We start from the raw sequence: 56,409 nt of genomic DNA on the forward strand, positions 1-56,409 counted from the left end.
GGCGAACGGGTCCGTGGAGGTGGCCACCGCCACCCGCAGCCGGGCCAGCTCAGGCTGCCGCTGGTACGCCCGCATCCCCCGCCGCACGAACCGCACCGCCCGCTCGGTCGGCGAGGCGCTGCGCCCCGCCCCCACCTCGCCGACCAGGTCGGCGAGCAGCAGCCGGTGCCAGTCCGCTATCGCGGCGGCGAGCAGGTGGTCCTTCGACGAGAAGTACCGGTAGGCGGTCCCGAGGGCCACGCCGGAGCGCTCCGACACCTGTTTCATCTGGAGGCGTTCCACGCCGATCTCGGTCACCAGGCCCAGGGCGGCGGACAGGAGGGATCCGCGGCGTTCCAGCTGACGGGGGGACATCGCCTCCACCGGACGAGGTGACAGGTCAACCTTGGTCACCCGAACCATGATACGGGGCGGCCCCGCACCGCGGTATGACGCGACGGGTCACCGGTGGGTGACGGGGGACGCGCGGCCGCTCGGGACGGAGGTCCGGCGGCAGGTCAGGGGGTGGGCGGGGCCTGCCGCGCCTGCTTCGGCCGTAGCTCGCGCAGCAGGGTCTCCTGGACGGCGGAGGCCACCAGCACCCCGTCCCGGTCGTAGAACTCGCCCATCGCCAGGCCCCGGCCGTCCGACGCGGACGGGCTGCGCTGCGCGAACAGCAGCCACTCGTCGGCGCGGAACGGGCGGTGGAACCACATCGCGTGGTCCAGCGAGGCCAGCGCGACCCGGGGTTCGGCGACCCGGTGCACCCGGTGCGGCTGGAGGTGCAGCGCCGTGGTCGAGGCCAGCGTCAGGTCGGACAGGTACGTCAACGCGCAGACCTGGAGCAGCGGGTCGTCCCCCGGCAGCGCACTGCCCGTCCGCAGCCAGACGAACTGCTGCGGGACGCCCGGCAGTTCCGGCGGCATGCCGGGCGCACCGGCCGGGACGAAACGCATCTCCAGGGCCCGGAAGACCGTCGCGCCCGCGAACTCCTCCGGCGCGTCCCGCTGCCAGGCCAGGTACGGGTCCGGCAGTTCCTCCGGGCCCGGTACCGGCGGCATGGTGCGCTGCCGGTCGCCGGACGCCTCCGGGCGCTTGAACGACGCCGACATGGTGAAGATCACCTCGCCGCGTTGGACCGCCGTCACCCGCCGGGTCGCGTACGAGCCGCCGTCCCGGGCCCGGTCCACCTGGTAGACGATCGGGCGGCGCGGATCGCCCGGACGCAGGAAGTACCCGTGCAGGCTGTGCACCCGGCGGGCCGGCTCCACCGTGCGCCCGGCCGAGGTCAGCGCCTGCGCCGCGACCTGCCCGCCGAACGCGCGCAGCGGCGCGCCCGCGTGGCAGTGGCCCCGGAACAGGTTCTCCTCCAGCTCCTCGATGCCGAGCAGCTCCGCGAAGGAGCGCAGTCCAGAGGCGGAGGCGGGCGTCGGGGCGGCGGGGGCGGTCACCCGGTCCATGCTAGAACACGTTGCAGTCGGCGGGAGCTGTGGTGCCCGTCACGTGCGCGGGGCGGGGGAGGGGTGAGCGGGGGCGGGTGGGGCGGGCGGGTCGGCGGGAGGGCGGCCGGGGTCGTGTCGGGAGGTCGTAGCGGGAAGTCGTGTCGGGAGGTCGTGTCGGGAGGTCGTGTCGGGGGCGGAGGTTAGCGTTCCGCCCATGACCACGGCCGTTCACGCCCTGCGCTACCTGCACCCCTCCGCGCTCCGCCCCCGGCGGCTGGCCCTCGCCACCAGCGGCGGCGCCACCCCGGACGGCGAGGCCGCGCACCCCCGGTTCTTCGACGGCCTGCTGCGCCACCCCGACGCCGCGGCCGCCGCCCTGCTCGCCGTCGCCGACGTGGCCGCCGCCCGCTACCACCGGCCCGTGGGCGCCGACTCGCTCGACCCCGTGGTCACCGCCGACGGCGACCGGCTGCGCTTCGAGTCCTTCTCCGGCTGCGGCGGCGTGCACGCCCGGCTCGACGTCCTGCCCGAAGGGCTCGACGGCGCCGCCACCGGCCACGGCACCACCAACGTCGACGTCAACGCCCCGCTGCGCGAGGCCCTGCGGCTGCGCACCCCCGGCCAGCGGCTGGAACTCGCCGTCGGCGCCGGGGAACTGGCCGTCGGCGTCGGCACCGACACCCTGGTCGAACGCAAGGTCCCGCTGCCGGACCGCTGGCTCAAGGGCTTCGCCGAGACCCAGGTGATCACCGCCCGCTTCGACCTGCGCGCCCAGCTCCCCGCCGCCGAGGCCGTCCGCTTCCTGCGCACCCTCCCGACGGTCGGCCGCGGCGCCGTCCGCTGGGTCGTCCCGGCCGGCCCCGGCCTGCGCCCCGCCTCCCGTCCCGGCCCCGGCGCGATCTGCCTGCCCGGCCCCGAACGCCTGACCGCCCTGCGCCCGCTGCTGCGCCACGCCACCTCCCTGCGCGTCTACGCCCCGCCCGGCACCCCCGCCGGACCCACCGCCTCCGCCTGGGAACTCGCCCTCCCCGGCGGCCGGTTGACGCTCACCCTGTCGCCCGACAGCTCCCGCGGCTTCTCCGGTGAGGGCGGCCTGCTCGACCTGCTGGCCCGGCACACCCCCACCGAGGACGTCGACGCGCTGGCCGCCCTGCTCGCCTGGGAGCCCCGGCTCGACCCGGCCGACCTCGCCGAGGACTCCGGCCTGTCCCCCGACCGGGTCCGCGCCGCCCTCGCCCACCTCGCCACGGCCGGCCAACTCGGCTACGACCTCGCCGACGCCGCCCACTTCCACCGCCGACTGCCCTACCGGGACGGCCGGGCGGAGGACCGCAACCCCCGGCTCCGCTCCGCCCGCGCCCTGCTCGCCGCCGAAGCCGTCGGCCCGGTCTCCGGGGACATCCGGGTGGTCACCGTCGGCGACCACGTCCACCACGTCCGGGTCGGCGCCGACGGCACCGCCCTCGGCTGCACCTGCCGCTGGTGGGCCCGCCACCGGGGCGGGCGCGGGCCGTGCAGCCACGTGCTCGCGGTGCGGATGAGCGCGGGGGAGGAGCGGCGGTGAGCGACGGGACCGGTGGCGGCGACGGGGCCGGGGAGCCGGTGGTGGGGGAGACGGTGGGGACCGATAGGGCCGGGGAGCCGGTGGGGGTGGAGGCGGTCGGGACGGGTGGGGCCGGGGAGTTGGCGGCGGCCGTCCGGGCGGCGGACTTCGCCCTGGTCGCCCGGCTGGTCGAGGCGATGACGGAGGTCCGGCGCCGGGCCGAACTGCCCCGGCTCCGGAAGCTGCGCCGCGAACTGCGCGACGGCGAGCACGCCCGGGGCGGCGCCGTGACCGCGCTGCTGATCGCCGGAGCGGTCTGCCACAGCGCCCCCTCCGGCGCCGCCGACTGGATCGGCGGCCGCGACTTCGACGTCCGGTCCTGGGCACAGCCCCCGCTGCTCGCCCTACTGGACGCCCGGCCCGTCCACTGGCAGCGCGAGGTGGCGCTCCGGCTGGCCCGCCGCCCCGCCGACCGCACCGGCTGGGGCGACCCCACCCCCTACGAGATCGCCGAACACCTGCTGCGCCGCAGCGGCACCCCGCCGCCCGCCGAACCCGGCTTCGTCACCGAGTGGATGCGCGACCGCGGCGACCCGGCCCCCCGCCCCTGGCTGCGCGCGCTCCCGCCCGGCCCCGACCTGTACGCCCGGCTCGGCGCGGACGGCTTCGCCCCCGTCCTCGCCCCGCTGGTCTTCGACGCCGACACCGCCCAGCACCTGTCCGGCCCCTGGGCCGCCAAGGACCCGGCGCAGCGCTGGCCCGCCGTGCTGGCCCGGCTCGCCGCCGACGGCACCGTCGACCGTCCCGCACTGATCGGCCGGGGCTTCGCCCGGCTGGTGCGCGGCGGCGGGACGGGCGAACTGCGCACCTACCTGGAGGCACTGCGGGCCCTGGAGCCCGACCCGGACGAACTGGCCGACAACCGGCGGGCGTTGCTGGCACTGCTGGACGGCCCCTCGACGGTGGCCGGGTACGCGCAGGAGTCGCTGATCGCGCTGGACGACGCGGACCGGCTGGTCGAGGAGGAGATCGCGGAGGCGTCCGAGGTGGTGCTGGCCCGGCCGGAGAAAAAGCTGGTCCGGGCCCAGTTGGGCTGGCTGGACCGGGTGGCGGCGCGCGGCCGGGCGGGACTCGCGCTGCGGGCGGTGGCCGACTGCTTCGGGCATCCGGACCGCCGGCTCCAGGCGCAGGCGCTGAGAGTGACCGGACGCCATGTCGCCCGTGCCGGAGGAGAGTTGATGGCCGAACTGCGGGCCGCGGCGCTGCTGCTCGACCCGTCGAACGCCGGAGTCGCCGCCGAACTGCTGGGAACGCAGGCGCAGTCGGCGCTGGGGACGGCTGCGGAGGTGGAACCGGAGCCGGACCGGCTGCCGCAGCCGCCCCGCCGGATCGCGATGCCCGAGCCGCTCGGTACGGCCGCGCAGGTCGCCGAGGAACTGGCCGCCGCCCTGGCCGCCGGTTCGGCCGTCTCGGCCACCTCGGCCACCTCCGAGGAGAGCGTGTCCTTCGAGCGCGTCCTCGACGGCCTGGCCCGCCAGGTCTGGGCCGACCGGGACGCGCTCACCGCCGCCCTCGCCCCCGTCCTGCCGGACGGCGAATGGCGGGTGCTCGGCCGACTGGCCGCGACCGCCACCGGCGCCATCCCCAAGCAGCGGGTCTGGCGCGCCCTGCGCTCCCGGCCGGCCCACCTGTTCGGCCACGCCGAATTCCGCGGCCCCATCGGCGAGTTCCTCGCCGCCCGGCTGCACGAGACCGCCTGGCGGCTCGCCGCCGACCCCGTCCCGTTCCTGCTCGCCACCCCCAGCTGGCGCAACGGCGCCCTGGAGGCCGGGGAGTTGGCGGCGCGGCTGGCCCGCTACGAGGAACTGGGCGTGCGGCCCGGGCCGGTGGACTTCGCCCAGTCCCTGCTGCGGACGGCGGGCGACGACGACCCGGCCACCCTGGCCGCCGCGGACCGGCTGACCTCACCCGCCGGTCGGCGGCTGGCGGCCTGGCTGCGCGCGGGCGGCCTGCCCCGGCGGACCTCCGCCCCGGTGCCGCCCGGCACCTGGACGTCCGGCGTCCGGTGCTCCGAGCACCGCCGCTACGCGTGCCAACCCGAGCTGACGGAAGCCGAGTCGGACCGCCTGGCGATACCCGCCCTGGACGTCCCCGGCGGCGGACCGGCGGACGCATCGGTGGGCGGGGGGCCGGTGTGCGGGCTGCCCCGCGAGGTGCGGGCCCTGCTCGGGCCGTCCGCGCCGTTCTTCCTCCGCTCCGCCGTGGAGAACAGCGCGCCCGGCGCCCGCTGGACCGCGCTGCTGCCGCACCACCGCGAGGAGTCGGCGCTCCGCATCACCGGCCTGCTCGCCGACTCCGCCCAGGACACCCCCGTCCGCGGCCACCCCCACCTGCTGCCCCTGCTGGCCGAGAACGGGGGCCCCTGCGGGTTCGCCGTCCACCAGGCGCTCGCCTACGGCCTCGGCGCGGGCCACGCGGAGGACCGCTCCGCGACCGTCGACGCGCTGCTCTCGCTGGCTGCCCAACAGCAGCTCGACCCGGCCGCGTTGGCCCGCGAGACGTCCGCGCTCCTGGCCCTCGGCGCGGTCAAGCCCAACCGCCTCGCCGCCGCCCTCGCCGAACTCGCCGACCCCGCCCCGCGACTGACCTGGAGCATCCTCGCCGCCCTGCTCCCCGACCTGCTCGACGGCGCGCCCCCGCGCGGAGCCGCCGACCTGGTCGCGGTCGCCGTCGACTGCGCCCGCCGCAGCGCCGCCCGCGGACCGATCGACGCGGTCACCCGCACCGCCGCCCGCCGGGGCGGCACCAAACTGCTCGCGGAGGCCCGGAACCTGGCGGCGCTGCTCGGCCGGGGCCGGTCCGGCGCGCTCGGGCGGACCTAGGTTCTGTCCGGTGGAGCGGGTGATCGCCTCGCACGGACCACTGTGTTGCTCGTGGAGCCGGGTGATCTCACGAACGACGAGTGGCTGCAACTGGCACCGTTTCTGCCGAAGGCCGGGTGCCGCGGCGGACGTCGGGCCGATCACCGGAGAGGGCCTCGGGCGTGTGCCAGCGGGGTCGCTCTCGCGTCCCGGCCATGGTCCGGCCTGTCGCGAACGCTTGCTGACGGGTCGGCTGGTGTTCCTGGGCCCTCTCCCCAAGCGCCTGCGCCTGCGGGTGATGGCCGGTGCTGACGAGGAACTCGAGCAGATCCTGCGCGAACCCCCATCCGGTGAGAAGAAGAGGACCAGGAGCTGTCCGTGCGAGCTGCTCAGGATCGGCGGTACCGGCGAACCACGGGAGCGCGGTGTCACGAAGGCGAGCTGCGAACTGCTCCAGTTCCGTCGGGCGCTCCTCGGCCGGGCCGGGCAGGGGCCGCGAGTTGCCGCCGGCCGGGAGGGAGGGAGGGAGGGAGGGAGTCGGCCCTGCTGTGCGATGCCCTCGGCCCCGACCTCTTCGAAACCGCCCTTGCCGTCCGCCGCGCAGGAGCGGAACTCTTCGCGATGGTCACCGACGCGGACGTGGTGGAGGCGGTCCGTCGGCGGTACCGACCCGTCCGGCCGGGCGGGTCAGTGGATCGTGCCCGTGGCCTGCTGAGCGGCGACGTACGTGCTGAGGTAGGGCGCGCAGTTCGACCTCGGGTAGGCCGACGGGATGGCGGCGGCGATGCCGCTCAGCACGGTCAGGTGGGTCTGGGTCTTGCTGCCCAAGGCCTTCAGCTGGGCCACGGTGGATTGGACCTCGGCCCCGAGTGCCCGGGGTTGTTCCACGCAACGGGCTGCCAACGCGGCGAAGGCCTGGTCGTACGCATCGGCGGTCTCGGTGGTGGCGCCCGCCGCCTGGTCCAGGGCGCGCAGCTCCTGGGCTGCGGCGGACAGGTCGGTTGCAGCGGGGGTCGGCAAGGGCTTGACGGTGACGGTGGTGCCGCTGCTGCAGGCGGCCAGCAGGAGAGTGGCGGTCGCGGCCAACACAATGCGCTGAGCGTTCATCATGTCACTTGACACTAGCCCGAGTTGGGGGATAGGGCGACTGATGCAGACGACATGGGCAGCTGGACCGCTCCGGCCACCGGGTGGAGTGCCGGGCGTGATCGGCGACTGGCGAGAGGACAGGATCGCTACGGCGCCGGCGGGGAACCCCACGGTGCTGCGGCGGTTGGATGCCGGGTTCGCGGTGACCGGGAACCTGCGGTTCCTGCCGGGATGCTCGGTGCTGCTGGTCGACGCGCCCGGGGTGCAGCGCCTGTCGGAGCTGCCGCGCGACAGGCGGACGGCCTTCACCCGAAGCACCGGATCAGTGGAGTCCACGCTCGCCATGCTCCAGTCGATGCGCCCCGGGGGGTCGGCCTCGGCCCGGACGGCCCGGAGGATCCTCACCCGCCGTTCGTGGGACCGCCCCGCCCCACGACCAGCAGAATGGTCCACGCGAGACGATCACATGATGCGCCGGACAGGACCTAGGTGTACTGACCACGGAGATTGGTGACGTGGTTCACGGAGTGGTGATCTTGAAATGAGTGAGGGCCTTCTGGCCAGGTGTGGATTGCGACATCTGCACCGGCGACCAGAAAGGCCCTCATGCCACACCGTAACGCACCGCTGACCGAGACCGGGCGGCTGCGGCTGGCCCGCTGCGTGGTGGAGGACGGCTGGCCGCTGCGGCGGGCCGCCGAGCGCTTCCAGGTCTCGCCGACCACGGCCAAGCGCTGGGCCGACCGCTACCGGGCCCTCGGCGAGGCTGGCATGAGCGACCTCTCCAGCCGGCCCCACCACAGCCCACGCAGGCTGCCCGCCCGCACCGAGCGGCGGATCGTCAAGGTCCGCGTCCTGCGACGGTGGGGCCCGGCCCGCATCGCCTACCTGCTGCGACTCAACCCGGCCACGGTCCACCGGGTCCTGGTCCGCTACCGACTCGCCCGACTCGCGCACCTCGACCGCGCCACGGGACACCCGGTGCGGCGCTACGAACGCGCCGCACCGGGCGAGCTGGTCCACGTCGACGTCAAGAAGCTCGGCAACATCCCCGACGGCGGCGGCCACCACGCCATCGGCCGCGAAGCGGGCCGCAAGAACCGGTCCGGCCCAGGCTACAGCTACCTGCACAACGCCGTCGACGACCACTCCCGCCTGGCCTACAGCGAGATCCTCGCGGACGAGCGCAAGGAGACCGCCGCCGCGTTCTGGACCCGGGCGAACGCCTTCTTCGCCCGGGCCGGGATCACCGTCCAACGCGTGCTGACCGACAACGGTGCCTGCTACCGCTCCCACCCATGGCGTGATGCCCTCGCAGCCGAAGGCATCACGCACAAGCGCACCCGCCCCTACCGGCCCCAGACCAACGGCAAGGTCGAACGCTTCAACCGCACCCTGCTCGACGAGTGGGCCTACGCCAAGCCCTACCGCACCGACCAGGAACGCCGCGACGCCTACCCCGCCTGGCTCCACACCTACAATCACCATCGCGGACACACCGCACTCGCAGGCCAACCACCCGCCAGCCGCGTCCCCAACCTCACAGGTCAGAACACCTAGGCCGGGCCGCCGGTCCGTTCGGCGGAGGGGGCGTCCGGGCGGGTGAGGGTGGCGGGGGTGTCGGGGACGGGGGAGAGGCCGTCGGGGAGCAGGAGGTCCACGCCGGAGGGGGGTGCGGCGACGGCGCGCCACCAGTGGGTGGCGGCGGGCGGGTCGGCGGGCTCGAAGGGGCGGCCGGGGCGGGGCATCGCCAGGGTGACGCCGGCGTCCTGGGCGGCGGCGAGGGTGCGCTCGGCGGGCTCCTCCCAGGGGTGCGGGGCGAGGTCGAAGGTGCCCCAGTGCACCGGGAGCAGCACGTCGCCGCCCAGGTCCCGGTGGGCCTGCACCGCCTCCTCGGGCGTCAGGTGCACCTCCGGCCAGTGCTCGGAGTACGCGCCGACCTGCATCATCGTCGCGTCGAACGGCCCGAAGCGGCGCCCGATCTCGGCGAACCCGGGGAAGTAGCCGCTGTCGCCGCTGTGGAAGATCCGGTGCCGCTTCCCCTCCACCACCCAGGACGACCAGAGGAACCTGCCGCTCGGCCGGGGCCCGCGCGAGCAGTAGTGGCGGGCCGGGGTGGCGGTCAGCCGCAGGCCGTCCAGTTCGGTGGACTCCCACCAGTCGAGGTCGACGATCCGGCGCGGCGACACCCCCCAGTGCTCCAGGTGCGCGCCGATGCCCAGCGGCACCGCGAACACCGCGTCGCCGGCCGCCAGCGCCCGGACGGTCGGCATGTCCAAGTGGTCGTAGTGGTCGTGCGAGATCACCACCACGTCCACCGGGCCGAGTTCGCTCAGCGGCAGCGGCACCGGGTGCAGGCGCTTGGGGCCGATCCAGTCGAACGGGGAGCAGCGCTCGCTCCACACCGGGTCGAACAGCACCCGGACCCCGTCCAGCTCGGCCAGCACGGTGGCGTGGCCCAGCCAGGTCAGCCGCAGGCCGGAGGCGGGCGGGGTGGCCAGCTCCACCGGGAGCAGGCGGTGCACCGGGACGGCCGCCGCCGGGGCGCGGCGGTTCGGGTCGACCGCGAGCTTGGTGCGCATCAGGGCCAGCGGGGTGTACGCGTACGCGAGGCGGCGGGTGGCCACCGGGTTGCGGAACGAGCCGTCCACGAAGTGCGGCGAGTTGCGGACCCGGTGCAGGCGCCAGCCGGCCGGGTCGGCGCCGAACGCGTCGGTGCGCATCCGCTGCCAGGTCTCCCGGGGCAGCGTCCGGTACGAGCGTTTCGCGTCGCGCAGCGCGAGTCCGGCCTCGGCGGCCAGTTCACCGGCGCGGAACAGCCAGGAGACGGGGCGGGACACGGTACCTCCACGGTCGGACACCCGAACGGCGGCGCACCGGGACGGCGGGACGCGGGGCGCCCCGCGGCATCGACGGCAGGCCGGAGGGCGACACCCGGGCAGCCGGAAGCCCCGGCGGCAGGCAGCGCATCTCGGACCTGGACATTACCGTCCAAAACCCCGCACAGCAGGCATTTGGTCGGCGGCGCGCCGGGGGGGCGCGACCGGTGCGGGCCCGTCCGGTGCAACGAGAACGGACCGCCCCGGGGTGCGGGACGGTCCGTGAAGACGCCGTGGAGGCGGAGGGCGGTGGGGGGCGGGGCCCGGTTCAGGCGGCCGGGTAGAAGCGGGTGATGGTCTCCGCGACGCAGTGCGGCTTGGCGCTCGCCTCGCTGGCGATGGTGAACCGGACCACGGCCTGCACGCCGCCCGGCACCTCGTCCGCCGAGACCAGGACCGCCGTCGCCCGGACCGCCGTGCCCACCGGCAGCGGGGCCGGGAAGCGGACCTTGTCCGAGCCGTAGTTGAGGGCCATCGCGATGCCGCCCACGTCGTAGCACTCCTTGGCGAGCACCGGGAGCAGCGAGAGCGTCAGGTACCCGTGCACGATCGTCCCGCCGAACGGCGTCTCCTTGGCGCGCTCCGGGTCGACGTGGATCCACTGGTGGTCACCGGTCGCCTCGGCGAACAGGTTCACCCGGTCCTGGTCGACGGTGTGCCACTCGCTGGTGCCGAGTTCGGCACCGACCGCGGCGGTCAGGTCGGCGAGCGAGGCGAAGGTCGTCACGGTGCGCTCCACAGGTGCGTCGGGGCAGGGACGGCCCGGGCAGGGGCCGCCCCGCAGAGTATGCCTACTCGCCGGTCACATGTCAGTGGGGTGCCGTCCGGGCGGCCCGGACGTTCCGGGCGGGTCAGGCGGGGTGGTGCTCCGGGCGGGCTCCGGGGAGGGCGGCGGCGGCGAGGTCGTCGAAGTCGTCGAGGTCGTCGAGGCGGTTGCGGTCCGCGTCCCGGTCCGGGAGGACGCGGCGGCCGGAGACCAGCTCGGGGCTGATCGCCACGTACTCCGGGCCCGGGTCCGGGATCCACGGGCGCAGGCCGCCGGAGCGCAGGGCGGCGCGCTCGCCCGAGTCCCGCACCACCTCGGCGCGGCCGTGCACCAGCACGCTCCAGCCGCAGCGCCCGGCCCGGTCGAAGTCGTCCACCTGGAAGGCGGCCACCGTGCCGTCCAGTGCCCGGGCCACCTGGGTGCCGGCGCGCAGGGCCAGGATCAGCCGCCCGTCCGCCGCCACCCGGAAGGCCACCGGGAGCACCGCGGGAAGCGCGTGCTCGGTGTACACCACCCGCCCCAGCGGCACGGTGCCGAGCAGCCGCAGGCACTCGGCCTCGCTGAGGTTCTCCACCCGGTCGTCACGGTCCATACCCACGATGGTGCCCCCGCCGGTCCGGCCCCGAACAGGGCCCATGGTCCCTGAGCTGGGGCTCATCGGACCGATTCCGCCCCGCACCGACACCCCTCGGCGATACCTTGGCCTCCGGCGGCGCCCCGGCGCGGCGTCCAGGTGTCCCGGCACCCCGAAGGCGGGGCGGCGGGACGGGCGCGGCGGGCCAGGGGCGGTACGGCAGGAAGGGGCGGTACGGGTGAGCGGTGGCATCGAACTGGTGGTGATCGGCGCGGACGGCGGCCCCGAACGCGGCCACGGCGGCTCGGCCCGCGCCGCCGACGGCGCCCGCGTCCTCGCCGACGCCCTCCCCGGCCGCACCTTCGACGCCGGCACCCGCGGCAGCACCGTCACCGGCCCCCCGGCCGACGCCGACGCCAACACCCTGCTCACCGCGCTCCGGCAGGCCGCCCAGCGCCCCGCCCGCTGGCTGGTGGTCTGCCTGGTCGGCCAGCTCGTCGCCGACCCGCGCGGCCGCCGGGTCGCCCTGGTCACCGCCGGCTCCACCCCCGACAACGCCTACCGGCGCGGCCTCGCCTGGGACTGGATCACCAGCGCCATGGTGCACGGCGAGCAGGAGGAGACCCTGCTGATCGCCGACGTCGTCGCCGACCGCGACACCTGGGCCGCCCTCCAGCGCGAGGACGGCGCGGGCGAGCTGCTCGCCCACTCGCGCGTCCCGCTGTGGGGCCGGATCGGCCGCTGGAGCGCGGGCCGGCGCGGCCGGGACGGCGTCCTGCCCGGCGCGGAGGGCTCGTTCAGCTGGGCGCTCGGCCGGGTCCTCGAACACGGCGTGCCCGGCGCACCCGCCGCCGTCGGACCGCTCGACCTCCAGCCCGCCGTGGAGGGGCAGTTGGGATGGGGGGACCCGGCCAATGCCGGGGAGGCCAGACTCCTGGTCCCGCGTGACGGGGGGAGACTCCTGATGCGCAATCGCGCCGCCGTGAGAGGAGCACTCGCCGGATTGCCGTTTTCCGATGAACTTTTGGCGGTTCTGTGGCGAGAAAGTGCCCCAACCGATCCGCCTTCCGCGTAAGGTCAGGACGCCCCGGGTGTTGCCGTGCCGGGGCGGGGTGGCGAAGAATCGACCTCCGAGCGACCTCAGAACGACACCGGGGACGGCAGACGACATCCGCGGTCCGGACCCACCACAGGTCCGGCCGCAACAAGGTGGGGCTATGCGGCAGCGCTCAATTCTGGTGCGCCCTGGGGCGATTGGGATCAGCGGGTGGCTTCTGCCATTCCTGCTGACGGCCTGTTCGGCCGGCGGTGCCGGGTCTGCGGACCGGCTCGGAACACCCTCCGCCAATCTCCCCCGGGCCACCTCCGACGCCACCACCGCCGACGCCGGCACCGGCAGCCCCGTCCCCCGGGAAGGCGCCCAGGCGCTGGACGGGAACGGCGCGGTGACGGCCTATCAGGGCTGGTGGGACGTCCAGGTCAAGGTGCTCGGGCGATCGGATTCGGACGGAACGCCGCTCCGGCAGTACGCCACCGGGGCCGCCTTCACCGACACCGTGATCTCGCTCACCCAACTGCACGACAACGGACTCGTCATGGTCGGGCAGCCGCGCACCTCACCCGTCCTCAAAAGCCTCGACCTGCAGGCGAATCCGCCCACCGCGACGATCGGGGACTGCCTCGACGTGTCCGGCTGGCACCAGGCGGACGCCACCAGCAAGGAGATCAAGGATCCGCAACAGCGGCTGTCGCGTTATCCGGCGACCGCCGTGATGAAGAAATACGGAAACCGCTGGCTGATCGCCGACTTCACCCGTGAGGTGGACAAGACATGCTGAACTCCGTCTGGCGAACCGCTATTTGTACACTGATCGGAACCGGATTGGCGGCCACGGCCGTTCCGGCGGCGCGCGCCGACGACGGCGTGCCCGCCCCCTGCGCCGACCGCGTCATCTGCACCGGCACCCACCAGCCGGGCAGCACCCCGACCGGCGGCGGTGGGACGTCCGGCGGGGGCGGGGGCGGCGAGGCCCTCTGCACCTGGAAGGGCAAGCAGGTGAAGTGCTGGCGCGACGACCTGGGATGGTTCTCGGAGGGCTGCTACTACTCGGAGGTCACCCCGCAGCCCGTGCCCGGGGAAGCCGTCTGGGACGGGCACACCAGCAAGGACGGCGCGATCTACCAGAAGGCCTGCGACCTCACCGGCGACCTGGTCAACTTCCAGGCCGCCGGCCAGGTGTTCCTCGCCCAGCCCCCCGGCGCCACGCCGCCCAAGACGCCCGCCCAGGTCGCCTACGACGCCCTGGTGTCGATCGAGGTCGCCGAGCCCGTCCTGCACGCCGCGCCCGCGGGGGACGCGGTGGTCGGCTCGCCGGTGTGGCTGTGGATCGACCCGGACCCGAAGGTGGTGGGGCCGCTGAGCAGCAAGCTGCCCGGGCAGGGGTTCGAGGTGACCACCACGATCACCCTCGCGGAGGTGGTCTGGCACGTGGACGACGGGCCGGGCGGGGTCCGGGAGTTCACCTGCAAGGACGCCGGGAACCCGTTCAGCCGGAGCGGGACGCCGACCTGCAGCCACGTCTTCACCGAGAGCTCGGCGCGGATGAAGGACAAGGCGTACAGCCTCAGCGTGACGCTGAAGTGGCACGTGACCGCGCGCAGCAGCGACCGCACCGCCATCGACATGGCCGACTACGACTGGTGGCCGACCTACACCGAGGCGGTGCTGAACGTGCCGGTCAACGAGGTCCAGGTGGTGAACTGACCCGGTCGGCGGCCGCGACGAGGACGACGCGACCGCCGACCGGGCCGGAGTCGACGTTCCATCACGAGTGAGAGGCCGCAGAGCGGTGGAGAACCGAAGCATGCCGACCCCGCCGCGCCGACTCGGCGCACGACGGCGGCGACCCGCCGTGCTGGCGATGGCGGCGGCGCTGATCGCGGCCGGCGGCCTGGGCGGGGCGGTGCTGTACAACAGCAGCGGGCAGCGGATCGCCGTGCTGGCGCTGGCCCGGGACGTGCCGATGGGGCAGGTGCTCGGCTCCGACGACCTGGTGGTCGCGCACATCGCGGGCGACCCCGCGCTGCACCCGCTGGACGCCCAGGACCTGCCGCGCACCGTCGGCCTGCGGGCCACCACCGACCTCAAGCGCGGGGCGCTGCTGGTCAAGTCCGACCTGACCAGCGACCCGGCGACCCAGCCCGGGCAACAGATCGTCGGCGTCTCCGCGAAGCGCTCCCAGCTGCCCGCCACCAGGCTCCAGCCCGGCCTGCAGATCCTGATCGTCAACGCGCCCGGCGGCAGCGGCGACGCCGCCACCACCCGCACCCCAGAGACGATGACCGCGGTGGTCGCCGCAGTGGGCAAGCCCGACACCGACGGCAGCACCGTGATAGACGTCGCCGTCGGCCCCGCCGACGGGCCCCGGCTGGCGCTCTGGGTGGCGGGCGGCAAGTTCCAGGTCATCCTGGCGCCCCGAACCGCCGGGGGCTCCTGATGACGGTGGTGGCCGTGCTCGGCGGGCCGGGCGCGCCGGGGGCCACCAGCAGCGCGCTCGCGCTGCTGCTGTCCTGGCCGCTGCGGCCGGGCCGCCGGGTGCTGCTGGTCGAGTGCGACCCGGACGGCGGCGCGGTGCTGGCCGGCGCGCTGGAGGGCCGGGTGGAGGCCGTGTACGGGCTGCGCAACCTGGCCGTCGCCGACCGGCGCGGGCTGCTCGCCGAGACGCTCTGGGAACAGCTGCTCGACGTCTCCCCGCAGGGCACCGGCGAACGCCTGCTGCTGCCCGGCCTCACCGACCCCGCCCAGGCCCCCGGCCTGGCCTACACCTGGGAACCCCTGGTCGAGGCCCTGCACGCGCTCGAACCGCAGGGCTACGACGTGCTGCTCGACCTCGGGCGCTCCGGCGCGAACGGGGCGATGGCGGTGCTGCCCCGGCGCGCCGACGTGGTGGCCGCCACCGTCCGCACCACGCTGCGCGGCCTCTCCGCCGCCCGGCCCCGGATCGCCGCGCTGCGCGAGGACCTCGACACCCACGGCACCGGCGCGGACGGCCTCGGCCTGCTGCTGGTCACCGAGGGCCCCTACCCCGAGCACGAGGTCGCCCGGCAGTTCCAGCTGCCCGTCCTCGGGGCGCTCGCCCACGCGCCGCGCACCGCCCGGGTGCTCTCCGACGGCGGCGACACCACCGACCGGCGCTTCATCCGCTCCGAGCTGATGCGCACCGCGCGCACCGCCGCCGACCGCATTCAGGACCTCGCCACCACCCGCCGCCGACGCCTCGGCGGCCCGCAGCCCGCCGTCCAGCACGCGCTGCCCCCGCAGCAGCCCGGCCAGCCGCAACCGCCGTTCGTCCAGCCGCAGCCTGTCCAGCCGCAGCCCGTGCAGCCGCAGCAGGCGGCGTCCCCGCAGGTGCCGCCTGTGCAGGTCCAGGTTCCGCAGCCGGTACCGCCGTTCGTGGCGGGTCCGGTGGCCGGGACGCCGTACCAGCAGCCGCAGCAACCACAGCAGCCTTACCAGCAACAGCAGCCGTACCCGCAGCAACAGCCTTACCCGACACAGCAGTTCCAGCAACATGGGCCGCAAGCCCCCTTCACGGGAGGCCAGTTCACGGGGGAGTGGCCGGTCCGGGTGGAGGCGCCGCAGATCTCGTACGCCGCGCCGCACATAGCGCCGCCCGCGGTGCCGCAGCCGCCCGCGCCCGCGCCGTTCCCGGGGCAGGCCGGGCAGGGCGGGCAGCCGGGGCAGGCGGAACAGGACGGCGAGGAGGTGTGGCGTGCGCGCTAGCCCGTACCAGGGGCCGCTGCCCCCGCAGCAGTCGGTGAACGGACAGGTGGTGCAAGGGGGTTCGGCCGACGCGGCGGGGCTGCCGTGGGCGAAGCCGCCGACGGCGGGGCCGGCCGGGCCGGTGGGGGCGGCGGGGGTGCCCGCGCTCTCGCCGGTCGGGGCGTCTCCGGCCGTGGACCCGCAGGTGGCGAGGGAGTTGAAGCGGCAGGTCGCGGCGGAGCTGCACCAGCAGCTGTCGCGGCTGTCCGAGGCGTCCGGGAGCGAGGCGGACCGGGCGACCCGGCGGCAGCGCGGCCGGGCGCTGATCGAGGAGGCGGTGGCCCGCTGGTCGGACGCGTACGCGCAGACCCACGGCATCCCGCCGACCCGGGAGCAGGACCGGGTGCTCGCCGAGGCGGTGTACGACCTGCTGTTCCGGGCCGGGCGGCTCCAGCCGTACCTGGACGACCCGGAGATCGAGAACATCCTGATCAACGGGTGCGACGACGTCTGGGTCTCGCGGGTGCACCAGCCGCTGCGGCAGGTCCCGCCGGTGGCCGACACCGACGAGGAGCTGATCGAGCTGCTCCAGGACCTGGCGCGCCAGCACGGCGGCGGCGAGCGCAGCCTGTCCACCGCCAGCCCGATGCTGGCGCTGCGCCTGGAGGGCGGGATGCGGCTGCAGGCGATGACCGAGGTCACGCCCCGCCCGTACGTGGCGATCCGCCGGCACCGGGTGGCCAGCGCGACACTCGCCGACCTGGTCCAACTCGGCACCGTGGACACCACCTTGGCGGCGTTCCTGGCGGCCGCGATCCGGGCCCGGAAGAACGTGATGATCACCGGCACCCAGGGCGTCGGCAAGACCAGCCTGCTGCGCGCGATGGCCGCCGAGATCCCGCCGGACGAGCGGGTCGGCACCCTGGAGTCGGAGTTCGAGCTGTGGCTGCACACCCTGGGCCACCTGCGGCAGGTCGTCCCGATGGAGGCCCGCGAGGGCAACGGCGAACGCGTGGACGGCCGCCTGGCGGGCGAGTTGACGATCGGCGAGCTGATCCCGGCGGCGCTGCGGATGACGCTGTCGCGGATCATCGTCGGCGAGGTCCGCTCCGCCGAGGTGGTGCCGATGCTGCGGGTGATGACCAACGGCGAGGGCGGCTCGATGTGCACCCTGCACGCCCGCGGTCCGCACATGGTGGTCGACCGGATCGCCGAACTCTGCCTGGAGTACGGCGCGCACATGACCGACACCCTCGCCTACCGGCTCACCGCCAACGCGGTCGACTTCATCGTGCACGTCGCGATGGTCGACGAGACCGCGGTCGGCGGGCGCCGGCACCGCTTCGTCTCGCACGTGCTGGAGGTGGCCGGCCTCGGCGAGTCCGGCCGCCCCGCGCTGAACACCGTCTTCGGGCCGCGCCCGGAGATCGGCGAGGTGCGGGCCGTCCCCGCCACCCCGCCGCACTGCCTGGACGACCTGCGCCGGGCCGGATTCGACGCGGGCCTGCTCGGCTCCCCGTACGGGGCCTGGAGCGCGCCGCTGTCGCTGCGGATCGGGGGGATGCGCTGATGCTGCTGTACGTGCTGTGCGGACTGCTGCTGGCCGCCGGGCTGGTGGCGCTGGCCGTCGGCCTGACCGGGCGGGCCGACGACGGGCCGGAGCGGGACAACCCGCTGGAGGGGCGGCTGCACACCCTCTGGTACGGGGCGCCCGGCACCGCCTCGCCCGGCATCGCCCGGCTGCGCCGGATCCAGCTGGCGCTGGCCCTGCTCGGCGCGCCGGGCGGCTGGCTGTTCACCGGCATCCCGCTGGTCGCGCTGCTCGTCCCGGCCGCCGTGTTCGGCCTGCCCTGGCTGTTCGACGCGACCCGCTCCGACACCCGGCGGATCGAACGGCTGGAGGCGCTCGCCGAGTGGACCCAGCGCCTGGCCGACGTGCTGCTGCTCGGCGTCGGCCTGAACCAGGCGATCGTGACCAGCCGGCGCACCGCGCCGGCCGCGCTGGAGACCGAGATCGCCGACCTGGCGGCCCGGCTGCAGTCCCGCTGGCGGCCCGAGGACGCGCTGCGCGCCTTCGGCGACCAGGTCGCCGACTCGACGGCCGACAAGGTGCTGGCCGCCCTGGTGCTGCGGGCCGGCGACAGCGGGCCCGGCCTGGCCCGGGCGCTGGCCGACATGGCGGACTCGGTGCGCGAGGAGGTCCGGCAGCGGCGCGCCATCGAGGCGGACCGCTCCAAGCACCGCACCACGATCCGCTGGATGGTCGGCATCATCCTGCTGGTCATCGTGATCGGCGCGTTCAACTCCCGCTACACCGCGCCCTATTCGACGGTGCTGGGCCAACTGGTGCTGGCCGTCGTGGCGGTGGCGTTCGTGGCGGTGATCGCCTGGATGCGCTCGCTGGCCCGGCACACCCCGCTGCCCCGGCTGCTGGAACCCGATCGCCGCTCCAAGACCGGCCGGCTGCCCGGCCACCGGGCCGCCGACGAGAGCGCCGCGGCCGAGGACGAAGCACTGCTGAAGGAGGCCCGGTGATCTCCCCCTGGGCGGTCGTCGCCGGCGGCGCCGCGGCCGGCGGCGTGGCCCTGCTGCTGGCCGAACTCCGGCCCGCCCCACCGGACCTGGGCCAGGCCCTGGACCGGCTGCACCGCGTCCCCGAGCCGCGCCGGGCCGAGGACGCCGACGTCGCGCTGCCCTGGTACGACCGGGTCGGCGAACGCTCCGGGCGGCTGCCCGGGGTGCGCGTCCCGCACCAGGAACTCGCCCTGATCGGCCGCAGCCCGGCCCGGTTCATGGCCCACAAGCTGCTGTTCGCCGCCCTCGGCCTCGCCCTGCCCGGCTACCTGTCGGTGATGGCCGCCGTGGTCGGCGACGGCCTTCCGCTCGCCGTCCCGCTGCTGGTCGGGCCGCTGCTGGCCGGACTGCTCTGGTTCGTCCCCGACGGCATCGTCTCCGGCGAGGCCAAGGAGGCCCGCACCGAGTACCTGCACGGCATCGCCGCCTACCTGGAACTCGTCGCGCTGGAACGGGCCGCCGACTGCGGGCCCGCCGAGGCGCTGCGCCGGGCCGCCTCGGTCGGGCGCGGCACGGTGTTCCGGCGGATCCGCGACGCCCTGGAGCGGGCCGCCACCGACCGGCTCCCGCCCTGGGACGGACTCGACGCGCTGGCCCGGGAGTTGGGCCTCACCCCGCTCCAGGACGTGGCCGACATCATGCGGATCTCCGGCGTCGACGGCGCCGCCGTCTACGACACCCTGCGGGCCCGCGCCAAGAGCCTGCGCGGCGAACTGCTCTCCGAGGAGCTCGCCAAGGCCAACGCCGACAGCGAACGGATGGTGGCCCCCGGCTCCGCCCTGACCCTGCTGATGACCGTCCTGATCGCCTTCCCGGCGGTCTACCAGATGCTCAACAGCGGCTGACCGCACCGCACCGCACCACTCCGTCCACCGATCCCCGACCCCAGACCCCGACCCCAGACCGAGCAGCGAACGAACAGCGCCACCCGTACCGAAGTCCCTTCCCGCGAAGTCCTGGAGACCACACCATGGCCCGAATCCGCACCGTGGCGACCGCCCTGCGGCCGCTGCTCCCGCTCCATCTCGTCCGACCCGTCGTCGAGTACCGCCTCGTCAAGCTACGCGCCGCCCGCGAGTCCGGCGACCGGGGCGCGATCAGCATCGAACTCGCCCTGGCGGTGATCGTGCTGGTCGCCATCGCCGGGACGGTCGTCTACGCGATCACCCAGCTCGGCCAGAAGGTCCAGGGCAACATCCAGAAGGACGTCCCCGCCGGCGGCACCGCGCCGTGATCCGCCGCCCGCACCGGCCCGCCACCCGGCCCGCACCGGCCGGGTGGCTCGCGCGTGCCCGCAGGTCCGACCGGGGCGCGATGGCGATCAGCCTCGCCATCGTGTTCCCGGCCGTGCTGTTCGTGATCCTCCTGGTGGTGCAGGCCGGCCTGTGGTGGTACGCCGAACAGGCCGCGCTGGCCGCCGCCCGGGAGGGCGTGGAGGCCGGACGGATCAACGGCGCGCCGGCCGGTGCGGGCGAGCAGCGGGCGAGCGAGTTCGTCGGGCGGCTCGGCGACGTGGTCGAGCTGGCGCAGCCGCCCCGGCAGACCGGCGGCGACCCGGACCTGTACCAGCTGTCCGTCACCGTGGAACCGCTCACCCTGTTCCCGTTCGCCGACCTGGCGATCACCAAGACGGCCGCCGCGCCCCGGGAGAAGTTCGTCGCACCGGGGCAGCCGTGAGCGCCCGGGGGAGGACCAGTGACCGGGGCGACCGCCCGGCCGGGGACCGGGGTTCGTTCGCGATCGAGGCGGCGGTCCTGGTGCCGGTGATCCTGAGCTTCGCGCTGATGGCGGTGGCCGCCGGACGGCTGCAGACCACCGGTTCGGTGGTCGACGCCGCGGCCCGCGCCGGGGCCCGGGCCGCCTCGCTGGCCCGTACCCCCGAGGGGGCCCGGCAGGCCGCCGCGGACGCCGTCGGGGCCTCGCTGGCCTCCCGGGCGGTGCGGTGCGAGGCCGAGCCGACCGGGGACCCGCAGTACGGCACGCTGGACACCGCCGGCGGCCAACTGGCCACCGTCACCGTCCGGGTGTCCTGCACGGTGCCGCTGTCCGACCTGATCGGGCTGGACGGCGTCCCCGGCCACAAGACCGTCACCGGCACGTTCACCTCCGTGCTGGACCGTTATCGGGGAAACTGAGGGGACGTCAACAGACCGTGGGGGGAGGGAACGTGGCCGAACGAGGCGTGAACGCCCGGGACCGGGGCAGCATTTCGGTCATGGTTGCCATCACCGCCGTCAGCCTGGTGGCCGTGGTCGGCCTGGTGCTCGACTTCGGCGGCCAACTGCGCGCCGTGGAACGGGCCGACGCGCTCGCCCAGGAGGCCGCCCGGGTGGCCGGTCAGCAACTCGACATCGCCCGGCTGCGCGCCGACGGCGGCTACCAGGTGGACGCGGCACAGGCCGAGTCCGCCGCCCGGGCCTACCTCGACGGCCAGGGCGTCTCGGGACGCGTCGACTTCCCCCGGTACCCCGACCTGAGCGAGATCAGCGTCACCGTCACCAGCACCTACCCGACCGCGCTGCTCGGCGTGATCGGCATCACCACACTCTCCGTGCAGGGGCACGGCAAGGCCACCCTGCTGCACGGCATCACGGAAGGGACGACCGGCTGATGGCCGCGCGCGGAGCCGACGACCAGCACCGCAAGGGCCGCCGCACCAGGCGGCCGGACCGCCCCGCCCCCGCCGCCCGCGGCGGACGGCACCCCGCCCCGACCCCCGTCGGGCGGGGCGGGCGGCGGGGGCGGGGCGGCTCGGCGCTGGCCGCGCTCGGCGCGCTGCTGGCACTCGTCCTGCTGCTGGTCGGGGTGCCCGCCCTGCTCGGCTACGGCACGCTCGCCGTCGCCGCGGCCGGCGACCCGGTCCACGGCGACCTGCTGACCGCGCTCACCAGCCCCGACGACGGCAGCCTGTTCCTGTGGCTGCTGGTGGGCGTCGGCTGGATCGGCTGGCTGTGCTTCCTGGTCTCCGTCCTGGTCGAGATCCCCGCCCAGCTGCGCGGCCGGGTCGCCCGCCGGATCCCCGCGTTCGGCTGGAGCCAGCGGATCGCGGCCGGTCTGGTCGGCTCCGTCCTGGCCCTGCTCCCGGTCGCCGGATCGGCCTTCGCCGCCACCCCCGAACTCACCCAACGCCCGGCCGCCGTCGCCCAGTTGAACGCCGCTCCGGCGTACGCCGCACTGCCCGCCGGAGCGCCCGCGGCCGCGCCCGCCGCCGACCCGCAGCAGCCGGTCTACACCGTCCGCGACGCCCGCCCCGCCGACAGCCTCTGGTCGATCGCCGAGCGCCAACTCGGCTCCGGCGAACGGTGGACCGAGATCGCCAAGCTCAACGCGGGCCGCCCGATGGACGGTTCGGGCACCCGCTTCGACGCCGACCGGCCGATCCAGCCCGGCTGGCAGCTGCTGATGCCCGCCGACGCCGCGCCCGACACCGGCCCGGCCGCCACCGCCCGCAGCACCACCGGCACCCCGCCCGCGCTCCCCGCCGCACCCGCCGCGCCCGCGCACGGCAGCGTCACCGTGCACTCCGGCGACTCGCTCTCCGCGATCGCGCAGCGGGAGCTGGGCGACGGCGACCGCTGGCCCGAGCTGTTCGAGGCCAACAAGGGCGTCGCCGCCCCCGACGGCGAGAAGCTCACCGACCCGGACGTGCTCGCCCCCGGCATGGTGCTCACCGTGCCCGGCGCGGCCCAGGCCCCGGAGAGCCCGGCACCGAGTGTGCCGAGCACGCCGACCGCGCCGAGCACGCCCGAGACCCCGGCGCCGGGCGCGCCGACCCCGCCCGGGTCGGAGGCCACCCCCGCGCCCGCGCAGTCGCCGCAGACGTCGCAGTCGCCGCAGGCCCAGCCCTCCGCCGCCCAGTCGCCCGCGCCGCAGGACTCCGCGTCCGCCACGAACCTGCCCGCCGTCCGCGAGCAGCACACCGCCGCCACCGGTGGCGACGACTACACCGTGGCGCTGGCGGCGTCCGGCCTCGGCGTGCTGATGGCCGCCGCGCTGATCACCCTGGTCGCCCGCCGCCGCACCGACCAGCAGCGGGCCCGCCGCCCCCGGCACCGGATCGCGCTGCCCTCGGCCGCCGCCGGCCGCTTCGAGGCGGAGCTGAAGGCCCGCCAGGACGAGCACGGCCTGGAACTGCTCAACCGCGCCCTGCGCACCCTGGGCCGCAACGCCGTCCGCGGCGAGAAGCGGCTGCCCGCCCTGGTCGCCGCCCGGGTCACCACCGTGGGCACCGTCGAACTGCACCTGGCCGCCCCGGCCGTGCCGATCGCCCCGTTCCGGGCCGCGCACGCCCCGAACGTGTGGTGGTGCCCGACCGACTCCACCGAGCTGCTGTCCGCCGGACAGGCCGCCAAGCACGCCGCCCCCTACCCGGCGCTGGTCACCCTCGGCGCCACCCCGGACGGCTCGACCGTCCTGGCCGACCTGGAGACCGTCCGGCTGGTCCACCTCTCCGGACACCCCGAGGACGCCGAGGACGTACTGCGCAGCCTGGCCGTCGAACTCGCCCACAGCCCGCTCGCCGACCGCCTGCACCTGCACCTGGTCGGCATCGCCCCCGACCTGCCCACCGCCGGCCCCGCCGCCGACCGGGTGCACCACCACCCCACCCTGGAGGCCGCGCTCGCCGCCCTCGGCCCGCGCACCGCCAAGGCCCGCGCCACCCTGATCGGCGCGAACGTCGGCAGCCCCCGCGAGGCCCGCAGCCGGGGCAGCGCGGACGAGGCGTGGCTGCCCGAGATCGTGCTGTCCGCGCAGCCGCCCACCGGCGGCGTGCCCGCCGAACTCGGCCGCCTGCTCGACGGCCGCCCCCGCACCTGCCTGGCCGTCCTCACCCGCGCCCCCGAGCGCGGCGCCGGCCCGGTCGCCCGCTGGACGCTCCCCGCCACCGGCCACGCCCCGCTGCCCGGCCTGCACCTCAGCGTCGAACTCCAGCGACTGAGCCGCGAACAGTACGCCCAGCTCGGCGAACTCGTCCGCGCCTCCGGCGACTTCACCCAGCACCCGGCCCCCGAATGGACCCTCGACGGCCCGCACAACGGCCCCGAGGACGAGCAGGAACTCCCGCTGCCCGTCCTCGCGCTGGCCACCGTCGGCACCGCGATCGGCGCCGTCCCCGGCCCGCTCGGCAACGGCTCGGGCGACGGCTTCGGCGGCGACTTGGGTAACGGCTTCGGCGGCGACCTGCTGGGCGTCGGCCCCGGTCCGGCGGACCCGGACACCGACGCGGGCGCGGGCACGGACACCGGCGGACGGGCCGATGGCACCCTCGACGCCCGCCTGATCGCCCTGCTCGGCGGCCCGACCGGCCCGGAGGCGAGCGCCGCGAGCGCTCCGCCGAAGCCCAGTCTGACCAAGCCGGCCGGTGGCGGTGGCGCGGGCGAGCGGCCGGACGGCGGCGAAGCGGCCGGGCCCCGGCTGCTGGCCCGGGTGGTGCCCACCGGCAGCAGCCCGTTCGCCGGGCTGGTCCCGACCGCCCCCACCAACCCGTACGCGGTCGTCCCGGTGACGCCCGTCCAGCCCGCCGCGCTGCCGCCCGCCGCCGCTGAGCCCGCCGTGCCCGCCGCGCCCGTCGAGCCGCGGCACGCCGCCAACGGCCAGGCCCGCAAGGCCACCACCCCGCCGCACGGCACGCCCGTCGACCCCCGGGTCGCCGCCGCCCTGCCGCAGGACGAACTCCCGCCCACGGCACCGCCGTTCACCGCGCCCGTACCTGCTCTCGAGTCCGCTCCCGAGTCCGAGGCCGAAAGCACCGCCGAACTCGACCCCGTGTCCGATTCGGTGCCCGCGCCCGCGCCCGCGCCCGCGCCCGCGCCCGCGTCCGACTCCGTCCCGGACGGCGGCACCCGTTCCTTCGAACTCGCCGCCCCCGTCGCCGTCCCGGTGCCTCCCGCCCCGGTGGACGCGCCGCCGGTGGTGCCCGAGCCGCTGCCCACCCACGACCAGGCGGCGGCGCCCGACCCGCGTTCCCCGGCCCGGCCGTCCGCCCGGCCCGGGAGCGGTCCGGCCCGCACCGACAGCGACGACCTGCTGGCGATCCTGCGCTCCCCGGAGGCCCACCACCTGCGCTCCGCGCCGCGCATCCGGGTGCTCGGGCCGGTGGACGTGCTCGGCGCGGCGGGCAGCGCCGACCCGGCGGGCCGCCCCCGGCTGACCGAGCTCGCCGCGTACCTGGCGCTGCGTCCGGGCAGCGAGCACACCACCGTCGACCGCGACATCCACCCGGGTGCCGCGCACCTCGACCCGCGGGCCACCGCCGAGCGGCTGGCCGAACCGCTGCCGGTCAAGATCGCCGCGCTGGCGGGCTGGCTGGGCACCTCCCCGGAGGGCCGCGACTACCTGGGCGGGCAGCCCGCCGACACGTACAGCCTGGCCCCGACCGTCACCTGCGACTGGGACGAGTTCCGCAGCCTGTACCGGCGCGGCATGCGCTCCACCTCCGCCACCGCCGACGCCGCCCTCGCGCACGCGCTGGCCCTGGTCCGGGGCGCCCCGTTCGCCGAGGCCCCGGCCGGGACGTACGCCTGGGCGGAGGCCGAACGCCAGGACATGCTGGCCGCGATCGTCGACACCGCGCACGAACTCGCCGCCCGCCGCCTCCAGTACGGCGACCACCGCACCGCCGAGGCCGCGATCTTCCGCGCCCTCGCCGTCGCCCCGGAGGTCGAACTCCTGCACCGCGACCTCTTCTACGCCTACGCCTCGGCCGGCGCCCGCGACCAGCTCGTCCGCTCCGTCAACCGCCTCGACGCCCTCAGCCGCCGCACCGGCCGCGACCTCGACCCGGACACCGTGGCCCTGCTCCGCGACCTCCTCACCGGCAGCTGACCGTCCCCGTCCCCCCGCCCGGGGGACGGGGACGGGGGACGGCTACCCGGCGGGCACCCGGGTGCCCGCCGTACCGGCGGCGGCGGAGGAGTGGCGTCGCGGGGCGTCAGGTGCCGTCCGCGGCGGCTTCCAGGGCGGCGATGTCCAGTTTTCCCATGGTCAGCATCGCGGCGGTGGCCCGGCGGACGCGTTCCGGGTCGGGGTCGGTGAGCAGCTCGGTCATCCGGCGCGGCACGATCTGCCAGGACAGGCCGTAGCGGTCCTTCAGCCAGCCGCACGGGCCCGGTGCGCCGCCGTCGGCGGTCAGCAGCTCCCAGTAGCGGTCCACCTCGGCCTGGTCGGCGCAGTCGACCTGGAGCGAGACCGCCTCGTTGAAGCGGAACACCGGGCCGCCGTTCAGGGCCAGGAACTCCTGCCCGAACAGTTCGAAGGACACCAGCATCACGCTCCCGGCCTCGCCCGGCCCGGCGTCCGAGTAGCGCTGCACCTCGGTGATCCGGCCGTGCTCGAACACCGTGGCGTAGAACTCGGCGGCCTGCTCGGCCTGGTCGTCGAACCACAGGAAAGTGGTGATCTTCTGTGCCATCGGAAGGGTCCTCCGTTCCCGGACGGTCGCCCGGCCGTACGGCCGGGTCCTTTCGACGGTAGGGCGTGCCCGGCGCTTCCCGGCGGAGCCGCGCCCGGCCGTCCGGGGCGCGTCCGGGCGTGTTCAGGTGGGCCCGGACGCGCCCGGGCGTACCCGGGGTGCCAGCATGGGGGGCATGACCTTCCCGGAGCCGCCGTTCCTGCCCGCGGATCACGACGATGAGCAGCAACGGGCCCTCGCCGCACCGCTGTTGGCGCGGTTCGCGGCCCGGCTGGCGGACGCCGTGCCGGTGGACGCGCTGTGGGTGCACGGTTCGCTGGCGTGCGGCGACTACCGGCACGGCCGCAGCGACCTCGACCTGGTCGCCGTGCTGCCCGCCGCGCCCGGCGGGCCGGTGCGGGAGCGACTGGCCGCGCTGCACCGGGAGTTGGACGCGCGGGAGCCCGGCGCGGCGAAGCTGCACTGCTCGTACCTGCCGCGCCAGGAGCTCGGCGACCCGGCCGCCGCGCACTTCACCTTCGCCCAGGGCGAGCCGATGGAGCGTCCGGTCACGGTCATCGCCCGCCGCGAACTGCTGGACGCCGGAACGGTGTTGGCAGGCGAGCGGCCCGACGCGCTGCTGCCGCCGGTCTCCGACGCCGCGCTGCACGCGCACCTCCGGGCCGACCTGCGCGACTACTGGTACCCGGTCACCGCCCGCCCCGAGCCGTGGCGGCGCGACATCTGGGTGGACTTCGGCCCGGTCACCGCCGTCCGCGCCACCGTCGCGCTGCGCGAGGGCCGGCTGATCACCAAACGCGAGGCGATCGCCCGCCTGCCCGCCCTGGACGCCCCGCCCGGCCTGGCCGAGGACATCGCCGCCCGCCGCTACGGCGTCCCGCCGGTCCTCACCCCGGAGGAGCGCGCCCAACGCGCCGAGCAGGCCCGGCTGTTCACCCGGCTGCTGATCGAACGGGCGCTGGGCTGACGGGTGTCGGGCGCCTCGGCGCTATGCCTCGTCCGGGCCGTTCCGGGCCGTTCCGGACAGTTCCGGGCCGTTCGGTTCCGCCGGGCCGTCGTCGGCGCCCGGTTCGGCGCGGCGGGTCAGGTGGCGTCGGCGAACAGTGCGGTGAGGCGGGGCAGGCGGGCGGCGGTCTGTTCGGACGTCCAGGTCGGTTCGGTGAACTCGGCGTTGCAGGGGCTGTCGTGGCCGACCGCCTCCAGCGCCTCCTCCAGGCCGTCCTCCTCGCCGGTGAGCTGCTCGTACGCCTCCTGGGCGCAGTAGTCGAGCAGTTCCCAGTCCGGGAAGTCGTCGTCGTCCCACCGCTCGTAGGGGAGGGCGGCCAGGCGCCGGAGGACGGGGTGGTCGGCGAGGGCGTCCGGATCGTGGACGGCCAGGCGGTGGGCGTCGCGGCCGAGGCCGATCAACCAGGCGTGGAAGTACCAGAGGCCGTCGTCACTGACCCAGCCGCGCAGCACCAGCCGGGCCAGCGCCAGCGTGCCCGCGGTGTCCAGCGGGGCGCGGGCCTCGTCCAGGCGGAGCTGGAACTCCAGCACCTCGGACAGCGGCAGCCCGGCGAGGTGCGTGGTCAGCCGGTCGGCGCGCTCGCAGCCGGGGCCGCCCGTCGCGCTCGACTCCACCAGGTCCCAGAATCCGTCCGTGTCCATGACGGGCATCCTGGCACCCGCCGGTGACAGGGTGCCCGCCGCGCCGGAAAGCGCCCGCCCCGGGGGGAAGCGGCCGGGCCGCCGGTCGGCTTGACCTCAAGCGGGCTTGACGTCACAGGATGGGCGGCGGGCCGGAACGACCGGCCCGGGAACGGGCGGAGGCGTGATGCGTGCGGTGTGGCTGCGGGAGTTCGGCGGACCCGAGGTGCTGGTGGCGGGGACCGCGCCCGATCCGGTGCCGGGGGAGGGGCAGGTGCTGATCGCGGTCGCGCACGCCAACCTGACCTTCGTCGAGACCCAGTTCCGCGCCACCGGCCTCGGGCCGTTCACCGGCGCGCTCCCGATGGTCCCGGGCAACGGCGTCGGCGGCACCGTCACCGCCCTCGGGCCCGGCGCCGACCCGGCCTGGCTGGGACGGCGGGTGGTCTCCTCCACCGGGGGCAGCGGCGGGTACGCCGAACTCGCCGCCGTCCCCGCCGACGGACTGCACGCCGTCCCCGACGGCCTCGCCCTGGACGCCGCCACCGCGCTGCTCGCCGACGGCCGCACCGCCCGCCTGCTGCTGGAGACCGCCGCACCCGCACCCGGCAGCCGGGTCCTGGTGACGGCCGCCGCCGGGGGCGTCGGCACCCTGCTGGTCCAACTCGCCACCGCCGCGGGCGCGCACGTCGTCGCCGCGGCCGGCGGACCCCGCAAACTCGCCCTCGCCGCCGAACTCGGCGCCGCCGAGACCGTCGACTACCTGCGGCCCGACTGGACGGCCGCCACCGCCCCCGTCGACCTCGTCCTCGACGGCGTCGGCGGCACCCTCGGCCGGGCCGCCGCCGACCTGCTCCGCGACGGCGGGAAGCTGCTCAGCTACGGCCTGGCCGGCGGCAGTTGGACCGTGCTCCCGGACGCGGAGGTCACCGCCCGCGCCCTCACCGTGCTCACCCTGCGGCCCACCCCCGCGGGCATCCGCGCCGCCACCGCCCACGTCCTCGCCGAAGCCGCCGCGCACCGGCTGCGCCCCGTCATCGGCCGCCGCTTCCCGCTGGAGCGCGCCGCCGACGCGCACCGCGCCATCGAGTCCCGCGACACCCTCGGCAAGACCCTGCTGGACGTCGCCCCTTGAAGCCCTCAAGCCCCCGGAGCCCCGAAACCGGGTCGTGCCCGACGCGTCCGCGCCGCTAGCATCCCGGCATGTCAGACCAGCCGACGTACCCTCCCCGGCCCCGGCCCGGCGACCGGATCGCGATCGTCTCCCCCGGCTTCGCCGGTCCGGGCGCCTTCCCGCTGCCGCACGAACTCGGACTGCGCCGCCTGCGCGAGGAGTTCGGGCTGGAACCGGTCGAGTACCCCACCACCCGCAGGCTCGGCGCCACCCCCGCCGAGCGCGCCGCCGACCTGCACGCCGCGTTCGCCGACCCGACGATCGCGGCCGTGATGGCCACCCTCGGCGGCGACGACCAGATCACCCTGGTCCCGCACCTCGACGCCGCGCTCCTGCGCGCCCACCCCAAGCCCTTCTTCGGCTACAGCGACAACACCAACCTGCTCGACTTCCTCCACCGCCAGGGCATCGTCGCCTACCACGGCGCCTCCGTCATGACCCAGCTCGGCCGCCCGCACGCCGTCCACCCGCTCACCGCGGCCTCGCTGCGCGCCGCCCTGTTCGAGGGCGGCGCGTACGAACTCACCGCCGCCACCGACACCAGCACCGTGCAGGGCCGCTGGGAGGACCCGGCCACCTTCGACCGCGTCCCCGCCGACGAACCCGCCACCGGCTGGCGCTGGCACCGCCCCGACCGGGTCGTCGAGGGCACCGGCTGGGGCGGCAACCTGGAGATCCTGCACTGGATGGCCGCCGCGGACCGGCTGCGCCCCGCCGCCGAGTACGCCGGCCGCGTGCTCTTCCTGGAGACCTCCGAGGAACTGCCCGGCGCCACCGAGGTGTTCCGGATGCTGCGCAACCTCGGCGAACGCGGCCTGCTGCGCCAGTTCCCCGCCCTGCTGGTCGGCCGCGCCATGGCCTGGAGCTTCGACCACCCGCACGACGCCGAGGCCCGCGCCCGCTACCGCGCCGACCAGCACGCCGCCGTCCTGCGCGCCCTGGACGCCTACGCCCCCGGGACGATGGCCGTCCTCGACGTCGACCTCGGCCACACCGAACCGCAGCTCGTCATCCCCTACGGCGGCCTGATCCGGGTCGACGGCCCGGCCCGCAGGATCACCGTCACCTACTGACGGTCACCCGCCGCCGCCCAGCCCAACGCCGTTGTGCGGGAAGGGAGTCGAGCGTCAGCGGGTGCCGCCGAAGTGCCAGCCGTCGGCCGGCTCCGGGTCGGGTGCCAGGCCCAGGTGCAGGGTGACGGCGGCGGTCGTGAGCAGCGCCAGCGTCAGCACCACGATGGCGACCAGCAGGGCCGCCGTCCCGTCGGACCGGTTCGCGTGCAGCGCCCGGGAGGGCCTCCGGGGCCGGTAGCGGACCGTCAGGACGTCGCCCGCGACCAGGTCGCGGGCCTGTAGGTGGGCGCGGTGCGCGGTGCCGTCGGGCGTGCGGAACTCGACGATCGCCCGGCGCACGGACGGCCGGTCGTTACGGCGTTCCTGCACGTACGTCTCCAGGCAGCGGGCCTCGGCGGTCGTCCCCTCGGCGGCCCACCGCCGCCGCAGCAGCAGCGCGCCGGGCAGTCCGGCCCCCAGCAGGGCGAGCCCGCCCGCGCCCGTGACCAGTCCCGCCACCAGCATCGCCCGGTACGCCATGGTGTTCCGTCCTCCTGCTTCCGCTTCCGCTGCCGTTCCCGATCCGGCTCCGGGCGCGCGGACCGGCACCGGAGTCGCCCCAGTGTCCAGCCGGTGATCGTCCGCGCCAAGGGGCGCCCGGCGGTCGGGACGATCCCGTGACGAGGCGGCGACCCGGTCGGGACGGACCGGAGCCGCCGTCAACCCTCCCGGGGCCCGGCCTGGCCCGGCCGCCCGCGGACCACGTATCGTGGCCGGGATCGAAGCGTGGTGCGGGACACCACGGCGTACAGGCACGACGTCGCACGGGCGACGGACGGGGGCGGTGACCGAACGGTGGCTGACGTGGCATCGACGACCGGGAACGGCCCCGCGGCCGATCCGGAGGGGACGCTCGAACTCCCCCCGAACGCGCCCGCCCCCGACCGGACGCCGGAGCACCCGCCCGCCGCGGACCCGTTCGCCACCTCGATCAACCCGGTGGTCCCCGACGCCGCCCTCAGCTCCACCCGCACCATCCCGCTGCCCACCCCCACCCCCGCGGGCGGCACCCCCCTCCCGCCGCCGCCCGCGGCCCCGCCCGCCGCCACCGGCTGGACCGGCACCTTCCCGGTCGTCACCCTCCCGCCCCCCGCCGCCGACCCCCCGCCGCCCGCCACCGCGCCGACACCGGCGTCCGCGCCCGCCGCCCACGGCATCGGCGGCGGCCTGCGCGGCCGCATCCTGGTCGTCGAGGGCGGCTACGGCGGCGGTCGCCGCTGGGGGCGCGGCGGCACCGCGAACGCCTCCGTGCTCTCCGCCGCGCTGGCCGGCGTCGCCCCGCAGGTCCTGCTCTCCGCCGGGCAGGTCGACGCCGTCCACCTGCCCGGTGCCAGCGACCCGCAGACCGTCCTCGCCCACCTGCGCGCCGCCGCCCGCCACCCCGGACCGCTGCTCATCCACCTCGGCGGCCACCTGATCACCGACCGGCGCGGCGAACAGCTCTACCTCTCGCTGCGCGAGAGCAAGACCTCCGAGAGCCTGCCCTGGTCCGCGATCGCCACCGAACTGCGGCACCGCGGAACCGAGTTGGACACCCTGGTGATCGGCGACCTGAGCGCCGACCAGGTGGTCTGGCCCGGCCTCGCCGCCACCGCCGGACAGCAGCTCTCCGACGGCGTCCCGCTCTGGGCCGTCGTCAACCACGACCCCGACCAGCTCGGCACCTTCACCCGGGCCCTGATCGAGACGCTGCACCGCGGCCGCCCCGGCGCCGACCGGTTCCTCACCCCCGAACTCGTCCGCCAGCAGGTCCACTCGGTGCTGCGCCCCGACACCGTGGTGATCGCCTCCCACCCCGTCGACCGTCCCTACTTCCGCAACACCGCCCGGAAGATCGGCCCCGGCGACCCCGCGACCACCGCCCCGCCCGCCACCGCCGCCCGCCCCGGGAAGACCGCCGCCCCCGCCACCGCCGCGCCCGAACCCACCCGCCCCCGGCTCGCCCCCGGGTGGACGCCGCGCGGCCTGGTCTCGCTGCGCAAGCCCGGCGTCCCGGCGACCCCGCCGCGCCGCACGATGATCGTCTCGCTGGTCAAGGGCGAAGCGATGGTCCCGGCGGAGCCGCTCACCGCGACCGTCCCGCTCGGCAAGCCCGAACGCGTCGAACGCGTCGAACGCGTCGAACTCGGCAAGGGCGCGCCCGTTCCCGGGTCCGTCGGTGCCCCGCCGGTGGCGCTCGCGAAGACGCTCGAACTCCCGGACCAGGCCGACCCGTTGGCCGCGACCCTCCCGCTGCCGGGCCCCGACCCGCTCGCCGCGACCGTCCCGCTCGGCAAACCGGCCCCGGCCCCGGCCCCGTTCGTCGAACGCGCCCCCGAGCCGGACGCCCCGCCCCGGCACGACCCGCTCGCCGTCACCACCCCGCTGCCCGGGCCGGGCGCCCCCGCCGTGACCGCAGCCGAAGCCGCGAGCTCGACCGCGACCGTGACCGTCCGGCTCGGCAAGGGGACCGAGGCCCCGGCGGCCGATCCCGGGCAGGTGCCGCCCGGCGACTACCTGGAGACGATCGGCCACATCGTGCGCAACGCCGAGGCCGGCGACCACGACACCGCCGCCGCGCTCGCCCTCGCGCTGGAGGAGAAGGCCGTCGGCGCGTACGGCGCCCGCGCCCCCGTCGTGCTCCAGGTCCGCCAGGTCCGCGCCCACGTCTGCCGGGTCGGCGGACTCCCCTCGGTCGCCGCCGAGCTCTACCGCCAGGTCGCCGCGGCCCTCCTCCAGACCGACGGCCCCGACCACCCCGAGACCCAGCGCGCCGTCACCAACGCCGAAGCCTGCTGGCGCGCCGTCAAGGACCCCACCGAGGCCATCCGGATCGCCCCCGACATCATCGAGCTCCGCGCCCACCTCCCCGGCCCCGAGAACCGCAAACTCCGCGCCGCGGAACGCTACTTGCGGCAGCTCGCCGCAGCCAAGGCCGGCGGCTAGCCGCCGGCCGGGAGGCGGACGGTACGCACGGCGGACCGGGCCGCCGTCGCGGGCTGCCTCAGCGGGCGCCGCCGTTGACGTACAGGGTCTGGCCGCTGACGTAGGAGGCGTCCTCGCTGGCGAGGAAGGCGACCACGGCGGCGACCTCCTCGGGCCGGCCGACCCGGCGCAGCGGGGTGCGGCCGGCGACCTCGGCCTGGTGCTCCTCGGGGGTTGCGCCGACCCGCTCGGCGGTCGCGGCGGTCATCGAGGTGGCGATGTAGCCGGGAGCGACGGCGTTCACGTTGACGTTGTAGGGGCCGAGTTCGATGGCCAGGGTGGCGGTGAGGCCCTGGATGCCGGCCTTCGCCGCCGCGTAGTTGGCCTGGCCGCGGTTGCCGAGCGCGGAGCGCGAGCTCAGCGACACGATCTTGCCGTACTTCTGCGCCACGAAGTACCGCTGCGCGACGTGCGCGCAGTTGTAGGCGCTGGTCAGGTTGACCGCGAGCACGGTGTCCCAGTCCTGCTTGGGCATCTTGAAGAACAGGTTGTCGCGGGTGATCCCGGCGTTGTTGACCAGGATGTGCACCCCGCCCAACTCCTCGACCACGGCGGCGAACACGGCCGCCACCGCGTCGTAGTCGGCGACGTCGCACCCGTACGCCCGCGCGCTGCCGCCCGCCGCGGCGATCTCCTCCACGGTGCCCTTCGCGCGCTCCGCCGTGAGGTCGACCACGGCCACCGTCGCGCCCTCCTCGGCCAGCCGCCGCGCGGTGGCCGCCCCGATGCCCTGCGCGGCCCCGGTCACCACCGCGATCCTGCCGTCGAACCTGCCCATCGCCGCACTCCGTTCCTGAGGTTCCGTCATATCCGTTGAGAGGGAAGCTGGTTCAGTCGCGCTCGACCAGGACGGCGGAGCCCTGGCCGACGCCGACGCACATGGTGGCCAGGCCGCGCCGGTCGCCGGTGCGGCGCATCCGGTGCAGCAGGGTGGTGAGGATGCGGGCGCCGGAGCAGCCCAGCGGGTGGCCCAGGGCGATCGCCCCGCCGGAGGGGTTGACCAGGTCCGGGTCGATGCCCAACTCGCGCACCGAGGCCAGTGCCTGGGCCGCGAACGCCTCGTTGAACTCGGCGGTGTGCACGTCGGCGAGCTTCCAGCCGGTGCGCTCCAGCACCCGCCGGGTGGCCGGCACCGGGCCGATGCCCATCACGTCGGGGTGCACGCCCGCCGAGGCGCCCGCCACGTACCGGCCCAGCGGCTCCAACTCCAGTTCGCGCAGGGCCTGTTCGCTGACCAGCAGCAGCGCCGCCGCGCCGTCGTTCATCGGCGAGGCGTTGCCCGCGGTGACCGTCCCGCCGGGGCGGAACACCGGCTTGAGGGCGGCCAGCTTCTCGGCGGTGGTGTCCGGCCGGATCGACTCGTCGCGGTCGACCGCCGTCCCGTCCGGGCGGGCCACGGGCAGCAGTTCGGCGTCGAAGTGCCCCGACTCCCGGGCGGCGGCGGCCAGTCGGTGGCTGCGCAGCGCGAACGCGTCCTGCTCCTCGCGTCCGATCCGGTGGCGGGCGGCGACCTCCTCGGCGGTCTCGCCCATCGACAGCACGCCGTGCAGCTCGCGCATCCGCGGGTTGGTCAGCCGCCAGCCGAGCCGGGTGTCGAAGGTCTCCATCCGGTGCGGCAGCGCCTCGTCCGGGCGGGGCAGCACGAACGGGGCGCGGCTCATCGACTCGCAGCCGCCCGCGACGACGACGTCCGCCTCGCCGGAGCCGATCGCCCGGGCCGCGGTGGTGACGGCCTCCATCCCGGAGGCGCACAGCCGGTTGACGGTCGCGCCGGGGACGGTCTCGGGCAGCCCGGCCAGCAGGACGGCCATCCGGGCCAGGTTGCGGTTGTCCTCGCCGGCCTGGTTGGCGGCGCCCCAGTACACGTCGTCGATCCGCGCCGGGTCCAGCGCGGGCACGTCGGAGAGCAGCCCGCGCAGCACGGCCGCCGACAGGTCGTCGGGCCGGACGGCGGACAGCGCGCCGCGCAGCCGCCCGATCGGGGTGCGGCGGGCGGCGGCGATGAAGACCGGAAGCACTTCGTCGGGCTCCTTGTCGGTGGGGGAGGGGGTCAGAACGCGTTGACGCCGGTCAGGGAGCGCCCGATGAGCAGCTTGTGGATCTGGCTGGTGCCCTCGTACAGGGTCATCACCCGGGCGTCGCGCAGGTACTTGCCGACCGGGTACTCGTCGATGAAGCCGTACCCGCCGAACACCTGGAGCGCGTTGTTCGCGCAGCGCACCGCCGCCTCGGAGGCGTACAGCTTCGCCACCGAGGACTCGGTGGCGAACGGCAGGCCGCGGTCGATCAGGTCGGCGACCCGCCAGGTCAGCAGCCGGGCCGCGTCCACGTCGACGGCGATGTCGGCCAGCAGCTCCTGCACCAGCTGGTGGTGGGCGATGGGCTTGCCGAACTGCTCGCGCTCCCCGGCGTAGCGCACCGCCGCCTCCAGAGCGGCCCGGGCGATGCCGACGCAGCCCGCCGCGACCGACATCCGGCCCTTGGCCAGGGCCGCCATCGCCACCGTGAAGCCCTTGCCGGGCTCGCCCAGACGGGCGCTGTCCGGCACCCGGACCCGGTCGAGCGCCAGCTCGGCGGTGGCCTGCCCGCGCAGGCCCAGCTTGCCGTGCACCAGGGTGCGGGTGAGGCCGGGCGTGTCGGTGGGCACCAGGAAGGCGCTGACGCCGCGGTGTCCGGGCTCGCCGGTGCGGGCGAAGACCAGGGCGACGTCCGCCCACGTCCCGTTGGTGATGAACATCTTGGCGCCGGAGATCAGCCAGTGGTCGCCGTCGCGCTCGGCCCGGGTGGTCAGGTTCGCCGCGTCCGAGCCGGTGCCGGGCTCGGTCAGCGCGAAGCAGCCCAGCGCCTCGCCCGAGCACAGCCGGGGCAGCCAGTGCCGCTTCTGCTCCTCGGTGCCGAAGGCGTTGACCGACTTGGCGACCAGCCCCAGCGTCACCGACACCACGCCGCGCACCGAGGAGTCGCCGCGGCCCAGCTCCTCCAGCACCAGGCAGTACGCCAGGTGGTCGCCGCCGCTGCCGCCGTACTCCTCCGGCAGGGTCAGCCCCAGGAAGCCCAGGTCGCCGAGCTTCTTGACGACGCCCAGGTCGATGGACTCCGCCCGGTCCCACCCGGCGGCGAACGGCACGATCTCCCGATCGGTGAACTCGGCCGCCAACTGCCGTACGGCGGCCTGCTCCTCGGTCAGTTCCAGGTCCACGCGGCGACACCCCGAACAAGTCGACGATCCTGACGTTCCTGCGGTGCCCGTAAACTAGCACTGCAAGTTTTACGGTGACTGTAGCCCGCCCCGCCCGGAACCGGAAGAGCACCCGGCGGCCCCCCGCAGCCGCCCGCGGGCACCTGCGAGAATGACCAGGACCCCGCAGGCCCGCGCCCCCAGGAGGCGGAGATCGCCCGACCCCGCACCCCCCTGCTCAGCCGGGAACGCATCATCGCCGCCGCCCTCGCCCTGGTCGACGCCGAGGGCCTGGCCGCGCTCTCCACCCGCCGCCTGGCCGCCGAACTCTCGGTCAGCGGCCCCTCGCTCTACAACCACTTCGCCACCAAGGACGACCTGCTCGACGCCGTCGTCGACAGTGTGATGGGCGAGGTCGACCTCACCATGTTCGACGCGCCGGACGACTGGCGCACCGCCCTGCACGCCTGGGCCCGCTCCTACCGCGCCGCCCTCACCGCCCACCCCCACCTCGTCCCGGTCCTCGCCCAGGGCCCCGGCCGCCGCCCGCACGCCCTGCGACTGGCCGACGCCGTCTTCGGCTGCCTGGTCGACGCCGGCTGGCCCCGCGGCCAGGCCACCCGGATCGGCGCCCTGATGCGCTACTTCGTCACCGGCTCCGCCCTCGCCTCCTTCGCGGCCGGCTTCCCCGACGACGCCAGCCTCTACGACGCCGCCGACTACCCCCACCTCGGCGACGCCCACCGCCTCGCCGAACACCGCCGCAGCATCGACGAGGGCGCCTTCGCCACCGGCCTCGACGCCCTCCTCGACGGCCTCGACCTGCGCTACCGCCGCCTGCCCTGAGCCCCCGGCCGCCCCGGACCGTCCCGGACCGGCCCTTCGCCGTACGACGGTTGGCGGTCCAGGACCGGCGCGTTCGCGACCCGGTTCGGCGCGTACAGCTCCTCCTCCGGCAGTTCCCGGTCGTCCTTCGGCAGCGTCGTGGACGTGCCGGACGCGGAGGCCGGAGCCGGCAGTCCCGCGTACCCGGGCAGCGTCTGCGTTGCCCGGGCGTCCGGCGGCGACGGCGTCACGCCCGCGCCACCCGGCCGCATCAGCGTCCGGTACGGCTCTCGCCCCGCGGCTCCGACCCGCTCGTCGGGAACAGCGCCGGTCCCAGGGACTCCAGCGCCCGCCGCACCTCGTCGGCCGGGTCGCCCGCGTGGTACGGGTGTTCGCTCGGCTCGATGCCGTCCAGGAACTCCTGGTAGCGCAGCGCGGAGTGCACGTGCGCCAGCGGCGCCGCCAGCTCCAGGGCCCGCTCGGGGTTGCTGCGCGGCGCCAGCGCCCGCCAGGCCGCGACCCAGCGCGCGCGGACGTCCGACCAGCGCTCCGGGGACAGGAACGCGGCGGGCCGCAGCCCGTCCAGCGCCGGGTGGCCCCAGACCGCGTCGGAGAAGTCCAGGACGGTGACCCGCTCGCCGTCGAAGCGCCAGTTGCCCGGGTGGAAGTCGCCGTGCACCAGTGTCGACGGCAGCCCGCAGTGGGCGAGTACGGCCGTGATGCCGGGCAGCAGCCCGGCCAGTTCCAGCGCCTTCGCGTACTCCGCGTCCGTCAGCTCCGGCCGCAGCCGCTCCAGCAGCGCCGGGAAGCGGGCCGCCAGCGCGGCCGGGGAGCAGTCCGGCAGCTCGCCCGGGCCGTCCGCGGCGACCGCCGCCTGCACCGCCGTCCACCGGTCGAGCACGTCCAGCATGCCGTCGGCCGGCACGCCCCAGCAGTCCACCCCGGGCACGTCCGCGAGCAGCACCCGCTGGCCGTCCGCCGCGAGCACCCGCGGCACCAGCTCCGGGTCGGCCCTCCCGGCCCGGGCGATCACCGCCGCCTCCGGCACCGCGAACGCCGGGGTGCTCTTCAGCCACACCGGGCCGTCCCCGGTCGGGAACCGCGAGAGCGCCGACAGGTTCCAGCTCCGCACCTGCTCCACCGGCCCCAGCCTGGGCCGCCCCAGCGCCGCCAACTCGCCGTCGGCCCAGGCCCATTCCCCGTCCAGCCCGTCGGCCGACGCCCACCGCGGGCGCAGCGGGTGCCCCGCGTCCGGCGCCGTCCCGGCCGCGGTCAGGGCCCCCGTCGGGCGCCGCGCCGCCACCGCCAGGTACACCGTCCCGCCGCCCCGGCCGCCCGCGCCGCCCGTCACCGAGAGCAGCCGCAGCACCGCCAGCGGCACCCCCGCCGCCTCCGAGGCCCGCGCCGCGACCTCCCCGACCTGCGCCCAGAACGGCGATTCCGTGGTGAACGGCCCCACCGCCCCGACGAGTTCGCCCTGCCACTCGACCACGACGGTCGCCGTCCGCTGCTCAGTCATCTGCACCCGGGCATTCTCCGGACGGCACCGGGCCCGCGCCAGCGAATAAGGCGGACAAACCGCAGGCAGCGGGCCCGGGCCCCCGGCGGACCGGTCAGTCCGAGCTGTCCTCGAAGGGGCGGGAGAGCGAGAGCCCGAAGCGGCCCTCGTCGTCGGTCCACCAGTCGGTCAGGCGCAGGCCGGAGGCGAAGAGTTCGCGTTCGACGCGCTCGCGGCGGAACTTCGCGGATACCTCGGTGTGCAGTTCCTCGCCGGCCTCGAAGTGCACGGGCAGGCCGAGGTCGGCGACCTTGACGGTCTGGTCGCGCAGGGAGCGCAGCCGCATCTCGATCCACTCGTGCTCGGCGTCCCAGAGCGCCACGTGCTCGAACTGCCCGGGGTCGAAGTCGGCGTCCAGCTCGCGGTTGAGCACCGACAGCAGGTTGCGGTTGAACGCGGCGGTGACCCCGGCGGCGTCGTCGTAGGCGGCGACCAGGACGGCGGGGTCCTTGACCAGGTCGGTGCCGAGCAGCAGCCAGTCGCCGGGCATGAGTTGGGCCCGCAGGCCGGTCAGGAAGCCGTGCCGTTCGGCGGGCAGCAGGTTGCCGAGGGTGCCGCCGAGGAAGACCACCAGCCGGGGGCCGCCGCCGTCGGGCAGGCCCAGGCTCTGGGTGAAGTCGGACAGCACGGCGGAGACGTCCAGCCCCGGGTACTCGGCGATCAGCGCCTTCGCGGCGGACTCGAGGGCGCTCTCGCTGACGTCGACCGGGACGTAGCGCTCCAGGGTGCCCGCGGTGCGCAGCGCGTCGAGCAGCAGGCGGGTCTTCTCGGAGGAGCCGGAGCCGAGTTCGACCAGGGTGCGGGCCCTGGTGGTGGCGGCGATCGTGTCGGCGCGGGCGGCGAGGATCTCGCGTTCGGCCCGGGTGGGGTAGTACTCGGGCAGCCGGGTGATCTCCTCGAACAGCTCGGAGCCGCGGGCGTCGTAGAACCACTTCGGGGGCAGCCGTTTGGGTCGGCCGCCCAGGCCCTCGCGGACGTCCGCGCGCAGCGCGTGGTGCAGGTGGTCGGGGGGTAGCAGGCGGGTGAGCCGGTATCCGGTCATCGCGGGGCGTCCTCTCGAATGCGCGGGCCGACGGCGGCCAGCGGGGTCAGCGAGCTGCCGGCCGCGTCGGCCACCAGCAGGGTGCGGTCGGGGACTTCGGACCAGCCGGGCCCGTCGTCGAAGGGTTCGGAGGCGAGCAGCACCGAGCCGTCCGGGTCGCGGCGCTGGAACAGGGTGTCGCCCCATGCCGTGGCGGCGAGCGAACGGCCGTCGGTGGCCAGCAGGTTGATCCGGGACTCGGTCGACTCCGAGGCGAGCAGGCAGACTTCGGCCAGCGACTCGCCGAGTTCCCCGCCCGCGCGCAGCCGGTTGAGCACCAGGGCCCACAGCAGCGCCGAGTCGGTGCGCGCCTCCAGCTCCAGCAGCTCGGCGGCGGGCAGCAGCGCGGCCAGCGGGGCGAAGGCGCCCGGCCAGCCGGGCAGGGCGCCGTTGTGGCTGAACAGCCAGCGCCCGGCGGCGAACGGGGCGGCGGCCTGCGCCCCGGCGGCGCAGCCGGGGGTGGCGGAGCGGACGGCGCCGAGCACGGCGTGCGAGCTGACCACCCGGGCCAGGTCGGCGAGGTCGCCGTCGGCCCAGATCGGGCCCTCCCGCCGGTAGCGGGCCGGGCGTTCGTCGCCGGGCGCGTACCAGCCGACGCCGTAGCCGTCGGCGTTGACGGTGCCGTGGCGCTGGAGCCGGGGCGCCCAGGACTGGCGCAGCAGCCCGTACGGCGGGTCGAGCAGGACCGAGCGGATCGGGACCGGGCGCCCCAGGTAGGCGAAGTGGCGGCACATCAGGCGCGCGCCCCCGAGCCGTCGCGGCCCGAGCCGTCGCGGCCGGAGCCGGCCCCGCCGCGGGGCCCGCCGGAGCCCGGTCCGGCGCCGTTCCCGGTGCGGGGCTCGGCGTCGCGGGCGGTGCGGAAGCCGGCGAAGATCTGCCGCCGCACGGGGTAGTCCCAGTTGCGGAAGGTGCCCCGGCAGGCGACCGGCGCGACCGCGAACGAGCCGCCGCGCAGCACCTTGTACTCGGGGCCGAAGAACACCTCCGAGTACTCCTGGTACGGCCAGGCCGCGAACCCCGGGTAGCCGGTGAAGTCGCTGGCCGTCCACTCCCACACGTCGCCGATCAACTGCCGGGCGCCGTACGGCGACTCGCCCTCGGGGTAGGCGCCGACCGGGGCCGGGCGCAGGTGCCGCTGGCCGAGGTTGGCGTGCTCGGGGCCGGGCGCGGCGTCGCCCCACGGGAAGCGCCGGGAGCGGCCGGTGGCGGGGTCGTGCCGGGCGGCCTTCTCCCACTCCGCCTCGGTCGGCAGCCGCCGCCCCGCCCACCGGGCGTACGCGTCGGCCTCGTACCAGCTCACGTGCAGCACCGGCTCGTCCTCCGGCACCGGTTCGAGGTGGCCGAAGCGGCGGCGCAGCCACTGCCCGCCCTCCTGCCGCCAGAACAGCGGCGCCTCCAGGCCGGCCGACATCCGGTGCGCCCAGCCCTCGGGCGTCCACCAGCGCGGGTCCCGGTAGCCGCCGTCGGCGATGAAGCGCTGGTAGGCGCCGTTGGAGACCGGCGTGGTGTCGAGCCAGAACGCGGGCAGCTCGACCGGGTGGGCCGGGCGCTCGTTGTCCAGCGCCCACGGCTCGGTGTCGGTGCCCATGGTGAACGGCCCGGCGGGGACCAGGACCTCGCCGGGCAGCGGGCCGGCGGCGGCGGGCGGCGGCGGGGCGTCCAGCACGGCCGGGCCGGTGCGCAGCTGGTGGGTGATCAGCATGGTCTCGTCGTGCTGCTGCTCGTGCTGGACGATCATCCCGAACGCGAACCCGGCGTCCAGCAGCGGCGCGCCCTCCAGCGGGGAGGCGGCCAGCAGGTCCAGCACCCGGCCGCGCACCTCGTGCGCGTAGGCGCGGGCCTCGGCGGGCGGCAGCAGCGGCAGCCGGGGGCGTTCGGCGCGCGGGTGCTCGAACGCGTCGTACAGCGGGTCGATCTCCGGGTGCAGCGGGTCGCGGCCGCCGACGTTGCGCAGCAGCCACAGCTCCTCCTGGTTGCCGATGTGCGCCAGGTCCCACACCAGCGGCGACATCAACGGCGAGTGCTGGGCGACGAGTTCGGCGTCGTCGACGGCCTCGGTGAGCTGGGCGGTGCGCTCCCGCGCGGCGAGCAGCTCGACGGCGATCAGGTCGCGCAGCAGCGCGGGGTCGGTCCGGTCGGCGTTCAGCACGGGGCGTCCTCCTGCCGTACGAAAGGGGTGGCGGTCAGCACGGGGCGTCCTCCTGGAGGACGGCGGCTCCGGTGCGCAGGGCGGTCAGCTGGTCGTCGGCCGGGCAGCGGCCGCGGGCCGGGTAGCGCTCGGCGAACTCGACCAGGGGGGTGCGCAGTTCGCTGCCCCGGCGGGCCAGCGAGCGTTCGGCGGCGGCGAAGCACAGCAGGGCGGCGCGGCGCAGGTCCGGGTCGGCCATGCCGAGCGCGGCGGCGCGCCGCCACAGGCCCGAGCGCGGGGCGCGGCTGCCCGCGTGGCCGAGCCGCTCCAGCGCGGCGCGGGCCTCGTCGGCCGCCACCGGGTCGTCCAGCAGCGCGCTGACCAGGGCCAGCGGCACCCGCCAGCCCTCGGCGGGCTGGGCGTCCATCATCCGCAGCTCCAGGTACCCGTGCGGGCGCACCGGCGGGAACAGCGTGGTGCGGTGGTAGTCCAGGTCGGCCAGGGTGGCGGGCCGCTCGCCCGCGCCGCGCAGCCAGCCGCGGAAGGTCAGCCCGGCCGGCGCGTCCCACGGCAGCCCGTCGGAGCGGCGCACGCACAGCAGCGCGGCGTCCAGCACGTACCGGGCCCAGGCGTCGCGCGGGTCGGCGGACGGCGGCGGGGCCAGCGTCCGGGAGGGGTCCATCCGGGACCAGACCAGCTGCCGGGTCGACTTCCAGCCGGTCGGACGGCCCTCCAGCAGCGGCGAGTTGGCGAACGCGGCGACCAGCACCGGCCCCAACTCGTGCGTCAGCCGCCAGCGTTCGACGCAGTCGGCCTCGGTACCGACGTCCACGCAGACCTGCACGGAGGCGGTGCCGGTCATCATGATCCGGCCCCAGGGCCCGCCGCGGTCGAAGTAGCGCCCCATCGCCCGGTAGCGCGGGTGGGTGGCCAGCATCCGCCGCTCGCGGTCCATCGGGTCGGTGCCGCTGCCGGTCAGCCGCAGGCCCTCGGCGGCCAGCACCGCCCGCAGCACCGCCTGGTCGGCGCTCAGCCCGGCCGCGCAGCGGGCCGGATCGGCGGCGGGCGGGGAGCTGAGCTCGACCTGCCCGCCGGGTTCACGCGTCAGCCGCGAGCCGGCCGGGAGCACCGGGCCGTCGGCCGAGTCGGGCAGCACCGCCAGCGCGGCCGCCACCCGGTCGGGATCCACCGGGGAGCCCGGACATCGGGCGTCGTGGACGAACCACTCCGCCTCCACCCCGACCAGCGCCGGAGGACCGATCTTGAAGCAGATGGCGCCCAGGTGCCGTTCGGCCGACGCCTCGGTCAGCTCCGTCCGGAGCGTCACGCTGTGTACCGGATCGACGGCCGGAGCGGCCTGTTGCGGACGTACAGATGTCACCGGGTTTCACCATCCCTCGGTTCGCGACTTGAGCCCGGTTGTTCCTGCTCAGTCTGCTCCGGGGCAAACCTCGATGCCGCCCGAGCGCCTTCCTCGCAGGTCAGCCGGGTGAGAGCGGTGCGCAGGCGGTCCAGTGGCAGGGCGAAATTCAGCCGCAGGCGCCCGGAACCGGCCGCTCCGAAATCCGACCCGTCCGCCAGCTCGACATGACGCTCGGTGAGCAGCTCCTCCCGGGTGCCGAGCCCCGCCCCGTCCAGCCAGAGCAGGTACGACGCCTGCGGACGGGCCAGCACCGCACCGCCCAGCGCGGCCGTCGCCAGCTCCCGGGCCCGCACCAGGTGCGCCAGCAGCGCGTCCAGCCACGGCCCGCCCTCGGCCAGCGCCGCCCGCTGCGCGACCGCGCCCAGCAGCCCCCCTTCCCACAGTCCGAAACCCGCCATCACCGCCGCCAGCCGCTCCCGCAGCCCCGGGTCCGGCACCAGCGCGAAGCAGCTCGGCAGGCCCGAGACGTTGAAGGTCTTGCCGACCGAGTTCAGCGTCACCACGTTCGGCGCCCCGCCGGTCACCGCCACCGCGACCGGCTGCTCCACGCCCGCGTCCGGGTGCCGCAGGTCGCCGTGCACCTCGTCCGAGACCAGCAGCCCCGGGGCGGCGGCCGCGGCCAGCGCCCGGACGTCCCCGGCCGGCCAGATCCGCCCGGTCGGGTTGTGCGGGCTGCTCAGCAGCACCAGGCCCGGCCGGGCCGCCGCGACCCCGGCCAGCGGCAGCCGGTACGGGTCGCCCGGGTCGCCGGTCGCCAGCAGCGGCAGCTCCCGGGTGTCCACCCCCGCGGCCCGGCAGACCCGGGCGAAACCGCCCCACTCCGGCGTCACGAACACCGCCGGACCCGGCAGCGGACGCACCGCCTCCAGCAGCAGCCGCACCGCCGTGCCCGGCGCGAACGGCAGCAGCATCACCCAGCGCGGGTCCACCGCCACCCCGTGCCGCCGCCGGTACCAGTCGGCCACCAGCGCCCGGTCCGCGTCCTCCGCCACCGGGTACCCGAACGCCGGGTGACCCGCCCGCGCCCGCAGCGCCGCCGCCACCGCCGGCGGCCCCGGCAGGTCCATGTCCGCCACCCCCATGGCGATCCGCCCCGCCCCCGCCCGCGCCCACTTCGCACTGCCCGTCCCCGCCCGCGAGAACCGCTCGAACACCGGGTGCTCCCTCCGTCGCCGTCCCCTCACGCTAGGCCGGAACGGGCGCGGACGGGGGACGGGCGGGGGACGGACGGGGCGGGGCGGCGACGGGGCGCGGGCGGCGACGGGGCGCCGAGGGGCAGCACCGCGCCGGAGAGCAGCACCGTGCCGGAGAGCAGCGCCGCCGACCGGCCGCCGCGTTCGGCGCGGCCCGCTCAGCCCGCCCTGCGCCCGTGCAGGACCCGGGCGTCCAGCGGCAGCGGCTCCGGGCCCACCAGCACCGCCGCCCACACTCGCCCCCGTGACCGCCGCCGAACGCCTGATCCGCCCGGCCGCCCCCGCCGACCTGGACGCCGTGGCCGAGATCCACACGCACTACGTCCGACACACCGTCAGCACCTTCGAGGAGACCCCGCCGCCCGCCGACCACTGGCACCTGCGCCTGGACGAACTCGCCGCCCGCGCCCTGCCCTTCCTGGTCGCCGAGGTCTCCGGCCGGGTCGTCGGCTACGCCTACGCCGCCCCCTGGCGCCCCAAGCCCGCCTACCGCCACACCGCCGAGGACTCCGTCTACCTCGCCCCGGAGCACACCGGGCACGGCCACGGCACCGCCCTGCTCGCGGCCCTGATCGACGCCTGCGCCCGCACCGACCTCCGCCAACTCGTCGCCGTCATCGCCAGCCCCGGCAACGACGCCTCCGTCGCCCTGCACCGCCGCCTCGGCTTCGCCGAAGCGGGCCGCCTCACCGCCGTCGGCCACAAGCACGGCCGCTGGATCGACACCCTCCTGATGCAGCTATTCCTCGGCCGCCGCCCCGATCGCCCCGATCGCCCCGACGCTCCGGACGCTCCGGACGCGTCGCGCGACGCCCGCAACGGTCCGTGATCGGCGCAGGTGCGGTGGGGGCCGGGGCCGGTTCCCCGGTTCGGCGGGACGACCCGCCGGGGGTAAGGTGGGAGCGCAACGCCTCCGGGCGTTGAACGGCGGTGGGGCCCGCCGGACCCGAACCGCGGCAGTGGCCGCCAACGGTCCCTACTTGTGACGGTCGCGCCCGCACGTCCGGGCGCCGCGCGAGTAGGAGACGCATGCCCGTGGAACGACCCCGCGCCGGGGCGACGGCCGAGCCCGTCGACCCCGACCTCGAAGCCGCCCCCGCCGAGCGGCCTGCCCGCAGCCGTGATCAGGGCCTGCTGCCGGTCCTCGCCGTGATCGCGGTCGGCGGCGTGCTCGGCGCGAGCGCCCGCTACGCGATCGCGCTCGCCTGGCCCACCGCGCCGGGCCTCTTCCCGTGGAGCACCCTGGTGGTGAACGCGGTGGGCTGCGCGGTGATCGGCGTCTTCCTGGTGGTGATCACCGAGGCGTGGGCGGCGCACCGGCTGGTGCGGCCGTTCTTCGGCACCGGCGTGCTGGGCGGCTTCACGACCTTCTCCACCTACACGGTGGACATCCAGCGCCTGGTCGACGGCGGCCACGCCGCGACGGCGCTCGGGTACCTGGCCGCGACGCTGGCCGCGGCGACGGCGGCGGTGTGGGCGGGCGCACAGGCGGCCCGCCGGATGATCGGGCGGAGGACACGATGACCGGACTCACGGGCCGCGCGCTGCGGGTGACGGTGTACGTCGGGGAGGACGACCTCTGGCACCACCGGCCGCTGTACAGCGAGATCGTCCACCGGGCGCACGCCGCCGGACTGGCCGGGGCGAGCGTGTTCCGCGGCGTCGAGGGCTTCGGCGCCTCCTCGCTGGTGCACACCGCCCGGCTGCTGTCGCTCAGCGACGACCTGCCGGTGGCGGTCGTGATCGTGGACGCCGAGGAGCGGGTGCGGGCGTTCCTGCCGCAACTGGACGAACTCGTCACCGGGGGAACGGTGGTCCTCGACGCGTGCGAGGTCGTCCGGCACGTCGGCCGCGACAGGGGGAAGAAGTGAACTGGCTGCTGGTGATCGTCGGGGCGGCCGTCGGCGCGCCGCTGCGCTACCTGACCGACCGGGCGGTGCAGTCCCGCCACGACACGCTCTTCCCGTGGGGCACCTTCGTCGTCAACGTCGCCGGGTCGATGGTGCTGGGGCTGCTGACCGGCGCGGTGGCGGCCGGGGCGGCCTCCTCGCACCTCCAACTGCTGGTGGGGACCGGGTTCTGCGGGGCGCTGACGACGTACTCGACGTTCTCCTACGAGACGCTGCGGCTGGCCGAGAGCGGCGCCCGGTTCTACGCGGTGGCGAACGCGGCCGGCAGCGTGGCCGCCGGCCTGGGCGCGGCCTTCACCGGCAACGCGATCGCCCAGGCCCTGTGGGCGTGAACCCGGCGTCCGTCGCCGCGTCGTCCGTCGCCGTGTCGTTCCTCGCCGTGTCGTCCGTCGCCGCGACCGGATCAGACCGGGCTTGAGCCCCCAGCCCCCAGCCCCCAGCCCCCAGCCCCGAGTCCCGAGTCCTGATCCCGGCGCTCCCGCCCCGGCGGGTCAGCCGGTGAGCCGCCGTTCGAGCGGGGTGCGGAAGCGCGGGGTGACCCGGGTCTCGGCCAGCAGGGCGCGCAGGGCGGCGGCCTTCGCGGCGAGGGCCGCGCGGGCCTCGGTGCCGGGGTCGGTGAGGAGTTCGAACCGCACCTCGCCGTCGGGGTGCTGGGCCCAGCCGCCGACCACGCGGCCGTTCCACCAGGCGGTGGGGCCGAGGTTGCCGGAGCGGTCGACCAGTTCGGAGCGGTGGTCGGGGGAGAGGTACCAGTCGCGGTCCTTCCAGCCCATCACGCTGGGGTCGAGGGCCGGGAGCAGGGCCGCCCAGGGGGCGGGTTCGGCGACCGGTTCGAGGTCGTCGGGCAGCACGAAACCGGTCGTGCCGTCGGCGAGCCCGACCTCGACGGCCGCGCACGCGGCCAGCGCGGCCCGCACCTCGCGGACGCCCCAGCCGGTCCACCAGACCAGGTCCTGCTCGCCGGCCGGGCCGTACGAGGCCAGCCACCGCCCGGCCAACTCGGCCTGCGCGGCGGCCCGTTCGGCGGCGGACGGGACGGCGGGGACGGGCGGGCCGGGCACCCAGCGGTGCCGGCTGCTGGTCCAACCGCCGAGCGGACGGCGGCGGACCATGGCGCCCTCCATGCCGAGCAGCCGCAGCAGCCGCATGCCGACCGGCTGGACGGTCTGGTAGGAGGTGCCGACGCCGTAGTCGATCGTTTCGCGCAACTGTGGTACCAGCTCGCTCAGTTGACTGCCCGTCAGGCCGTCCGGGGCATCGGCGAGGGCAGCCAGCACGGCGTCCTGCGCGGCGGAGGTCCAGGCGGCGTCCCGGTCGGAGGCGGCGAAGTCCTTGAGCAGGCGGGCGCGTTCGGCGGCGGCGGCCTTCGCCGTGGTCGAGGCGTACAGCGCCGGTTCGAGCTCGGCGGGGATCGCGAAGAGGGTCTTGCGCGGGCCGTGGCGGCGCAGCACGGTGCCGTCGGCGTACAGGGCGCGCTCGGTGTCGGCGACGCCCGGGACGGCGAGCCGGGCCGCGACGGCGAGGAAGACCGTGGCGGGGTCGGTGGCGTGCACGGCGACCAGGTCCGCCACCACCTGCTCGGCGCGGTCGGCCGCGGTGCCGGGGGCCAGCCGGTGCCGTCGGGCGAGCCGGGCGCGGCGCTGGTCGTCGTCGAAGGCGGGGCGGGTGGGCACGGGATACCTCCTGCGGATCGGGGACAGCCTGCCACGTGCGGGCCGGCCGGGCGTGAAAGTTTCGGGTGGCGGCGGGTGTGTCCGGGGTGCGGGGGAGCGGCTGCCGGAGAGGCGTGGGCGCCGGCCGGGGCCGGGCGGGACGGGGCGTCGGCGAACCGCTCCGGTGCGGTGGTGAACGGTGGTGTTCAGCGGGCCTGTCGGGGCGGCGGTGGTGCCCGCCCCGGGGCGGGGGCCGGACGGCCGGACGGCGACGGGCGGCGTCCATCGAGGTTGGCGGGAGCGCTCCCACGGGTTCTGTCGAACTTCTTGACGGGAGTGCGAGGTCATGGCTTCATATCGGTTGTCCCCGAGCTGAGTTGGTCTCAGCCCAGGCCAAGTATGGGAGCGCTCCCATTAGTTGGGAGCTCTTCCGTCGAGTCCGTCCCCCACCCGAAAGGACTCCCTTACCGTGTCGGCAAATCTGACGCGCCGTCTCCGGACGGCGGCAGCGGCCGCGGTGCTCAGCGCCGCGACCCTGCTCCCCCTTGCCGTGTCGACCACCGCCGCCCACGCGGCGGCCCGTGTGGACAACCCCTTCGTCGGCGCCGGGGTCTACGTGAACCCCGAGTGGGCCGCCCACGCCGCCGCCGAGCCGGGCGGTTCGGCCGTCGCCAACCAGCCCACCGCCGTCTGGATGGACCGCATCGCGGCCATCGCCGGCGGCAACGGCGTCATGGGTCTGCGCGACCACCTGAACGCCGCGGTGCAGCAGGCCGCGGGCAAGCCGTACGTGTTCCAGGTCGTCATCTACGACCTGCCGGGCCGCGACTGCGCCGCCCTGGCCTCGAACGGCGAGCTCGGCCCCACCGACCTGCCGCGTTACAAGAGCGAGTTCATCGACCCGATCGCCGCGATCCTGGCCGACCCGGCCTACGCGAACCTGCGGATCGTCACCACGGTCGAGATCGACTCGCTGCCGAACCTGGTGACCAACGCGGGCGGCACCGCCACCGCCACCCCCGCGTGCGACGTCATGAAGGCCAACGGCAACTACGTCAACGGCGTCGGCTACGCGCTGGCCAAGCTCGGCGCGATCCCGAACGTCTACAACTACGTGGACGCCGGCCACCACGGCTGGCTCGGCTGGGACTCCAACCTCCAGCCGGCCATCGACACCATCAAGCAGGCCGCCACCGCGTCCGGCTCGACGGTCAACAACGTCCAGGGCTTCATCGTCAACACCGCCAACTACTCGGCGCTGCACGAGCCCAACTTCACCGTCAACGACTCGGTGAACGGCACCTCGGTCCGCCAGAGCAAGTGGGTCGACTGGAACTACTACGTCGACGAGGCGTCCTACGCCAAGGCGTGGCGCACCAAGGCGATCGCCTCCGGGTTCAACTCGAACATCGGCATGCTGATCGACACCTCCCGCAACGGCTGGGGCGGCGCCAACCGTCCGACCGGCCCGGGCCCGAAGACCTCGGTCGACGCGTACGTCGACGGCGGCCGGATCGACCGCCGCTTCCAGACCGGCAACTGGTGCAACCAGTCCGGCGCGGGCCTCGGCGAGCGTCCGAAGGCGGCCCCCGAGGACGGCATCGCCGCGTACGTGTGGGTGAAGCCCCCGGGTGAGTCGGACGGCGCGAGCTCGGCCATCGCCAACGACGAGGGCAAGGGCTTCGACCGGATGTGCGACCCGACGTACACCGGCAACCCGCGCAACAACAACAACATGTCGGGCGCGCTGCCGAACGCCCCGGTGGCCGGCCACTGGTTCTCGGCCCAGTTCCAGGAGCTGCTGAAGAACGCCTACCCGGCGGTCGGCACCGGCACCGCGGACACCACCGCCCCGACCGCCCCCACCGGCCTCGCGGCGACCACCACCGCCAGCAGCGCCGCGCTGACCTGGACCGCCTCCACCGACAACGTCGGCGTGACCGGCTACAACGTGTACCGGGGCGGCACCCTGGTCGGGACCACCAACAGCACCTCGTACACCGACACCGGTCTGAGCGCCTCCACCGCGTACTCGTACACGGTCAAGGCCAAGGACGCGGCCGGCAACCTCTCCGCCGCCTCCGCGGCGCTGAGCGTCACCACCGCCTCCGGCGGCACCTCCGACACCACCGCCCCGACCGCGCCGACCAACCTGGCGGCCACCACCACCGCCAGCAGCGCCGCGCTGACCTGGACCGCCTCCACCGACAACGTCGGCGTCACGGGCTACAACGTGTACCGGGGCGGCACCCTGGTCGGGACCACCGCCGGCACCTCGTACACCGACACCGGTCTGAGCGCGTCCACCGCGTACTCGTACACGGTCAAGGCCAAGGACGCGGCCGGCAACCTCTCCGCCGCCTCCGCGGCCGTCACCGCCACCACCCAGGCCGGCACCGGCACCGGCGGCGCCGGCTGCACCGCCACCTACAAGGTCAGCAGCGACTGGGGCGCCGGCTTCAACGCCGACGTCACCGTGACCGCGGGCAACACCGCGATCAAGTCCTGGAAGGTCACCTGGACCTACGCGGGCAACCAGCAGGTCACCAACCTGTGGAACGGCACCGTCAGCCAGTCCGGCCAGTCCGTGACGGTCACCAACGCCGGCTACAACGGCGCGGTCGCCGCCAACGGCTCCACCAGCTTCGGCTTCGGCGCCAGCTACTCCGGCAGCAACGCCACCCCGACCCTGACCTGCACCGCCACCAGCTGACGCCGGGCAGCCGGTAGTACGCGGCGGGCCCGCGGCAAGCCGCCACCGGACCCGACCGACGCGGGAGAGAACCGCGAAGCACCACCCCGGAGGCACCGCCCCCGTGCAGGGTCTGCACGGGGGCGGTCGCCCGTCCACCGCCGTGCGGACGCCGCCGCCCGGGACGTGCCGCACGGGCGTCCCACGCCTCCCGGGGCACGCCGCGCGGGACGTGCCGCGCCGCGCCGCCGTTCGGCTGCCAGCGCTTGCGGCCCGGATCGGAAGTGTAGGAGGATCTTGGTGTCCTCTTGCCATTTTCGACTGCCAGGCCGGAAGGCCGGAAGGAGTGCCGTCATGGCGCGTCCGAACTGGGTGCCTGCAGGGACCGACCTCGACAAGCCGAACGCGGCCCGGGTGTACGACTACTACCTCGGCGGTTCGCACAACTTCGAGGTCGACCGGAAGATGGCGCGCAAGGCGATCGAGCTCTGGCCGGACCTCCCGATGATCATGCGGGCCAACCGGGCCTTCCTGCGCCGCGCCACCCAGTTCGCCGCCGCCGAGGGCATCAGCCGCTTCCTGGACATCGGCTCCGGCATCCCCACCTTCGGCGCCGTCCACGAGGTGGCCCGCGAGTACCGGCCCGACGCGCGCGTCGTCTACGTCGACATGGACCCGGTCGCGGTCGCCCACAGCCGCCTCATCCTGGCCGACGACCCGCTCTGCCCGGTCGTCGACGCCGACCTGCGCAACACCGACGACCTGCTGGGCCGCCCCGAGGTCGAGGAACTGCTCGCCCCCGGCGAGCCCGTCGCGGTCATCCTCAACGCCGTCATGCACTTCGTCACCGACGACGACCACCCGGACCGGATCCTCGCCAAGCTCCGCGAGGCCCTGCCCAGCGGCAGCATGCTGATCCTCTCGCACGCCTCCCTGGAGGGCCGCCCCGATCAGGCCGGCTCCCACCAGAGCCTGTACCGCTCCACCCCGACGCCGCTCACCATGCGCAGCCGCGAGCAGATCGCCGCCTTCTTCACGGGCTACGAACTGGTCGAGCCCGGCATCGTCTACCTGCCCGAGTGGCGCCCCGACGACGCGGAGTCGGTCGGCCCGCACCCCGAGCGGATGACGGGGATGGCCGGCGTCGGGCGCCTGTCGTGAACCAGTCGCCCGGCGCGGACGAGCCCCCCGGCACGGCCGCGGGGGGAGCGGCGGACGCACCGGGCGCGGCGGCGAGCGAGGCGGGCGAGGCGGGCGCGGCGGGTGCGGAGGCGAGCGCCGGGTTCCGCGACGCGTGGGCCGCGATGCTGCGGGCCGGGCACGGCGCCGCGGTGCGCCCCGGCGTGCTGAACCCGCTGATCGCCCGCACCGCCGAGCTGCTGCACCGGGCCTCCCGGGAGCAGCCGTTCCGCCCCGAACTGGCCGGCCAGGCCGGGGCGCTGCTCATCGACAACCAGTTCACCGACCCGCAACTGCTGGCCGAAGCAGTCCAGTTGATCCAGCGTCAACCCGTCCCGGACGACCGCGGCCCGGTGCTCGGGGGCGCCTTCGCGGCCGGCTGGGCGGCCGCCCTGCGCGAGCGCACGCTGCGCGAGCAGGAGGCGATCCGGCTGGCCGCCGACACCGCCCGGCAGGAGGTCGAGAAGGCCCTGCGCGCCTCCGAGGCCCGCTTCCGCGCGCTGTTCGAGTCCGCGGCGATCGGCATCGGCCTCGGCGACACCGACGGCAAGATCCTGGCCGTCAACCGCGCCCTGGGCGAGATCTTCGGCGGCGGCCCCGAGGACATGCGGGGCGTGCGGGTCGGCGACCTGGTCCACCCCGAGGACACCCCCGGCGTCTGGGAGGCGTACGAGGAGCTGATCAGCGGCAAGCGCGAGTACTTCCAGTTCGACAAGCCGTACTACCGGCGCGACGGCGAGGTGGTGTGGACCCACCTGACCGTCTCGCTGATCCGCGACGACGACGGCGTCCCGCTCTACCAGGTCGCCATGCTGGAGGACGTCACCGACCGCTACCGCCTCCAGGAGCGGCTGCGCCACCAGGCCACCCACGACCCGCTGACCGGCCTGCCCAACCGGGCCGCGTTCTTCGAACGGCTGGAGAAGCTCTTCGAGGACCCGGAGCCGGACGCCCGCTTCGGCCTCTGCTACGTCGACCTGGACGGCTTCAAGATCGTCAACGACAGCCTCGGCCACGACATGGGCGACCAGCTGCTGACCGTGGTGGCCGGGCGGCTGGAGAACGCGCTCAGCCCGCTCGGCCACATGGTGGCGCGGCTCGGCGGCGACGAGTTCGTGGTGCTGCTGGAGAACTGCCGCGGCGAGCAGGAGGCCGTCGCCGCCGCCAAGACCGTCCTCGCCGCGCTCACCAAGCCCGTGGTGATCGGCGACCACCGGCTGGCCGTCGGCGCCAGCGTCGGCGTGCTGGAGCGGCGGATCGCCAGCACCACGCCCGGCGCGGCCGTCCGGGCCGCCGACCTCACGCTGTACCGGGCCAAGGAGGCCGGGCGGGGACGGTGGACGCTGTTCGACCCGGAGGAGAACGCGCGCGCCGTCAGCCGGTACGCGGTGTCCGTGCGGATGCCCGCGGCGCTGGACCGCGGCGAGTTCTTCATCGACTACCAGCCGATGGTCGACCTGGCCTCCGGCGCGATGACCGGCGTCGAGGCGCTGGTGCGCTGGCGGCACCCGCAGCTCGGGGTGCTCGGCCCGGAGGAGTTCGTCGGCGTCGCCGAGGAGACCGGGTTGATCATGCCGCTCGGCCGCTGGGTGCTGGAGCAGGCCTGCGAACAGGCCGCCGACTGGGTCGCCCGGTTCGGCGACCGGGCACCCAGGGTCAGCGTCAACCTGGCCGTCCGGCAGGCCCGCAGCGCCGGACTGGTCGGCGACGTCGAACGCACCCTGCGCACCACCGGCCTCGAGCCGTCGATGCTCCAGCTGGAGATCACCGAGTCGACCGTGGTCGGCCCCGAGGACGAGGCGCTCAAGGCGCTGCACGCCCTGGTCGACCTGGGCGTCTCGCTCGCCGTCGACGACTTCGGCACCGGCTGGTCCAACCTCGCCTACCTGCGCGACCTGCCGGTCTCCAACCTCAAGATCGCCGGGTCCTTCGTCGGCGACCTGCACGACCCCACCAAGGACACCCACCTCGGCTGGCGGATCGTCAGCGGCCTGGTCTCGCTCGCCCACACCCTGGGCCTGACCGTCACCGCGGAGGGCGTGGAGAGCCGCGCCGACGCCGAGCGCCTGCGCCTGATGGGCTGCGACCTCGCCCAGGGCTGGCACTTCGGACGGCCGGTGCGCCCCGCCGAGATCGCCCGGCGGATCGCCGAGACCGAGACCGAGACCGACCTCGAGGACGCGCCGGAGGCGTGGGGCAGGGGCGGGGACGGGGCCGGGGCCGGTTCAGGGACCGATTCGGGGTCCGGGTCCGGGGCCGGAGTCTGAGCCGGAGCCGGCGAGTTCGCGCAGGACCGGGACGAGGACCTTGCGCAGCCGGTCGCGGTCGCGGGCGAAGCGGCGGGACTGCTCCAGGCGGCCCGAGACGTGCCACAGCCAGGCCGACAGGGCGCCGGAGAGCGGGAGTTCACCGGTCTCCGGGCGGTGCAGGCCGCCGGTGCGCAGGGCGGTGACCAGCTGCTCGCCCCAGGAGCGGCCGTCCAGCAGCCGGCCCAGGTCCAGGGCGAAGCTCGCGCGGTCGACCACGGCCGGGCCGTCGGCCAGGGACTCGCCCCAGCCGACCAGTCCGGTGACGGCCGGTGGCGGTCCGTCCGGGTCGGGGGAGCGCAGCAGCAGGTTGCCCGGGGTGAAGTCGCCGTGCGTCCGGGCCACTTGCACCGGCCGGCCGGTCAACTCGCGGCGCAGGTAGGACCGCAGGGCGAGCAGACCGGCGGTGCCCTCCGCGCCCCGGCACCAGCGCACCCGGTCCGAGAGCACCGCCAACCGGTGGCCCAGCCAGCCGTCCACCAACCGCCCGTCCCGGCTCAACCCGCCCGTCGCGCCGTGCAGTTCGTCCAGGACGCCGAACGCGGACGCGGTCAGCCGCCCGGCCAGCTCCGGGCGGCGGGACAGCAGGACGTCGCCCGGTACGCCCGGCAGCACCCCCTGCACCAGCACCGGCGGCCAGCCGCCCAGCCGGGAGTCGACGGTCTCCGGCAGCAGACCGCGCAGCCCGGGCGACCGCAGCTCCGAGGCCAGCACCGCGACCGCGTCCCGCTCGCGGACCAGCGCCCGTACCGCCTCCCGGGTGCGCGGGCACTTCACCAGCACCGGCGACCCGCCGCCGGCCGGACGCCGCCGCGCCACCAGCACGTCCGAGGACCCCGGCGTCACCGCCTCCCACCTCCCGGGCCCCAACTCCCGTGCCACCAGCCGCAGTCGCAGCCCGTCCGCGACCCGCCCCGCCACCCCCGGCGGCACCAGCAACAGCCCGCCCGCGACCTCCCGCACCCCCATCAACTCGTGCAGCGGAACACGACTGCCGACGTTCATCCCCACCCCCGCCCGCCCCCGGCGCCGACCCCCGACGTCCGGAGACCGACCCACCACCCGCCCGACACCACCCGGCCGACGGCACGCCGGTCCGGCTCGGCGGGGTGGTCCCCGGTGCCCGGGGGCCCGCTCGCCGCGACCGCCGGGTGCACGGGGTGGGTGGGCGAGGTCCGGGCCCGGCCCGTCGCGGGTCCGGTCGTGAGCCTGGCGGAGCTGGTCGGCCTTGTGGTCATGGCGCTCTCCGGGGAGCGACGGGGTACCGGACGCGGGTGCTTCCACCGTCCGCCCGGCCCGCCCGGAACGCAACGCGGGCCCGGACGGGTCCGGGCGGGTCCGGCTCCCGGTCGACCCGGCGTGGCCGGGCGGGTACAGCGCGTCGACCGGCGGGCGCGGTCGGCCACCGGTCGGCCACCAGCCGTCGCCGTCGCCGTCGCCGTCCTGCCCGCACCCGGCCGGGCCGTCCCCGGGGCGGGGCGGTGTTCACCCGAGAGGAGATCGAGATCCGGACGACCGTCCGCTCACCCGCCCAGGCGCGGGTCCGCGTCGACGGCGAGGACCTGGTGGAGGCCGCGGCCGGGTCCGACGGTCTCGGCAGCTAGGTCCCGCGGTTACCGCCCGCCGACGGGCGCGGCCCGCTCCGGGCGACCGACCGGGCCCGCCGGGCGGAGTTCGGCGAACCCGGGTGCACGGGGCGGCCGCTGCGGCTACCCGGCCGCCACCGTCCGGCGGTACGGCGAACCCGTGGTCCGGTCCGACGGGGAGATCCCGGACGACGGACCGCCCCTGCCCGACTTCCACTTCGACGTCCGGCAGTACGACGCCGAACTCGCCCGCGCCACGGCCGACCGCCGGTGGGACGCACCCCGGCGCCCTGAGCCTCCAGCGGCCCCGCCCCGGGCGGCCGAGCCGCAGGGCGGAAACTCTCCCGTCCCGCACCGATGAGTCCGGGCGGTCGCGTCCGTCGAAGCCGGTGAGAGCGACGACCACCGACCGGGGAGCACCTCAGATGTCCACCACCACGACCGCCACCGCCACCGCCACCACGACCGACACCGCTGCCACGACCGACACCGCCGCGAAGCCCGGAAAGGCCGTCGTCCGGACGGTCTGGACGCTGCGCGTCCTGCTCGCACTGTTCTTCGCCCTGGCCAGCGCGCTGCCCAAGCTGCTGGCGCTCCCCGCCGCCGCCACCGTCTTCGACGCGATCGGGGTGGGCGACTGGTTCATGTACCTGACCGGCCTGGTGGAACTGGCCGGCGCCGTCGGCCTCCTGCTGCCCCGCCTGGCCGGGCCCGTCGCGACGGCGCTGATCGCCTTCCTGGCCTGCGCGTTCGTCACCCAGCTGACCGCGATGCACGGCGAGAACGCCGGCACCCCGTTCCTCTTCATGGTCCCGCTCGCCGTCATCGCCTGGCACCGCCGCACCGACACGACCGCCCTCCTCGGCCGCCGTCGCTGAACGTCCGCCGCAGAGCGTGGCCCGGGACGAGCCGAGACGTCGAGCCAGGCCGAGCAGGCGGCGG

At 75.8% G+C, this 56,409-nt stretch carries 50 protein-coding genes and 1 pseudogene (1 of these 51 cut by a window edge); 31 read left to right on the forward strand and 20 right to left on the reverse strand.

The genetic code is table 11. The annotated features are described in order from the left end of the window. A protein-coding gene (locus ACIQVD_RS10020; RefSeq protein WP_400679153.1) for a TetR/AcrR family transcriptional regulator crosses the window boundary here: on the reverse strand, nt 1-393 show its 5' portion. Its footprint begins 237 nt before the window's first position; only the first 393 of its 630 coding nucleotides appear in the window; the start codon lies at nt 391-393; the stop codon falls past the left edge of the window. 104 nt (nt 394-497) lie between these two features. Further along, nucleotides 498-1,439, reverse strand: a complete 942-nt coding sequence (locus ACIQVD_RS10025) for an acyl-CoA thioesterase (RefSeq protein ID WP_402287507.1) — start codon at nt 1,437-1,439, stop codon at nt 498-500. Nucleotides 1,440-1,635: 196 nt separating this feature from the next. Here ACIQVD_RS10025 and ACIQVD_RS10030 point away from each other — a divergent pair, with 196 nt between their 5' ends. Then, on the forward strand, nt 1,636-2,985 hold the full coding sequence (locus ACIQVD_RS10030; protein ID WP_402287509.1) for an SWIM zinc finger family protein: 1,350 nt from the start codon (nt 1,636-1,638) through the stop codon (nt 2,983-2,985). A gap of 53 nt (nt 2,986-3,038) precedes the next feature. Then, the gene (locus ACIQVD_RS10035) at nt 3,039-5,846 is read left to right on the forward strand and encodes a hypothetical protein (RefSeq protein WP_402287511.1); all 2,808 of its coding nucleotides are present in this window, start codon (nt 3,039-3,041) and stop codon (nt 5,844-5,846) included. A gap of 666 nt (nt 5,847-6,512) precedes the next feature. Here the strand turns inward: ACIQVD_RS10035 and ACIQVD_RS10040 are convergent. Next, a complete protein-coding gene (locus ACIQVD_RS10040; protein ID WP_400679947.1) occupies nt 6,513-6,935 on the reverse strand; it encodes a hypothetical protein in 423 nt (140 codons plus the stop codon). Nucleotides 6,936-6,975: 40 nt separating this feature from the next. Between ACIQVD_RS10040 and ACIQVD_RS10045 the strand changes: the two are divergent. Then, a pseudogene (locus tag ACIQVD_RS10045) lies at nt 6,976-7,314 on the forward strand (hypothetical protein); the annotation flags it as partial. A gap of 206 nt (nt 7,315-7,520) precedes the next feature. Then, entirely contained in the window at nt 7,521-8,474 is a 954-nt protein-coding gene (locus ACIQVD_RS10050; protein ID WP_402287513.1) for an IS481 family transposase, read from the forward strand. Here ACIQVD_RS10050 and ACIQVD_RS10055 read toward each other — a convergent pair. The 3 genes from ACIQVD_RS10055 to ACIQVD_RS10065 form a co-directional block, all read right to left on the reverse strand. Continuing rightward, the gene (locus ACIQVD_RS10055; RefSeq protein ID WP_402287516.1) at nt 8,471-9,754 is read right to left on the reverse strand and encodes an MBL fold metallo-hydrolase; all 1,284 of its coding nucleotides are present in this window, start codon (nt 9,752-9,754) and stop codon (nt 8,471-8,473) included. The two genes, ACIQVD_RS10050 and ACIQVD_RS10055, sit on opposite strands and share 4 nt — an antisense overlap. Before the next feature lie 307 nt (nt 9,755-10,061). Further along, on the reverse strand, nt 10,062-10,520 hold the full coding sequence (locus ACIQVD_RS10060) for a MaoC family dehydratase (RefSeq protein ID WP_400679162.1): 459 nt from the start codon (nt 10,518-10,520) through the stop codon (nt 10,062-10,064). A gap of 124 nt (nt 10,521-10,644) precedes the next feature. After that, a complete protein-coding gene (locus ACIQVD_RS10065; RefSeq protein ID WP_402287518.1) occupies nt 10,645-11,151 on the reverse strand; it encodes a pyridoxamine 5'-phosphate oxidase family protein in 507 nt (168 codons plus the stop codon). Between the two features lie 220 nt (nt 11,152-11,371). Here ACIQVD_RS10065 and ACIQVD_RS10070 point away from each other — a divergent pair, with 220 nt between their 5' ends. The 13 genes from ACIQVD_RS10070 (at nt 11,372) to ACIQVD_RS10130 (ending at nt 25,294) form a co-directional block, all read left to right on the forward strand. After that, nucleotides 11,372-12,208: a hypothetical protein gene (locus tag ACIQVD_RS10070; RefSeq protein ID WP_100839459.1), complete on the forward strand. Its 837-nt coding sequence runs from the start codon at nt 11,372-11,374 to the stop codon at nt 12,206-12,208. A gap of 142 nt (nt 12,209-12,350) precedes the next feature. Continuing rightward, nucleotides 12,351-12,971 (forward strand): hypothetical protein, encoded by a 621-nt coding sequence (locus tag ACIQVD_RS10075; protein WP_402287521.1) that lies wholly within the window; start codon nt 12,351-12,353, stop codon nt 12,969-12,971. Next, nucleotides 12,965-13,897 carry a hypothetical protein gene (locus ACIQVD_RS10080; protein WP_400679168.1) on the forward strand — a complete coding sequence of 311 codons (933 nt, stop codon included), beginning with the start codon at nt 12,965-12,967 and terminating at the stop codon, nt 13,895-13,897. The genes ACIQVD_RS10075 and ACIQVD_RS10080 overlap by 7 nt, the downstream gene beginning before the upstream one ends. 100 nt (nt 13,898-13,997) lie before the next feature. After that, the gene (locus tag ACIQVD_RS10085) at nt 13,998-14,630 is read left to right on the forward strand and encodes an SAF domain-containing protein (protein ID WP_400679171.1); all 633 of its coding nucleotides are present in this window, start codon (nt 13,998-14,000) and stop codon (nt 14,628-14,630) included. Further along, the gene (locus ACIQVD_RS10090; RefSeq protein ID WP_402287525.1) at nt 14,630-15,916 is read left to right on the forward strand and encodes a hypothetical protein; all 1,287 of its coding nucleotides are present in this window, start codon (nt 14,630-14,632) and stop codon (nt 15,914-15,916) included. Before ACIQVD_RS10085 ends, ACIQVD_RS10090 begins: the two co-directional genes overlap by 1 nt. Further along, complete coding sequence (locus ACIQVD_RS10095) at nt 15,906-17,465, forward strand: CpaF family protein (protein ID WP_400679174.1); 1,560 nt, start codon at nt 15,906-15,908, stop codon at nt 17,463-17,465. Before ACIQVD_RS10090 ends, ACIQVD_RS10095 begins: the two co-directional genes overlap by 11 nt. Then, complete coding sequence (locus tag ACIQVD_RS10100) at nt 17,465-18,430, forward strand: type II secretion system F family protein (protein WP_402287527.1); 966 nt, start codon at nt 17,465-17,467, stop codon at nt 18,428-18,430. Before ACIQVD_RS10095 ends, ACIQVD_RS10100 begins: the two co-directional genes overlap by 1 nt. Beyond that, complete coding sequence (locus ACIQVD_RS10105) at nt 18,427-19,314, forward strand: hypothetical protein (protein WP_400679180.1); 888 nt, start codon at nt 18,427-18,429, stop codon at nt 19,312-19,314. The genes ACIQVD_RS10100 and ACIQVD_RS10105 overlap by 4 nt, the downstream gene beginning before the upstream one ends. A gap of 125 nt (nt 19,315-19,439) precedes the next feature. Continuing rightward, the gene (locus tag ACIQVD_RS10110; protein ID WP_111551908.1) at nt 19,440-19,703 is read left to right on the forward strand and encodes a hypothetical protein; all 264 of its coding nucleotides are present in this window, start codon (nt 19,440-19,442) and stop codon (nt 19,701-19,703) included. 80 nt (nt 19,704-19,783) lie between these two features. Continuing rightward, entirely contained in the window at nt 19,784-20,146 is a 363-nt protein-coding gene (locus tag ACIQVD_RS10115) for a TadE/TadG family type IV pilus assembly protein (protein WP_402287531.1), read from the forward strand. Continuing rightward, on the forward strand, nt 20,143-20,604 hold the full coding sequence (locus ACIQVD_RS10120) for a TadE/TadG family type IV pilus assembly protein (protein ID WP_400679183.1): 462 nt from the start codon (nt 20,143-20,145) through the stop codon (nt 20,602-20,604). Before ACIQVD_RS10115 ends, ACIQVD_RS10120 begins: the two co-directional genes overlap by 4 nt. 47 nt (nt 20,605-20,651) lie before the next feature. Beyond that, nucleotides 20,652-21,080 (forward strand): pilus assembly protein TadG-related protein, encoded by a 429-nt coding sequence (locus tag ACIQVD_RS10125; protein ID WP_111551911.1) that lies wholly within the window; start codon nt 20,652-20,654, stop codon nt 21,078-21,080. Further along, complete coding sequence (locus tag ACIQVD_RS10130; protein WP_402287533.1) at nt 21,080-25,294, forward strand: LysM peptidoglycan-binding domain-containing protein; 4,215 nt, start codon at nt 21,080-21,082, stop codon at nt 25,292-25,294. The genes ACIQVD_RS10125 and ACIQVD_RS10130 overlap by 1 nt, the downstream gene beginning before the upstream one ends. A 106-nt stretch (nt 25,295-25,400) precedes the next feature. On the opposite strand, the gene ACIQVD_RS10135 is transcribed toward ACIQVD_RS10130, so the two are convergent. After that, nucleotides 25,401-25,880, reverse strand: a complete 480-nt coding sequence (locus ACIQVD_RS10135) for a VOC family protein (RefSeq protein ID WP_400679188.1) — start codon at nt 25,878-25,880, stop codon at nt 25,401-25,403. Between the two features lie 175 nt (nt 25,881-26,055). Here ACIQVD_RS10135 and ACIQVD_RS10140 point away from each other — a divergent pair, with 175 nt between their 5' ends. Beyond that, the gene (locus tag ACIQVD_RS10140; protein ID WP_402287537.1) at nt 26,056-26,847 is read left to right on the forward strand and encodes a nucleotidyltransferase domain-containing protein; all 792 of its coding nucleotides are present in this window, start codon (nt 26,056-26,058) and stop codon (nt 26,845-26,847) included. Between the two features lie 116 nt (nt 26,848-26,963). On the opposite strand, the gene ACIQVD_RS10145 is transcribed toward ACIQVD_RS10140, so the two are convergent. Continuing rightward, nucleotides 26,964-27,527 carry a DUF4240 domain-containing protein gene (locus ACIQVD_RS10145; protein WP_402287540.1) on the reverse strand — a complete coding sequence of 188 codons (564 nt, stop codon included), beginning with the start codon at nt 27,525-27,527 and terminating at the stop codon, nt 26,964-26,966. 166 nt (nt 27,528-27,693) lie between these two features. Between ACIQVD_RS10145 and ACIQVD_RS10150 the strand changes: the two genes are divergently transcribed. Further along, complete coding sequence (locus ACIQVD_RS10150) at nt 27,694-28,641, forward strand: zinc-binding dehydrogenase (RefSeq protein ID WP_402287543.1); 948 nt, start codon at nt 27,694-27,696, stop codon at nt 28,639-28,641. A 68-nt stretch (nt 28,642-28,709) separates the two neighbouring features. Continuing rightward, nucleotides 28,710-29,753, forward strand: a complete 1,044-nt coding sequence (locus ACIQVD_RS10155) for a S66 peptidase family protein (protein ID WP_402287545.1) — start codon at nt 28,710-28,712, stop codon at nt 29,751-29,753. A gap of 54 nt (nt 29,754-29,807) precedes the next feature. On the opposite strand, the gene ACIQVD_RS10160 is transcribed toward ACIQVD_RS10155, so the two are convergent. Beyond that, entirely contained in the window at nt 29,808-30,272 is a 465-nt protein-coding gene (locus ACIQVD_RS10160; protein ID WP_402287548.1) for a DUF3592 domain-containing protein, read from the reverse strand. A gap of 324 nt (nt 30,273-30,596) precedes the next feature. Here ACIQVD_RS10160 and ACIQVD_RS10165 point away from each other — a divergent pair, with 324 nt between their 5' ends. After that, the gene (locus ACIQVD_RS10165) at nt 30,597-32,717 is read left to right on the forward strand and encodes a hypothetical protein (RefSeq protein ID WP_402287551.1); all 2,121 of its coding nucleotides are present in this window, start codon (nt 30,597-30,599) and stop codon (nt 32,715-32,717) included. Between the two features lie 58 nt (nt 32,718-32,775). Here ACIQVD_RS10165 and fabG read toward each other — a convergent pair whose 3' ends face one another. Genes fabG through ACIQVD_RS10180 form a run of 3 tightly spaced genes read right to left on the reverse strand, consistent with a single transcriptional unit; the run spans nt 32,776 to nt 35,955 of the window. After that, the gene (gene fabG, locus ACIQVD_RS10170; RefSeq protein ID WP_400679205.1) at nt 32,776-33,534 is read right to left on the reverse strand and encodes a 3-oxoacyl-ACP reductase FabG; all 759 of its coding nucleotides are present in this window, start codon (nt 33,532-33,534) and stop codon (nt 32,776-32,778) included. Nucleotides 33,535-33,586: 52 nt separating this feature from the next. Beyond that, on the reverse strand, nt 33,587-34,774 hold the full coding sequence (locus ACIQVD_RS10175; protein ID WP_402287554.1) for a thiolase family protein: 1,188 nt from the start codon (nt 34,772-34,774) through the stop codon (nt 33,587-33,589). Between the two features lie 32 nt (nt 34,775-34,806). Further along, on the reverse strand, nt 34,807-35,955 hold the full coding sequence (locus ACIQVD_RS10180) for an acyl-CoA dehydrogenase family protein (protein WP_402287557.1): 1,149 nt from the start codon (nt 35,953-35,955) through the stop codon (nt 34,807-34,809). A 192-nt stretch (nt 35,956-36,147) separates the two neighbouring features. Here ACIQVD_RS10180 and ACIQVD_RS10185 point away from each other — a divergent pair, with 192 nt between their 5' ends. Continuing rightward, complete coding sequence (locus tag ACIQVD_RS10185) at nt 36,148-36,780, forward strand: TetR/AcrR family transcriptional regulator (RefSeq protein ID WP_100839440.1); 633 nt, start codon at nt 36,148-36,150, stop codon at nt 36,778-36,780. A 250-nt stretch (nt 36,781-37,030) separates the two neighbouring features. Here the strand turns inward: ACIQVD_RS10185 and ACIQVD_RS10190 are convergent, their stop codons facing one another. The 6 genes from ACIQVD_RS10190 to ACIQVD_RS10215 form a co-directional block, all read right to left on the reverse strand. Continuing rightward, entirely contained in the window at nt 37,031-37,837 is an 807-nt protein-coding gene (locus ACIQVD_RS10190) for an aminoglycoside phosphotransferase family protein (protein WP_402287743.1), read from the reverse strand. A gap of 535 nt (nt 37,838-38,372) precedes the next feature. After that, complete coding sequence (gene egtD / locus ACIQVD_RS10195; RefSeq protein ID WP_400679213.1) at nt 38,373-39,359, reverse strand: L-histidine N(alpha)-methyltransferase; 987 nt, start codon at nt 39,357-39,359, stop codon at nt 38,373-38,375. Then, a complete protein-coding gene (gene egtC, locus ACIQVD_RS10200) occupies nt 39,356-40,132 on the reverse strand; it encodes an ergothioneine biosynthesis protein EgtC (protein ID WP_402287561.1) in 777 nt (258 codons plus the stop codon). The genes egtD and egtC overlap by 4 nt, the downstream gene beginning before the upstream one ends. Beyond that, the gene (gene egtB, locus ACIQVD_RS10205; RefSeq protein ID WP_402287564.1) at nt 40,132-41,547 is read right to left on the reverse strand and encodes an ergothioneine biosynthesis protein EgtB; all 1,416 of its coding nucleotides are present in this window, start codon (nt 41,545-41,547) and stop codon (nt 40,132-40,134) included. Before egtB ends, egtC begins: the two co-directional genes overlap by 1 nt. Before the next feature lie 34 nt (nt 41,548-41,581). Beyond that, on the reverse strand, nt 41,582-42,853 hold the full coding sequence (gene egtA / locus ACIQVD_RS10210) for an ergothioneine biosynthesis glutamate--cysteine ligase EgtA (protein WP_400679221.1): 1,272 nt from the start codon (nt 42,851-42,853) through the stop codon (nt 41,582-41,584). Nucleotides 42,854-42,903: 50 nt separating this feature from the next. Next, a complete protein-coding gene (locus tag ACIQVD_RS10215) occupies nt 42,904-44,103 on the reverse strand; it encodes an aminotransferase class I/II-fold pyridoxal phosphate-dependent enzyme (protein ID WP_402287567.1) in 1,200 nt (399 codons plus the stop codon). Nucleotides 44,104-44,386: 283 nt separating this feature from the next. Here ACIQVD_RS10215 and ACIQVD_RS10220 point away from each other — a divergent pair, with 283 nt between their 5' ends. The 4 genes from ACIQVD_RS10220 (at nt 44,387) to crcB (ending at nt 46,384) form a co-directional block, all read left to right on the forward strand. Beyond that, nucleotides 44,387-44,971 carry a GNAT family N-acetyltransferase gene (locus tag ACIQVD_RS10220; RefSeq protein ID WP_402287570.1) on the forward strand — a complete coding sequence of 195 codons (585 nt, stop codon included), beginning with the start codon at nt 44,387-44,389 and terminating at the stop codon, nt 44,969-44,971. 200 nt (nt 44,972-45,171) lie between these two features. Beyond that, entirely contained in the window at nt 45,172-45,666 is a 495-nt protein-coding gene (locus tag ACIQVD_RS10225) for a fluoride efflux transporter FluC (protein ID WP_402287572.1), read from the forward strand. Beyond that, nucleotides 45,663-46,013 carry a DUF190 domain-containing protein gene (locus ACIQVD_RS10230; protein ID WP_400679230.1) on the forward strand — a complete coding sequence of 117 codons (351 nt, stop codon included), beginning with the start codon at nt 45,663-45,665 and terminating at the stop codon, nt 46,011-46,013. The genes ACIQVD_RS10225 and ACIQVD_RS10230 overlap by 4 nt, the downstream gene beginning before the upstream one ends. Beyond that, on the forward strand, nt 46,010-46,384 hold the full coding sequence (crcB, locus tag ACIQVD_RS10235) for a fluoride efflux transporter CrcB (protein ID WP_100839432.1): 375 nt from the start codon (nt 46,010-46,012) through the stop codon (nt 46,382-46,384). Before ACIQVD_RS10230 ends, crcB begins: the two co-directional genes overlap by 4 nt. Nucleotides 46,385-46,543: 159 nt before the next feature. Here crcB and ACIQVD_RS10240 read toward each other — a convergent pair whose 3' ends face one another. Further along, nucleotides 46,544-47,725 (reverse strand): winged helix DNA-binding domain-containing protein, encoded by a 1,182-nt coding sequence (locus ACIQVD_RS10240; RefSeq protein ID WP_402287577.1) that lies wholly within the window; start codon nt 47,723-47,725, stop codon nt 46,544-46,546. A 460-nt stretch (nt 47,726-48,185) separates the two neighbouring features. Here ACIQVD_RS10240 and ACIQVD_RS10245 point away from each other — a divergent pair, with 460 nt between their 5' ends. The 3 genes from ACIQVD_RS10245 (at nt 48,186) to ACIQVD_RS10255 (ending at nt 53,842) form a co-directional block, all read left to right on the forward strand. Then, nucleotides 48,186-50,417 carry a glycoside hydrolase family 6 protein gene (locus tag ACIQVD_RS10245; protein WP_402287746.1) on the forward strand — a complete coding sequence of 744 codons (2,232 nt, stop codon included), beginning with the start codon at nt 48,186-48,188 and terminating at the stop codon, nt 50,415-50,417. Between the two features lie 333 nt (nt 50,418-50,750). Next, nucleotides 50,751-51,557 (forward strand): SAM-dependent methyltransferase, encoded by an 807-nt coding sequence (locus ACIQVD_RS10250; RefSeq protein WP_400679238.1) that lies wholly within the window; start codon nt 50,751-50,753, stop codon nt 51,555-51,557. Then, nucleotides 51,554-53,842 carry a putative bifunctional diguanylate cyclase/phosphodiesterase gene (locus ACIQVD_RS10255; protein ID WP_402287580.1) on the forward strand — a complete coding sequence of 763 codons (2,289 nt, stop codon included), beginning with the start codon at nt 51,554-51,556 and terminating at the stop codon, nt 53,840-53,842. The genes ACIQVD_RS10250 and ACIQVD_RS10255 overlap by 4 nt, the downstream gene beginning before the upstream one ends. Here ACIQVD_RS10255 and ACIQVD_RS10260 read toward each other — a convergent pair. Beyond that, nucleotides 53,801-54,886, reverse strand: coding sequence for an aminoglycoside phosphotransferase family protein (locus tag ACIQVD_RS10260; RefSeq protein ID WP_402287582.1), 1,086 nt, complete (start codon nt 54,884-54,886; stop codon nt 53,801-53,803). The two genes, ACIQVD_RS10255 and ACIQVD_RS10260, sit on opposite strands and share 42 nt — an antisense overlap. 476 nt (nt 54,887-55,362) lie before the next feature. Here ACIQVD_RS10260 and ACIQVD_RS10265 point away from each other — a divergent pair, with 476 nt between their 5' ends. Next, entirely contained in the window at nt 55,363-55,485 is a 123-nt protein-coding gene (locus ACIQVD_RS10265) for a hypothetical protein (protein WP_402287584.1), read from the forward strand. 407 nt (nt 55,486-55,892) lie between these two features. Further along, complete coding sequence (locus ACIQVD_RS10270; protein ID WP_402287586.1) at nt 55,893-56,345, forward strand: DoxX family protein; 453 nt, start codon at nt 55,893-55,895, stop codon at nt 56,343-56,345. Nucleotides 56,346-56,409: the final 64 nt, after the last annotated feature.

The organism is Kitasatospora sp. NPDC090308 (assembly GCF_044769485.1).
Classification (GTDB): Bacteria; Actinomycetota; Actinomycetes; order Streptomycetales; family Streptomycetaceae; genus Kitasatospora; species Kitasatospora fiedleri.

Bases quoted from the DNA above. Each gene is read 5' to 3' on its own strand.
- ACIQVD_RS10025 (WP_402287507.1), bottom strand. From the start codon at position 1,439: ATGGACCGGGTGACCGCCCCCGCCGCCCCGACGCCCGCCTCCGCCTCT.
- ACIQVD_RS10030 (WP_402287509.1), top strand. From the start codon at position 1,636: ATGACCACGGCCGTTCACGCCCTGCGCTACCTGCACCCCTCCGCGCTC.
- ACIQVD_RS10040 (WP_400679947.1), bottom strand. From the start codon at position 6,935: ATGATGAACGCTCAGCGCATTGTGTTGGCCGCGACCGCCACTCTCCTG.
- ACIQVD_RS10050 (WP_402287513.1), top strand. From the start codon at position 7,521: ATGCCACACCGTAACGCACCGCTGACCGAGACCGGGCGGCTGCGGCTG.
- ACIQVD_RS10065 (WP_402287518.1), bottom strand. From the start codon at position 11,151: ATGGACCGTGACGACCGGGTGGAGAACCTCAGCGAGGCCGAGTGCCTG.
- ACIQVD_RS10075 (WP_402287521.1), top strand. From the start codon at position 12,351: ATGCGGCAGCGCTCAATTCTGGTGCGCCCTGGGGCGATTGGGATCAGC.
- ACIQVD_RS10080 (WP_400679168.1), top strand. From the start codon at position 12,965: ATGCTGAACTCCGTCTGGCGAACCGCTATTTGTACACTGATCGGAACC.
- ACIQVD_RS10085 (WP_400679171.1), top strand. From the start codon at position 13,998: ATGCCGACCCCGCCGCGCCGACTCGGCGCACGACGGCGGCGACCCGCC.
- ACIQVD_RS10090 (WP_402287525.1), top strand. From the start codon at position 14,630: ATGACGGTGGTGGCCGTGCTCGGCGGGCCGGGCGCGCCGGGGGCCACC.
- ACIQVD_RS10100 (WP_402287527.1), top strand. From the start codon at position 17,465: ATGCTGCTGTACGTGCTGTGCGGACTGCTGCTGGCCGCCGGGCTGGTG.
- ACIQVD_RS10110 (WP_111551908.1), top strand. From the start codon at position 19,440: ATGGCCCGAATCCGCACCGTGGCGACCGCCCTGCGGCCGCTGCTCCCG.
- ACIQVD_RS10115 (WP_402287531.1), top strand. From the start codon at position 19,784: ATGGCGATCAGCCTCGCCATCGTGTTCCCGGCCGTGCTGTTCGTGATC.
- ACIQVD_RS10130 (WP_402287533.1), top strand. From the start codon at position 21,080: ATGGCCGCGCGCGGAGCCGACGACCAGCACCGCAAGGGCCGCCGCACC.
- ACIQVD_RS10135 (WP_400679188.1), bottom strand. From the start codon at position 25,880: ATGGCACAGAAGATCACCACTTTCCTGTGGTTCGACGACCAGGCCGAG.
- ACIQVD_RS10140 (WP_402287537.1), top strand. From the start codon at position 26,056: ATGACCTTCCCGGAGCCGCCGTTCCTGCCCGCGGATCACGACGATGAG.
- ACIQVD_RS10145 (WP_402287540.1), bottom strand. From the start codon at position 27,527: ATGGACACGGACGGATTCTGGGACCTGGTGGAGTCGAGCGCGACGGGC.
- ACIQVD_RS10150 (WP_402287543.1), top strand. From the start codon at position 27,694: ATGCGTGCGGTGTGGCTGCGGGAGTTCGGCGGACCCGAGGTGCTGGTG.
- ACIQVD_RS10155 (WP_402287545.1), top strand. From the start codon at position 28,710: ATGTCAGACCAGCCGACGTACCCTCCCCGGCCCCGGCCCGGCGACCGG.
- ACIQVD_RS10160 (WP_402287548.1), bottom strand. From the start codon at position 30,272: ATGGCGTACCGGGCGATGCTGGTGGCGGGACTGGTCACGGGCGCGGGC.
- fabG (WP_400679205.1), bottom strand. From the start codon at position 33,534: ATGGGCAGGTTCGACGGCAGGATCGCGGTGGTGACCGGGGCCGCGCAG.
- egtD (WP_400679213.1), bottom strand. From the start codon at position 39,359: ATGACCGGATACCGGCTCACCCGCCTGCTACCCCCCGACCACCTGCAC.
- egtC (WP_402287561.1), bottom strand. From the start codon at position 40,132: ATGTGCCGCCACTTCGCCTACCTGGGGCGCCCGGTCCCGATCCGCTCG.
- ACIQVD_RS10225 (WP_402287572.1), top strand. From the start codon at position 45,172: ATGCCCGTGGAACGACCCCGCGCCGGGGCGACGGCCGAGCCCGTCGAC.
- ACIQVD_RS10230 (WP_400679230.1), top strand. From the start codon at position 45,663: ATGACCGGACTCACGGGCCGCGCGCTGCGGGTGACGGTGTACGTCGGG.
- ACIQVD_RS10250 (WP_400679238.1), top strand. From the start codon at position 50,751: ATGGCGCGTCCGAACTGGGTGCCTGCAGGGACCGACCTCGACAAGCCG.
- ACIQVD_RS10260 (WP_402287582.1), bottom strand. From the start codon at position 54,886: ATGAACGTCGGCAGTCGTGTTCCGCTGCACGAGTTGATGGGGGTGCGG.
- ACIQVD_RS10270 (WP_402287586.1), top strand. From the start codon at position 55,893: ATGTCCACCACCACGACCGCCACCGCCACCGCCACCACGACCGACACC.